The sequence below is a fragment of the Citrobacter sp. wls613 genome (assembly GCF_005281195.1).
In the GTDB taxonomy this organism is placed as follows: Bacteria; Pseudomonadota; Gammaproteobacteria; order Enterobacterales; family Enterobacteriaceae; genus Citrobacter; species Citrobacter gillenii.
The window spans coordinates 1-52,864 of the sequence record NZ_SZXN01000082.1; the positions used below are offsets into that span (position 1 = coordinate 1).

Here is a 52,864-nt window from a genome sequence, read left to right on the forward strand (position 1 = left end):
CCGGATTGCCCTGCGCATCCGTCACCAGCGCCACTACGGCGTTGCCCTCCAGACCGTCTGCCTTCGCTCCGGAAGCGACAGTCAGGTTGCTGTCGGTGATGTTGGCGGTGTCCCGGTCGGCGATAAATGCCGTCTCCTTGCTGGCGGCATTATTGCCTACCGTTGCCGTCACGATAATTTTCCCGGCCACGGTGCTGGTCAGCGTGGTGCTGGCCCTGCCGTCATCGCCCGTGGTCAACACCGCAGGCGCAAACGAGGCCCCTGTATTATCGGCCGTGAACGTCACCTCTGCCTTTGCCACCGGATTGCCCTGCGCATCCGTCACCAGCGCCACAACGGCGTTGCCTGCCTGCCCGTCCGCCTTCGCTCCGGAGGTGACGCTCAGGTTGCTGTCGGTGATGTTGGCGGAGTCCTGGTCGGCGATAAAGTGCGTTGTCGTGTCGGTTGAACTTCCGGATTCACGTATAGATGCGTTGACCTTATACTCTCCGGCAGTCTGAGTTCTGATAATCGCATTCACCAGACCCTCATCATTACTTGCAAACGTGTCTGCCGTAACCGTCGCTTCCGCCGTTTCGCCAACGGCGCTAATATCCACGATCACCCCCCCGGCAATATTTCCCCGGGTATCCGTCACCTTTATCGTTACCGCATTGCTGTCCATTCCGTTGGCTTTGGCACCCGCCGTAACCCTCAGATCACCTTCAGCAATATGCGCGGCTGATTTGTCTACGACAAAGTGCACCGTAGTCGACAACGCAGCTCGCGTTGCCGATCCTGAGCGAACGGCAACATTCGTTTCTCCGGCACGCTCATTGGTGATCTTCAGCGTCGTTTTACCCTTTGCATCGGTTAACAATGATGTATCGACCACACCATCATTATCTGCATCCGCTTCAACGGTAAAATTCGCCAGCGGATTACCCTGCGCATCCAGAACAACAGCTTCAATTTCGTTCGAACTTAAACCATCCGCATGAGCATGATTTTTGGTCACGTTCAGACCACTGATCATTGCAGTATTAGCATCAGCGGCAAATAATACCTGTGCTTCCCTGGTACTCCCGTCATCCGTTGTGACCGTCACAGAACCCTTTTTTGCTACCTTACTGCGTAGCATAACCGTTCCCTTTCCATCCGCATCCGTGGTAACAGAGAGTACTTTGCTGTTCGATTGCGTATCGGTATAAAGCGTGGCCGAGGGGTTGTTATTCTCATCCGTCAGGCCCGATACGCTGAAAGTCAGCTGTTGCCCAGGCACGCCTAAACCAGACTCATCGTTTACGGCTGCCGTCAGTGAAACAAACTTGCTGTTATCTGCGACAACGGGGCTCTTCGGCGTGACGACAAGTTCCCCCATCTCGTGGTGAGAGGGGCTAACACGGATAATTGTGCTGGCTGTATTCGAACGATTACCTTTATTATCAAAGCTTACCGCAGTCAGCGTGTATTCCTGCGCAGCCCCACTACGTGTCCCTTGGGTATAAGCAGGGATACGAACGTCAATTTCTCTTTCTGAACGTTTCTGCAGGGTCCCTCCCTGCTCTACGAATCCTGGCGATGACGTCCATTGCGTCTCTTTCAGCCCATATTTATCCTTGTGCAAGGTAACAGGAATACGGATCAGCTCTGAAGAGCGCGCCTCTGTAACATCCGGCAAACTGATACGCAGCACTTCCTGCTGACGATACTCAAGAACAATATTGTTGTTACGATCAACCAGATCGTATCGGCTGCCAGCCAGACTACGCATTGCCGCCACTGATGACGGATCGATCTGCTGATGCCACGGCATACCCAGTTGATAATTAAAACCGATCCCCATACGGGTATCATTTTTGCCCGACTGCCCCTGACGCTGCTCAGCGTTTAAACTCAGTAACGGGATCGGCGTGTATTCAAGGCCGGCCGTGACCGCAAACGGGTTACGTTGGCGATTATTCTTTCCGAATAGTGCAACGTCTTTGCCATAGTACTGCTCCCAGGTCAGCTTCCCCCCCAGTTGCGGAGCAAACGGTAACCAGCCTTGTGTCCGAACATCCCAGCCATTCGCCGGGCGTTCATCATAATCTCTGACATCCGGGGAATCCTTCCAGCCGGTGAGTCTGAAATAACCATTCGCACTTAATTTAACAAAGTCACGCCAATATTCCGCACCAATACCGGCGCGGGCATGTTCGCGGGAGAGGTCATAGTCGCCAAACGTATTAACGCCCAGCATATAATCAGAGATGAAGTGACGAATCCCCACCCCCAGATTCGACTGGTTGCGGTCATCCGTACGATGGAGACTTCCCTGGGTAAACACCACCCTATCCCCCCGATCGTAAAGTGGAACCAGCAGGTCAAGCTGAGAATTTTTCAGCGACAGTTTTTTGTCAGTCTCCAGCTGCACGCGGGCGGTTCCGAAGCGGTTCAGGAGCTCCTGCACCTCACTACTGGCCGCGGTGGTTGCCATGCTGTTGCCCAGGGTAACGGCCGCATCCGTATCTGGGTTGTTAGCCAAAAAGCTCCCGGCGCGGGACGCAATTCCGGCAATATTTTTCTCGCGTTCATTGTCAACTGAAGGGAGCGAGTCGTTTTCACCCCAGGCTATCTCAGGAAACGGGGTTAACGGCACATCCAGTTCATCACCCGCCTGCAATGCATTAAAACCGCGCGAAAAGGTACGTAATTGATTGAGTCTTTTCAGCGCATCCGTACTCATGTTGAATTTCGCCGCAACGGAATCCACACTTTCGCCAGGCTGGAGAATATACACCTGGGTTGGAATATCTACTGTAGAATTTGCCGATGGTGTATTAAGAAATCGCCGTTCGCTTCCCGTACCAGCAATCGCTGGCGTGAACGCAACCGTCACGGGGAATAAGAACTGGGTTATTATATTAATCCAAACAAAACGTCGAAAAAAATTTCGCATACATTAAAATACCTGTATAAAAGGAATGCACCATCCCCTCCTTGACAGAAAGGATATAATTACGTCGTTTATATAAAAGTTGGCCAGTATGGCCGTGATACCGTCAACCATTATTTACACATTATAAATTAAGCTATTTCAATTCCGATAAATTGCCTGACTTCAGTAACATGTTGTAGATTGAGTTTGCGGGCGATCACTCCCACTCGCGAATAAACCGTCTTGTTATTCGCATTAAGAAATGTTGCCACTGCAGATATATTCGAATGCTGCGCAACTGCAATAGCAATCTTCTTCTCTTTTTCAGTCATCATGGAAAGTTCCTGCACCCTGGCTATATAATCTTTAATATCTGTCCAGGTCATCGAGCGGCCATTCTTGATACAACACAATATTTCACTCAAACCATCATCTCGATCAAAAGTTGTAATAGGTGCCAGAACCTTAGAATGAACGCTAATACCTTTCATCAGAAAGACATTCTGTTCAATATCCATATACTCAATAACATCCAATAACTCACCAAACGAATAAAACGAGTCGATATCAACAATGCATATTTTGTAGTTAAAATCACACTTTTTAAGCACATATCTAAATGCTAATTTTATATATGTGTTTTTCGACAGAATTTTATACCTCATAACAACAATACAACTCATTAACAATGAAAGCAGATAAAAACCTTTGTCTGAAAGACTTAAAGAGACCATCAAAAACCTGAGTTGTTCTCCCGAGTGGTCTGGTGATTGTCATTGTGTTGCTCCTTATACGCACTAACTCAGGCGTGGCGAGAAGTGTGAACGTTAGAGACACGCCCTCAGCTAAAACCGTTCAGTCCTTACTCATTTACTTATACGACTAATCCTAACAACTCAATGCCGCAATAAGATACTTGTATCGAAAATTTAAGAATTTACAGACACATAAACTTAAATACAGTTAAAGTACAAACAATTTAACTACGAAAATGTGAGGGCTATCTAAATGTGCTATCATGCCAACATCAATGCTGATAAGAAAACAGCACGAGGAATGCAGGTGGTTTAAGCCATTATGTCACCATGAGGCACGGAGAGGCGGGAATGGTTTATTTGATTGATAAACGGATAAAATATCGTACTGAGGATGGCTCAATATGGCCGTTGGGCGATGAGGAATCAACTGTCATTTTGACCCTCACCATGAACCGACTCCTGGCATGTCTTCTTAATCGCCATGGACAAGTCCTGACCCGTAATGAACTGCTTGATGATGTTTGGGATGCCCATGATCTGCGTTCATCAAATCATACACTGAATAAATACATATCCGAACTCAGAAAATGTTTTTCCCGTTTAGGTATTTCTGCCGAATGTATTACGACCGTACCCCGGGTTGGTTTTATGTTCAGCCGTAATATTGACGTCCAGATTATCGATAATGATATTCCTGAAAGCCTCTCTCAGTCTGAAACGGTATTGCAACAGGAAAACACCCTACAGATAAGCAAACAAGCAGAAGAAAGCCGTAGCGATCTGGTAGAAAAAAAACAAACACCCTATCAGCGATTCAGATACACAATATTATCGTTAATTACTGTAATAATGAGCATTATCATGTTAACAGAGAAATACTGGTATCCCGAGAACCGAACCGCAGACATAAAAGATACCCCGAGATATTTTTTATTTAACTATGAAACGTGTCCAGTCTACACCATTCAGAAAAATTCAATTTCACTTACAGAGAAGAAAAAAAGATTGTTTCTGGAGCTCGTTAGACGAGAAAATATATCATGTCTTACCGGTACTTCTTTTACTTACCATGCTTCTGAATCTTATTTGTATGGTAAAGAAGGGCGTGTATTTATTAGTCGCTGCACCTCTAAAGATAGAAACTATATATCTTGCCTGAACTATTACTGGAGCGGTCATGAAAGTAATATATAAACAAAAATGGCTGTTCCCCTTTATGCTGTTATTGCTATTAGCATTCTCATTTTACAGATTTATATTCAATCGGTACCAGACTCCCGGTTTAGATATTAACTGTGCAACAATTATACATTACGATCATCTAGATCCCATCTTTATCTCTACTATTGAAATGAACTTTCGTCTGGGTAAGGATCACAATGGTAAAGTAATATTATCAGGAAATATCAAAACGGGTAGCAATGTACAAACCATCTCGCGAATGGCCGTGTTTGATTATGAAATAACCTCCCCAAACGAGATTTCAATCTATAATGTGGAATATATGAAGAACGCGCGCGATACCGCAAACGATGAGTTATTTAGAAATAGCTTCTTTTATGCTCAGAAAGGAACAAGTAGACAAATGCACCTGAGTCCGTCAGGTAATGCGTGGTTAATCGGAAACCTGCAGTCACCCTTTGCGTTATGTGTAAATAAAGAGGGATAACTACGCGTTCCCTCCTCCTGCGCAATCGTTTTCCTTGACGTTAAAACATGCTATTCTCTGTGGCCTCAAAAGTCGAGTGTTGTGCACCACAGGAGTTTTCAGACGCATGTCTTCCCGCAATAATCCGGCGCGTGTCGCCATCGTGATGGGGTCCAAAAGCGACTGGGCTACCATGCAGTTCGCCGCCGAAATCTTCGAAATCCTGAATGTCCCGCACCACGTTGAAGTGGTCTCTGCCCACCGCACCCCCGACAGACTGTTTAGCTTCGCCGAAAGTGCTGAAGAGAACGGCTATCAGGTGATTATTGCAGGCGCAGGCGGTGCAGCACATCTGCCCGGTATGATTGCCGCCAAAACGCTGGTACCGGTATTAGGTGTTCCGGTGCAAAGCGCAGCACTGAGCGGCGTAGACAGCCTGTACTCCATCGTACAGATGCCGCGCGGTATTCCGGTGGGCACGCTGGCGATTGGTAAAGCGGGCGCGGCGAATGCGGCCCTGCTGGCGGCACAAATTCTGGCAACACACGATAAAGAACTGCATCAGCGTCTGCATGACTGGCGTAAAGCACAGACCGACGAAGTACTGGAGAACCCGGACCCGCGAGGTGCGGCATGAAGCAGGTTTGCGTACTCGGCAACGGTCAGCTAGGACGCATGTTGCGCCAGGCCGGTGAGCCGCTGGGGATTGCGGTCTGGCCCGTCGGGCTGGATGCCGAACCCGCTGCCGTTCCCTTTCAGCAAAGCGTGATTACCGCCGAGATTGAACGCTGGCCGGAAACCGCACTAACCCGCGAACTGGCGCGCCATCCGGCGTTCGTCAACCGTGATATTTTCCCTATTATTGCCGACCGTCTGACGCAAAAGCAGCTGTTTGACAAACTGAAGCTGGCTACCGCGCCGTGGCAGCTGTTGGCAGACAAAAGCGAATGGTCTGCGGTATTTGAAACGCTGGGAGAGCTGGCGATCGTCAAACGCCGCGTCGGCGGCTACGACGGTCGCGGGCAGTGGCGTTTACGCGCCCACGAAACAGAACAACTGCCGGATGACTGCTACGGCGAGTGTATCGTCGAGCAGGGTATTAACTTCTCCGGCGAAGTATCGCTGGTTGGCGCCCGCGCCCACGACGGCAGCACCGTCTTCTATCCGCTGACCCATAACCTGCATCAGGACGGCATTCTGCGCACCAGCGTCGCGTTCCCGCAGGCCAATGCCAAACAGCAGGATCAGGCCGAGGCGATGCTGTCTGCCATCATGCACGAGCTGGGCTATGTTGGCGTAATGGCGATGGAGTGTTTTATCACCCCGGAAGGCTTGCTGATCAACGAACTGGCCCCGCGCGTACACAACAGCGGACACTGGACACAGAATGGCGCCAGCATCAGCCAATTTGAACTTCACCTGCGCGCCATTACCGACCTGCCGTTACCTGTGCCGGTGGTGAACAGTCCGTCAGTGATGGTGAATTTAATTGGCAGCGACCTGAATTATGACTGGCTGAAACTGCCACTGGTGCATCTGCACTGGTATGACAAAGAGGTGCGCACAGGTCGTAAGGTTGGTCACCTGAACCTGACCGACAACGATACCGCTCGCCTGAGCGCCACGCTGGAAGCCCTGATTCCCCTGCTACCGCCGGAATATGCCAGCGGCATTATCTGGGCACAGTCCAAACTGAAATAAGCCATTAATGCCGGGGAATGGAATTTGTCCTTCCCCGGCCCCTCCTCTGGCGCGTAAAATCCCCTCCATTGCTGTTTTGTATTTTCAGGATTGAACATGAACGATGGAACGGACTATCGCGCGATTCTGCTCGCCGGTACGCCCTTAATCGATGTACGCGCCCCCGTTGAGTTTCAACAAGGTGCGATGCCGGGTGCAATCAACCTTCCCCTGATGAACGATGACGAACGTGCCGCGGTCGGGACCTGTTACAAACGTCAGGGACCGGACGCTGCGCTGGCACTGGGACATCAGCTTGTGAGCGGTGACATCCGCCAGCAGCGAATGAATGCCTGGCAAGCGGCGTGTCGCCAACACCCTGAGGGAATTTTATGCTGCGCACGCGGCGGTCAGCGTTCACACATTGTGCAGCAATGGCTGCGTGAATCCGGCATTGACTACCCGCTGGTCAGCGGCGGTTATAAAGCCCTGCGTCAAGCTGCGATACAAATAACCGAAGAGTTGGTGGAAAAACCAATTGTCTTAATTGGCGGCTGTACCGGCAGCGGTAAAACGCAGTTGGTGCAATTGCAGCCAAACGGCGTGGATCTCGAAGGTCTGGCGCACCATCGCGGCTCTTCTTTTGGTCGCACGGTTGAGCCGCAACTGAGCCAGGCCAGTTTTGAAAACCTGCTGGCGGTCGAGATGCTGAAAACCGACAGCCGTCAGGACCTGCATCGCTGGGTGCTGGAAGATGAAGGCCGCATGATTGGCGCCAATCATTTGCCCGAGTGCTTGCGCGAGCGCATGACTCAGGCCGCGATTGCGGTGGTTGACGATCCCTTTGAACTGCGCCTTGAGCGGCTGCGTGAAGAGTATTTTGTCCGCATGCACCACGATTTCACCCAAGCGTACGGGGAAACCCAGGGCTGGCAGGAATACAGCGAATACCTGCACCACGGTCTGTTCGCCATCCGCCGTCGTTTAGGGTTACAACGTTTTGCGGAACTGACCGAACTGCTCGACGTCGCGTTGAACGAGCAACAGGCCAGCGGCAGCACCGACGGTCACATGGGCTGGCTGGTGCCGTTACTCAACGAATATTACGATCCGATGTATCGTTACCAGTTAGAGAAGAAAGCCGCGAAAATCGTCTTTCGCGGCACATGGCAGGAGGTGAATGACTGGGTTCAGACGCATTAATGCCGATCGCGCTTATCCGCGCGTTTCGCCAGCCAGTCGCCCAGCACCTGAACAACCTGTACCAGAATAATCAGCGCCACCACGGTGACGATCATGACCTGGGTTTCGTAGCGGTAATAACCGAAGCGAATCGCCAGGTCACCAACGCCGCCGCCACCAACAATCCCGGCCATCGCGGAATAGCCGATCAGGCTGACCAGCGTTATCGTCAACCCACGCAGCAGGCCGGCACTGGCTTCCGGTAACAGCACCGTACAAATGATGCGCATCGGGCTGGCGCCAAAGGCCTCCGCCGCTTCAATAATGCCTTTATCGACCTCGCGCAGGGCGCTGTCCACCAGTCGGGCATAAAATGCAATCGCCGCTACCGACAGCGGTACCGACGCCGCAATCGGCCCGATGGTATTGCCGAGCAGAAACTGAGTTAACGGCAGCAGCAGCACCAGCAGGATCACAAACGGTACCGAACGGATGATATTCACCAGCACGGAGCTGAGCAGATACACAAAACGGTTCTGCCAGAATAAATGACGGTCGGTTACGAAGATTAAAAAACCCAGCGGCAGGCCGCCAACAATTGCCAGCACCGTTGAGATGCTCAGCATCTGGAAGGTTTCATTGAACGCCAGCGTCAAATCCGGCAATAAATCATCCACGAATCACCTCCACCTGTGCGGTACGTTGACGAATGTGCTCCACGGCGACATCGACCGCCGCAGGATTATGCGGCGCGGTCAGTTGCACCACCAATATCCCCAGCGCCCGCTCGCCAATATATTCAATTTTGCCGTGCAGGATATTCACCGCCACGCCAAATTTCACCGCCACCTCGGACAGCACCGGCTGTTCTGCCGAATCGCCAATAAACAGAATTTTTAACAGCTGCCCCGGCAAATGTTGCCGCAGGCGATCCGGTAGCGTCAGGTTGAGCGTGTGCGATACCAGCTGTTGGGTAAACGCGTGCTGCGGATGGGCAAAAACATCAAACACCTCGCCGGATTCCACCACCTTGCCACCGGACATCACCGCCACGCGATCGCAGATAGATTTGATCACGTTCATCTCGTGGGTGATCAGGACGATCGTGATCCCCAGTTGAGCGTTGATCTGCTTGAGCAGTGCCAGAATGGTAGCGGAGGTTTCCAGATCCAGCGCCGAAGTCGGTTCATCGCAGAGCAGCACATCCGGGTGGTTGGCAATCGCACGGGCAATACCCACACGCTGCTTTTGCCCGCCGCTGAGCTGCACCGGATAACGGTTGGCCTTATCAGACAAACCCACCAGCGCCAGGATCTCCGTCACGCGTGGGGCAATTTTACTGCCCTCCCAGCCTGCAGCCTTCAGGCTGAAGGCCACATTTTGCGCCACGGTGCGGGTATGCATCAGGTTAAAGTGCTGGAAGATCATGCCGATACGCTGACGCGCCTTGCGTAGATGACGTCCCTCAAGCGCAGAGATTTCCACGCCATTCACTTTTACGCTTCCCTCACTCGGGCGCGTTAAGGCGTTCAGGGTACGCAGCAGGGTACTTTTTCCCGCGCCGCTGGTCCCAACAATACCGAATATCTCGCCAGCGCCGATCCGCAGGCTGACATCATCAACCGCGCGGGTTGACGGCCCACGGCCTGCGGTAAAGTCCACGCAAACCTTCTCTATCTCAATCATAGCCACCTCAGAAATGCGAAAAGGGCAGTCATCGCTGCCCTGTTAACCCATTGGCGCAGCGATTACTGGGCTGCCGACATCCATTCCGGTTTCTGGAAGGCGCTGTAAATATTTTTCGGGTCGTCAATCACCGCGCGATAAGCCGGTGATTTCACCGCCTCAACAATGTCTTTGGCGAACGGTTTATCCGCATCTTCACTGCGTACCGCGATGATGTTTTTCAGGTTTTCATCCAGGAGCTCTTGCTTCAACGCACTCGCGAGATCCAGTTTTGCGGCAACGGCGAAGTTACCGTTGACCAGCGCGCCGGTCACGCCGTCGAGCGTACGCGGCAACTGCGCAGCTTCCAGCGGTTTGAAAATCAGCCCTTTCGGGTTGCTGGCGATATCACGCTCGGAAGCTTTAGTGGGATCGATATTATCTTTAATGGTGATCAAATCGATGGATTGCAGGAAGCGCAGCCCGCGAGCCAGGTTGGTGGGGTCGTTGGAAAGCGTAATCACGTCCCCTTTTTTCAGCTCATCCAGGCTTTTGATTTTATGTGAGTAGAACCCCATTCCGGCCGTCGGGACCACAATCAGTTTGCTCAGCTTCAGGCCTTTGTCGGCAGTGAATTTGTCAAAGTACAGCGAGTGCTGGAACAGGTTAGCGTCAATGCTACCGTTGGAAAGCGCCATATTGGGCTGGACGTAGTCGCTGAATTCGCGCACCACCACCTTGTAGCCCTTTTCTTTCAGCGTCGGGGCAATAGCCTGTTTTACCATGTCACCATAAGGACCCGGCGCGACGCCGAAAACGATAGTCTGTGGATCGCTATTGGCGTGAGCAAACTGTAAGCCGCAGGCCAGTAATAATGCTCCGGTCGCGATGCGTAAATTGTGGCGCAATCCCATAATCTCTCCATTTTAACGTTGTGATGTGGTGTCTCACGCCGTTCATGCGGCGTTGTTGTTGTTGACCTGCCTAACAGGCTGATTGTTAACATGACACAGATCACAACCTGCTGTCCTTGAAATTATTTCATGATGTTGCAGAGTGTGTAATTGAAGGGGAAGGCATGAAAAAAGCCGGATGGCGGCACAAGCACCTTATCCGGCCTACAAATAACTCGATTACGCTGCTCTCGTAGGCCCGATAACACACGCGCATCGGGCATTCCGTTTGGCAGGTGTTCGATTAGAAATCGTAACGCAGACGCACCAGGTTCATGTCGCCCAGGTTGTCGGTGCTGGAGGTAAAGACGTGTTCGTAATCGACACGGAAGCCGTAGTCCAGCTGGAAGCTGATCCCCACACCGTTGTCGGTGCGCAGGTAGTTACGGCCATTCACGTATTCAATACGATCGCCCATAAAGTAAGGCTGAACGGATTTCAGTGCATACTGACCAACCGGGAAAGTGTAACCGGCAAAGTATTCCAGACCCCACGCGTCACCGGCAAAATAGTCGTTAACCGACACTTTCTTGGTGGTCATGAAGTTTTGATACCAGCCGCCACCCAGGGAGAAGGTCCAGTTGTCCGGTTTCCAGCTCAGCGCAGTACCCACGATGTTCTGATCGTACGTTTTGCTGCCATTGCCGCGCATTTCCGCACGGGTGTAGTTCCACGCCGTACCCCAGGTTAAGTCATCGGTAATGTGGTAATCGGCACCCAGCGAGCCGCCGCCTTTACGTTTGTAGCGCAGACCGTTGTTTGGGTTGTAATCATCGCTGAACAGATAAGAAGCGTAGAGATCTACATCGCCCACGGTTTTCTTATACTTCAGTGATTTACGCGTACGATATGAACCATCGTAGTCGCCATTAATCCCGTTACCTGGTGCCTGACCGATCATGTCGTAGTCCCAGATATCTGTTTTCGCACCGACCACATCATAGTAAATGCTGTTCTGTTGACCAAAGGTCAGCGTACCCCAGGTCGCGCTCTTCAGCCCGGTGTACAACATACGACGCGTGGTGTCGTTGGCGCCGTCGGCATGGTGATTATCCCAGTCGAACATCGCCGGGAAGTTAACGCCCAGTTCGTAGTAGCTCACCCAACTGATGTCATCAAACAGATAGTAATCTGCGGCGAAGCGAAAACGGGTACCGCCATCGAAACCGTTACGCTTGTAGCCATTCTTGCCATCGTCGCCCGCCATGTTCTGGAACTGGGGACGGATACTGCCACCGACGGTGAAGTTAAGACGGCTCAGCGGATTACCCGCCTGCGGATCTTGTTTCAGGACGGTGATTTCCGCCTGGGCGGCGAACGTCGTTAATGCCACTGCTGCGCCGATCGATACCGCCAGCGCTGTTTTTTTTATAGTCATGGATTGTTTTACCTTGATAGATAGCCTGCCAATTATTCAGCACGCAAATATTAACGTTTATTAACACTCGCGTGTTGGCGGGTTTTTATTGTTCCGTGCGGTTAAATATCAAGGAGTTATCAATTTGTGCGGGATAAACGAAAAATACGCACCGGTGTAAAAACCGGTGCGTAATCATCACTAAAATGAATTAATTGTTAAACTGACGAAACAGGGCCTTGCCTTTTAGCAGACGTGCGCCGAGCCACCCACCGCATAATGAGAGCAGCAGCGCCCCGCAAACCGGTAAGATGACCCACAGCCGCCAGTCAGGCTCCCACGGAAAGTCAAACACGCGGGTTTGCAGAACCGCCAGCGCGGTTTCTGCGCCAATGGCCGCAACCAGCCCGGAGACCATCCCCAGCATGGCGAACTCGCACCAAAGCGTGGTGCGCAGCAATTTCTTGCCCGCCCCCAGCGTCCGCCAGACCACCAGTTCCTGATGCCGCTGACGCATGCCGACCTGCACCTGAGCCAGCAGCAGCAGCATGCCACAAGCGGTAACCAGCACCACCATCACCTCCAGCGCCCGGCTGACCTGTTCAAGCACCTGGCCAACCTGTTTGAGGATCGCGCCGATATCCAGCAGGCTGATGGTCGGAAACTCGCGGTTAAGCTGCGTCAGCATGCCGTTGCCATTTTCCCAACGGAAGCTGGTCAGCCAACTTTGCGGCTGCCCGTCCAACGCGCCCTGCGGGAAGATAAAGAAGAAGTTAGGCCGCAGGCTTTCCCAGTCCACCTTACGCAGGCTACTGACCGTAGCGCTGAAATCCTGGGTGTCACCCATAAAGGTCACGCGATCGCCAAGTTTGACGTTCAGTCGCTTCGCCAGCCCTTCTTCCATCGACACTTCACCTGCTTTTGGCGGCCAACTTCCGGCGGTTAACGGGTTATGATCCGGACGGGTATCCTGCCAGGTCAGGTTCAGTTCGCGGTTGAGCGACTCATCCTGATTACCTTCGGTTGCCTTGTCATTGATGGCGGTCAGACGCGCCCGCACAATCGGGTAGAACGACTCAGGGATCACCTGATGCTCGGACAGGAACGCCTTCAGCGGCCCCACTTGTTCAGTGGCAATATTGATGAGGAAGTAGTTCGGGCTTTCCGGCGGCATTTGCTGCTGCCAGCGGTCGAGCAGATCGCCCCGTAACACCAGCAACAGCGCCAGTAGCATAAAAGAGAGCGAAAAGGCCGACAGCTGACTCAGCGTTGACCACGGCTGGCGCAGTAAACGACTGACCGCCAGACGCAGCGGCAGCGAGGTGAGCGTCAGGCCGCGCAGCAGGTTGAGCAGCATCCAGCCCAGCACGCCGCACAACAGCGCCAGCACCACCGCACCGGCCAGCACCGCCCACAGTAGCATGCTTCCGCCCATCAGCCCGGCCAGCAGCGCAACCACCACGATCGTCGCCACGGGCAAATAGATCTTCAGCGGCCAGACGTTGGCCACCACGTCGCGGCGCAGCACCCGCAGCGGCTGCGTGGCCAGCAGCAGACGATAGGGACGCAGCCCGACCAGCAGTGAAATGACGGTCATGGTGCCGAACGCCCACAGCCACGGCCACAGGCTGGCAGGCGGCAATTCACCCGGTAAAACGGGCCTGAGCAGCAGCACCAGTATGCGTTCAAACAGCAGACCACACGCCCCGCCGGTGATACCGGACAACGCCAACACCATCAGCCACTGGCCGACAATCAGCTTGCGTAGCTGCGCCCTGCCCGCACCGAGCGTTTTTAGTATCGCCACCAGATCGTAGCGGCTGCGGCAGTAATGATTCATCGCCACGGCAACGGCGGCAACCGCCAGCAGCAACGTTAACAGTGCTGACAGCAGCAGGAACTGTTGCGAGCGTTCGAGAGATTTCCCCAACGCGCCTTCATCTTGTTCCAGCCCGTACCAACGCTGCTCCGGTTTTAACTGCGGCAACAGCCACTTTTCATAATCTTCCAACTGCTGCGGCGTGCCGCCAAATTTATAACGCCAGGTCACACGGCTTCCAGGCTGGACGGCCCCCGTTTTTTCGACATCGGCAAGATTCATCATCAGACGCGGTGCTATCTGAAATGGGTTAAACCCGGAATCCGGCTCCTGTACCACCTCGCCAGCAATACGCAGCGTGGCGTCCCCGACATCAATGGCATCACCGATTTTCAAATTGAGCAGCGCCATCAGACGCGGGGCCAGCAGCACTGAACCGGGCTGCGGTTTCAGCCCTGGCGGGTTGGTTTGCAGCGCGCCATACAGGGGGTACACGTCATCCACCGCTTTGACGTTCGCCAGTTGCGGAGTATCGGCGGCAAAGGTCATGGTGGCGAAGGTCAGCTGTTCGCCCACCTTCAGGCCGCGCTGTCGCGCCTCGTCAATCCAGGCTTTCGGCACGTCCCGCGAGCTTTGCAGCGCCCGGTCGCCCGCCATAAATTCGCGGCTTTGCTGGCTCAGCCCTTTTTCCATGCGGTCGCTGATATTCCCCAGCGCCAGCACGCAGGCCACCGCCAGGCTGAGCGCCAGCCAGACAATTAATAATGAGGGCGAGCGCCATTCGCGCCAGAACCAGCGTGCAATCATGCCTCCTCCTGTAGCAGCCCGTTAACCAGACGTAAACGCCGGTCGCAGCGCGCCGCCAGCTGCGGGTCATGCGTGACCAGAATCAGGGTGGTGCCGTGTTCACGGTTGAGAGAGAACAGCAGATCGGCAATTTTGTCTCCGGTTTGCCGATCGAGGTTGCCCGTCGGCTCGTCGGCAAACAGCACGTCCGGGCGTCCATTAAACGCCCGCGCCAGCGCCACGCGCTGCTGCTCCCCGCCGGACAGCTGGGCCGGAAGGTGGTCAAGGCGTTTGCCTAACCCCAATTGCTCCAGCAAAGCTTTGGCTCCAGCCTGACTGCTGCCACTGTTTTCCCCGCGCAATAACGCGGGTAGTTCGACGTTCTCGAGTGCGTTGAGGGTCGGAATGAGCATGAAGGACTGAAAGACAAAGCCGACATGCTGCGCGCGCAGCTGCGCCCGGGCTTCTTCGTCCATACTGTGCAACGGTTGCCCGACCAGGCTGACTTCGCCGCTTGTGCCATCGTCCAGCCCGGCGAGGATCGCCAGCAGCGTGGATTTCCCCGAACCCGACTCACCAATCAGCGCAATGGTCTCGGCGCGTTTGACAACCAGTTCAACTCCGGTAAGGATGGATAGCTCCTGATCACCCTGACCGACGGATTTCTTAAGATGATGAACTTCAACAATGTTTTCCGCTGGCATTTGCCCTTCCTGTTCCTGGTTCTGTTAACTTTCCGCGCCGCCGCGGCGGACACGTTATTAATTCTGGGTGACAGCCTGAGTGCCGGATACCGAATGTCGGCCAGCGCAGCGTGGCCAGCGCTGCTGCATGACAAATGGCAAAACAAAACATCGGTGGTGAATGCCAGCATTAGTGGCGACACCTCACAACAGGGCCTGGCGCGTCTGCCCGCATTACTGCAACAACACCAGCCACGCTGGGTGCTGGTCGAACTGGGCGGCAATGACGGCCTGCGCGGTTTTTCACCTGCGCAAACTGAACAAACCTTGCGTAAAATTTTACACGACGTCAAAGCGGCAAAGGCCGAACCGCTGCTGATGCAAATTCGTCTGCCAGCCAACTACGGTCGCCGGTATAATGAAACCTTTAGCGCAATTTATCCAAAGCTCGCCAGCGAGTTTGATATTCCTCTGCTGCCCTTTTTTATGGAAGAGGTCTATCTGAAACCCCAATGGATGCAGGATGATGGTATCCACCCTAATCGTGACGCCCAGCCGTTTATTGCCGACTGGATGGTGAAACAACTCACACCTTTTCTATCCTAAATAATTCGAGTTGTATGAAGGCGGCAAGTGAGAGAGTTCCCAGGAGCATAGATAACTATGTGACTGGGGTGAGCGAGCGTAGCCAACGCACAGACAACTTGAAGTATGACGGATATAGTAAATCACGACTCGTAAAACAACGGAGATCCTGACAGGTAAAGTTATGCAAAAATCGGTCTTAATAACAGGATGTTCCAGTGGAATCGGCCTGGAAAGCGCGCTTGAGCTAAAGCGCCAGGGTTTTCAAATTCTGGCAGGCTGCCGCAAACCCGACGATGTCGCACGCATGAACGGTATGGGATTCACCGGCATCTTGCTGGATCTCGACTCTACAGAAAGCGTGGATCGCGCAGCCGATGAGGTGATCGCCCTGACCGATAATCGTTTATATGGGATCTTTAATAACGCCGGATTCGGCGTGTATGGCCCGCTGCCGACCATCAGCCGTGAGCAGATGGAACAGCAGTTTTCCGCCAACTTCTTTGGTGCGCATCAGTTGACCATGCGCCTGCTGCCCGCCATGTTGCCCCACGGCGAAGGGCGTATTGTGATGACGTCATCGGTGATGGGCCTGATCTCCACGCCGGGACGTGGGGCCTATGCCGCCAGCAAATACGCGCTGGAAGCCTGGTCCGATGCGCTGCGTATGGAGTTACGCCACAGCGGCATCAAAGTCAGCTTGATTGAACCCGGCCCTATCCGCACCCGTTTCACCGAGAACGTTAACCAGACACAGAGCGATTCCCCGGTAGAAAACCCCGGTATTGCCGCACGGTTTACGTTAGGACCTGAGGCCGTGGTCGCCAAAGTGCGTCATGCTTTTGAGAGCGATAAACCGAAACTGCGCTACCCCGTCACCCTGGTGACCTGGGCAGTCATGCTGTTGAAGCGCCTGTTGCCAGGTCGCGTAATGGACAAAATTTTACAGGGCTGAGTTGAAGCCAGCGCGTCTGCCCCCATGTAAAAACAAATCGACGAATAGAGAGTGACTCCATGTCCGTACAAAATATTGTCAATATTAACGAATCTAACCTGCAGCAGACCCTTGAACTGTCGATGACCACGCCGGTCCTGTTCTATTTCTGGTCTGAACGCAGCCAGCACTGTCAGCAATTGACGCCGGTGCTGGAAAGCCTGGTCGCGCAGTACAACGGTCAGTTTATTCTCGCCAAGCTGGACTGCGACGCCGAGCAGATGATCGCCTCGCAGTTTGGCCTGCGCGCCATCCCAACGGTGTATCTGTTCCAGAACGGTCAGCCGGTGGACGGTTTCCAGGGTCCGCAGCCGGAAGAGGTGATCCGTGCGCTGCTCGAGAAAGTCCTGCCAAGTGAAGAAGAGCTGAAAGCACGCCAGGCCATCGAATTCATTGAAGCTGGCAACCACGCTGACGCACTGCCGCTGCTGAAAGAAGCCTGGCAGATGTCCAACCAGAGCAGCGAAATTGGCCTGCTGCTGGCAGAAACGCAAATCGCCCTGAACCGCTCCGACGATGCCGAAGCGGTGCTGAAAACCATTCCGTTACAGGATCAGGACACCCGCTATCAGGGTCTGGTCGCCCAAATTGAACTGCTGAAGCAGGCAGCGGACACGCCGGAAATCCAACTGTTGCAGCAGCAGGTAGCAGACAACCCGCAGGATGCCGCACTGGCCACCCAACTGGCGATCCAACTGCATCAGGTCGGACGTAACGAAGAAGCGCTGGAGCTGCTGTTCAGCCACCTGAGAAAAGATCTTGCTGCCGCTGACGGCCAGGCGCGTAAGACCTTCCAGGAGATCCTCGCCGCATTGGGCACCGGCGATGCGCTGGCGTCGAAGTATCGTCGTCAGCTGTACGCGTTGTTGTACTAATCCGCGTGATGTTGCCCGATGGCGCTTGCGCCTATCGGGCCTACAAATTCTACAAATACCGATCCCGTAGGCCGGATAAGGCGGTAGCCGCCATCCGGCTTCACATTACGTCTTCTTCAGATGCGTTACGACTAATTGGTGACGCGAATTATAGAACTTCCGATAGGTTAAATAGCAGGCGATAATGGTCGACAGGCTGGCGGTAGAAAGCAGCATGAAGGTCACCATAATCTGATATTTGATCGCTTTTACCGGATCGATACCGGCAAAGATTAACCCCGACATCATCCCCGGCAAGCTCACCAGACCGACGGTTTTCGCGGAATCAATGGTTGGGATCAACGACGCACGAATACTGTCGCGAATTAACGGCGCGGAGGCAATCTTCGGCGTGGCGCCGAGACTCAACTTTTCCTGAATTTGCTGCTGTTCGCTGTTAAATCGCTGGCCCAGATTGTTATAACACAGCCCGACCGCCACCATCGCGTTGCCCGCAATCATGCCGGAAATCGGGATCACCTGCATCGGCGTGAACGCAATGGAGCCTGACAGCACCAGTACCGCCAGCGTCAGTCCGGCCCCTGCCGTTATTGCAATAAACGACGAGATAAAGGCGTTGCCGATATATTTACTGCGTTTTTGCGCGTTATAGGCGGCGTTAAGACAGATAAACAGCACCATCAATAAGGTCAGAATACTGTGATTCACGCCAAAGATATATTTCAGCACGTAGCCGACGATAATAAGCTGGATAACCGCCCGACATACGCTCCAGAGAATATCTTTTTCCAGCGCCAGTTTTTCTTTATGGCTAATCAGAATAGCCACCACCACCAGCATCATCGCTAATGCCAGCGACTCATTGGTAATATTATGCTCGTTCATTGCGTGTTTCCTGCATTTCTCCGGCATGCGGTTGGAGGGTTATGACATTATCCGCATGATTAATTTCATCTTTGTCGTGCGTCACCCACAACACCGCCATATTTTTCTCGCGAACGTAGCGATGTATAAGCTCATTTACATTCCGCTTATTGGTTTCATCCAGCGCGCTGGTGATTTCATCGAGCAGCAGAATTTTGGGCAAAAACTGCAAATTACGAATGAGCGAGACGCGTTGCTTTTCACCGCCGGACAGTTCATTGATGCCCTTTTTGAGGATCGTCTCGGGCAGCTCAAAGCGCGCCAGATCGTCGAGAAATGCCTCTTCTTGTGGGTGTTTATGCCGAATTTGCCACGGAAAAATGAGATTGTCGTAAACGGTGTCGCCAAACAATGCGGGGGTTTGCGCACAATACGAGACCTGCTGTCGATACGCTTCGGGTTTGAGCGTGGATATCTCCTTTCCCTCAAAGAGGATCTCACCGTTGCTTGGGCTAATTAACGAGGCCACAATCTTCAGCAATGTGCTTTTACCGCAGCCGGATGGGCCTGTTATGAGCTTAAATTCCCCGGCGTGGAGATTAAAACAGATATTATTGAGAATCTTCGTGTTACCCGCCTGCCAGCCGACATCGTTGAGCTGGAGCAAAATACTGCTTTCTTCCATTATCATTCCCTTTTCACCGCTTTCGTGCAGACAGTCTATCCCTGTAATTTATTATTGGGGAGCCACCTTGATAAATCGGGTATAATTTGACTTATCAGGCAGTAAAGGACAGCGTAACAGGAGGTTTTATCGATGCTCATTTTCATCCCCATTCTCATTTTTGTCGCGCTGGTGATTGTTGGCGCAGGCGTCAAAATCGTCCCTCAGGGATACCAGTGGACGGTGGAACGCTTTGGTCGTTACACCAAAACCCTGCAGCCAGGCTTAAGCCTCGTGGTACCGTTCATGGACCGGATTGGTCGTAAGATCAATATGATGGAGCAGGTTCTCGATATTCCGTCGCAGGAAGTTATCTCCAAAGATAACGCCAACGTGTCCATCGATGCGGTGTGCTTTATTCAAGTGATCGATGCGCCAAAAGCGGCGTATGAAGTCAGCAATCTGGAACTGGCGATCATCAACCTGACGATGACCAACATCCGTACCGTTCTCGGCTCGATGGAGCTGGACGAGATGCTTTCCCAGCGCGACAACATCAATACGCGTTTGCTGCATATCGTTGATGAAGCCACCAACCCGTGGGGCATCAAAATTACCCGTATTGAAATCCGCGATGTGCGCCCACCGGCCGAGCTTATCGACGCCATGAACGCCCAGATGAAAGCCGAACGAACCAAGCGCGCCTATATTCTTGAGGCCGAAGGGATCCGCCAGGCCGAAATCGTCAAGGCCGAAGGTGAGAAGCAGTCGAAAATCCTGAAAGCGGAAGGTGAACGCCAGTCCGCGTTCTTGCAGGCCGAAGCGCGCGAACGTTCCGCCGAAGCTGAAGCCCGTGCAACGCAGATGGTGTCTGAGGCCATTGCCGCTGGGGATATTCAAGCCGTGAACTACTTCGTGGCACAGAAATACACCGAAGCGCTGCAACAAATCGGTTCGTCCAATAACAGCAAAGTGGTGATGATGCCGCTGGATGCCAGCAGCCTGATGGGCTCCATTGCCGGTATTAGCGAACTGATTAAGGACAGCGCCAGCGAGCGGAACAAATCATGATTGCGATGATTCTGGTTCATCCACACCTCTTCTGGCTCAGCCTCGGCGGTCTGTTACTGGCCGCTGAGATGTTGGGCGGCAACGGCTATCTGCTGTGGAGCGGTGTGGCGGCAGTCATCACCGGTCTGGTCGTCTGGCTATTGCCGCTCGACTGGGCGTGGCAGGGCGCGATGTTCGCCGTCTTAACGCTGCTGGCAGCCTGGCTGTGGTGGAAGTGGTTGGCAAAGCGTGTGCAGGAACAAAAACCGGCAGACAGCCATCTCAACCAGCGCGGACAGCAACTGGTCGGCCGCCGGTTTGTGCTGGAAACGGCGCTGGTAAACGGGCGCGGACATATGCGCGTGGGCGACAGCTCCTGGCCGGTCAGCGCGCGTGACGATTTGAGTGCAGGAACACAGGTTGAGGTGATTGCCGTTGAAGGCATTACCCTGATTATCAGAGCCTTATAACCCACATAATGACAGGAATAAAGATTATGGTCAGGAAGACACCCCTCGCCTTTGCCGTGTGTACCTTGCTGGCGGGTGCCCCACAGGCATTCGCCTCTTTTGATATGGAAGACTGTAAATGGAGCGATGCGAGCTGTCTGCTGAAAGGCATCCCGGTCCTCAGCCCGGAAAACGACACCCGTGATAACCTGCTGCGTCTGTTGAGCCAGGAGAAATCATTCACCCTGCCGGTGCAGTCACTGCCTGCGGATGTTACCCGCTCCCGCGATTACTATTTTGCATATCATCCACAGTGGGATGAAATATCTCCGCCGCCAGCCGACGCCCCAGTGCAAAGCAAAGATGATACGCTTGCCCGCCAGATGGCCGAACTGCAGATTACCGTCGAAGAGACAAACGCCGACGACGCAGAGCATGAGAACCGCCATGTGTCGAATACGACAGCCAGCGTCAGCCAGTTCTTTGCCGCACTGCTGGCGGATACTACGTTAACAGCTGAACAACGCCAGGCGTTAGCCCGGGCACGCCTGGGACTACTGTCCGGCGCGAGCGCTGAGCAAATTACATCCTCGCTTGCCACCATCCCTGCCGACGCCTCTGCGCAACAATACAAAACCTATCTGATCGCCGCCGCCCGTTTCTACGAAGGCGACTACGTCACTGCCGAACAGGATTTCACGCAGCTAGCCACCAGCAGTAGTCCGTGGCTGGCAGAAACCGCGCAATATATGCTGATGCGCACCGCGCTGAACAGAAGCAGCCAGAACAGCGTCGGTGAATACGGCGATTTTGATAGTGCAAAAATCAACCGCCAGGATGCCAGCCAGGCGCAAACTCAGGCCCAGGCTTATCTGCAACGCTTCCCGCATGGGCTGTACGCCGACTCCGCACGCGGCATGCTGCGCCGGATTAACTGGTATTTGCAGGCATGGCCGCCGCTGGCTGGGCTGTATGAACAAGCCTTCCAGCAGACAACCGACGCACAGCAGCTGCGCGATACGGTCATCGAATACGATAATGTTTTCGGTATGCAATTCTTTGAAGGCCCCGTGGTGGAGGCCTTCCCCGACGCGCCGCTGGTCAGCTATATCGAGTTGCTGCGCGCGCTGCGTCTGAACAACGACAACAAACCGACGCTGACGCAGGCCCAGCTTGATGCCAGCAAACCGGTGTTTGAAAAGGGGGGCAAACTCGCCCTGTGGCAGGATCTACAGCTGAATCTGTGGATGGCAACGGGCAATTACGCGGCCATTGTGCAGGCGGTGACCCCGGCGCAAAAACTCCCCGCACACGACATTCTCGCCTTCAGTGAGCAGGTGATGTACGGAGAAGCGCTGATGGGGCAACAGCAGTGGCCCGCCGCCCGCGCGTTCTGGCAGCAGCTACTGAAAATCAGTCAGGACCCCGAACAGCAGCAGTATGTACAGGCCAAGCTGGCGGCAACGCTGGTTTACAGCGGCGACATTGCGTCTATTTTCGCCCCGGACAGCGCGGTGACGAACCTGCGTTTTCGTTCGCAGGTGCTAAAAGCACAGGCAACACCAGAGCTGCTGCGCCAGCAGGCCACTCGCGGCCCCAACAACGAAGAACGCACCATCGCCCTGCATACATTGTTGGTACGCGATCTCACCGAGAATCGTTTTAGCGACTGGTTGAACGACAAAAAGCTGGCTGGCGCGATTACGCCACCGGTGATTGGCGAGTCGTTTGCTGATGTAAATCTGAGTACCTTTGACTGGAACGGCGACGCCGCCCAGGCCGGTTATACCTGCCGTAGCCTCGATGAAACGGTCACTGTGCTAAGCAAAAAAGCGGATAATGCCCACGCGCTGAACTGCCTGGGGGAATTCTTCCGTACTTCGCAAACCCATGTGGATCTGCAGGCAGACAGTGCCGGTAACGACGTGCTGGGCACGGCCATCTCACGCAAAGAGCCGTTCGGGCAGTTTGACCGCCAGCGTTATTATCAGCAGGTGATCGCCTCCCCCAACGCAGAAGTCGAAGACAAGAGTTTTGCGCTGTACCGGGCCATCATGTGCTATGCGCCATCGGGTTATAACGAATGCGGCGGTGAAGAGGTGGACAAGTCGCAGCGTAAAGACTGGTACACACAGTTGAAGACGCAGTATCCAGGAAGCCCGTGGGCGCAAAAACTCAAATACTACTGGTAATTGCGCTGCTGAGCGGACAGGCTCAGGCCGCAGAAACGGTAGCTGCCCGTGAACATCAGGCCTTTTGGTTATGGTCCGGGGTAAAAGCCAGCGACGAGCTGCGGGACGCGCAAACGGTGTATCTGCACCAGGGGGAAGTGCTGACCCGCTCGGGCCAGGTGGTTTTTCAGCGTCTGGGTCTGCCGGTCAGCCGCCTTACCTTTCCGTCAATTTGGCTGACCGTGCGTTTTACTACCCTCGACGTACCGGATGCGATCCCGGCACGTATCGTGCGGCTGTTGCAGCGCTGGCAGGCCGCAGGCAACCACGTGGTCGGTCTACAGGTTGATTTTGACGCGGCAACCCATCAGCTCGCCGATTACGCCCGATTTCTGCAACAGCTGCGCCAACAGCTGCCGCCGGAGTTCGCTCTTGGGGTAACCGGACTGCTGGACTGGGCCAAGACCGGCGATGTCGCCACGCTGAATGCGCTACCGGTTGATGAACTGGTGGTGCAAAGCTATCAGGGACGTCACACGGTAGCCAATTATCAGGTGTATCTGCCCGCACTCACCCGGTTACGCATTCCGTTTAAGCTCGGGCTGGTACAACACGGTAGTCGGGATGTGCAGGCGGAAGCGCAGTTGGAGACATCACCGTGGTATCGCGGCACGGTGGTCTTTATGCTGCAACCGCCTCGCCTTTAGGCCTTCGCTTTGTGGTGGCAGCAGCCGGAGAGATTATCGATGATCGGGCATTCGGCGCTGTCATCGCCGGGACAGCTGTCCGCCAGCGCCAGCAAATGCGTGCGCATCGCCTGGAGTTCGTTAATGTGCCGCTCAATGTCCGCCACTTTTTCCAGGGTGCGCTTTTTCACATCTGCGCTGTGGCGTGCCGGATCGTTAAACAGGTTTACCAGCTCACCGCACTCTTCAAGGTTAAAGCCAACCTGCCGCGCCTGACGCAGCAACGTCAGTTCGTTCAGATGTTGCTGCGTATAGGTGCGGTATCCGTTTTCGCTGCGCAGCGGCGGCGTCACCAGCCCTTTCTCTTCATAAAAGCGGATAGCTTTACTGGTTAAACCGGTTTTTTTAGCAACATCGGATATATTCACATCTTCCCCCTTGACCTTCCCCTTGATGGAAGGTTTAACCTTTATAACAGTTAGTCAAAACGATTGCCAAGGTCAATAAACCACCGACCAATCATAGAGGATTATTGTTATGTCTCAAACCATCGACCTGACCCTGGACGGATTGTCCTGTGGTCACTGCGTTAAACGCGTCAAAGAAAGTCTCGAACAACGTCCGGACGTTGAGCAAGCGGATGTCACTGTTACCGAAGCACACGTTACCGGTAGCGCCAGCGCCGAAGCGTTAATTGAAACCATCAAACAAGCCGGCTATGGCGCAGAGTTAAGCCACCCAAAGGCTAAACCGCTGGCGGAGTCATCAATCCCGTCGGAAGCGCTGACAGCGGTCTCTTCTGAGCTTCCGGTAGCGACGGCTGAAGATGACAGCCAACAGTTGTTGTTGAGCGGCATGAGCTGCGCCAGCTGTGTTTCCCGGGTACAAAATGCGTTGCAAAACGTACCGGGCGTCACGCAGGCACGGGTAAATCTGGCGGAGCGTACTGCGCTGGTAATGGGCAGCGCTTCCGCCGAAGAATTAGTCCAGGCCGTAGAGAAGGCCGGCTACGGTGCTGAAGCCATCGAAGACGATGTTAAACGTCGTGAACGCCAGCAGGAAACGGCCGTTGCCACCATGAAACGCTTTCGCTGGCAGGCAGCCGTTGCGCTGCTGCTGGGCGTACCGGTGATGGTGTGGGGCATGATGGGCGATAACATGATGGTCACCGCCGATAACCGTAGCCTGTGGCTGGTCATCGGTCTGGCGACGCTCGCCGTGATGGTCTTCGCAGGCGGTCACTTTTACCGCAGCGCATGGAAAAGCCTGATGAACGGCACCGCCACCATGGATACCCTGGTGGCGCTCGGAACCGGGGTGGCCTGGCTCTATTCAATGAGCGTTAACCTCTGGCCGCAGTGGTTCCCGATGGAAGCACGCCACCTCTATTATGAAGCCAGTGCGATGATTATCGGTCTGATTAACCTCGGACATATGCTGGAGGCGCGCGCCCGTCAACGCTCCTCCAAAGCACTGGAAAAACTGCTCGACCTCACGCCACCGACCGCGCGCGTGGTGACAGAAGAAGGCGAAAAAAACGTCCCACTGGCAGATGTTCAGGCTGGCATGTTACTGCGCCTGACCACCGGTGACCGCGTCCCGGTGGACGGTGATATCACCCAAGGCGAAGCCTGGCTGGATGAAGCCATGCTCACCGGCGAGCCAATCCCACAACAAAAAGGCGAAGGCGACAGCGTCCACGCCGGTACGGTGGTTCAGGATGGCAGCGTGCTGTTCCGCGCCTGCGCTGTCGGCAGCCATACCACCCTGTCGCGCATTATTCGCATGGTCCGTCAGGCGCAAAGCAGCAAGCCAGAGATTGGCAAACTGGCTGACCGCATCTCCTCGGTGTTCGTTCCTGTGGTGGTAGTGATTGCGCTGGTCAGCGCCGCAATCTGGTATTTCTTTGGCCCGGCACCGCAGATTGTCTATACGCTGGTGATTGCCACCACCGTACTGATTATCGCCTGCCCGTGTGCGCTGGGTCTGGCAACACCGATGTCGATTATTTCCGGGGTCGGTCGTGCCGCAGAGTTTGGTGTTCTGGTCCGCGATGCCGATGCGCTGCAGCGTGCCAGTACGCTTGATACCGTGGTGTTTGATAAAACCGGGACGCTGACCGAAGGGAAACCGCAGGTTGTCGCCATCAAAACTTTCGGTGATATCGATGAAGCGCAGGCCATCCGTCTGGCCGCAGCCCTTGAACAGGGTTCCAGCCACCCGCTGGCCCGCGCGATTCTGGATAAAGCCGGCGATGCGGCCCTGCCGCAGGTCAATGGGTTCCGTACGCTGCGCGGCTTAGGCGTTAGCGGTGAAGCGGAAGGTCATAGGCTGCTGCTGGGCAACCAGACGCTGCTCCATGAACAGCAGGTGATCACCACAGAGATGGAAGCTGAAATCACCGCGCAAGCCACTCAGGGGTCGACTCCGGTGCTGCTGGCGATTGACGGCAAAGCGGCCGCACTGCTCGCGGTACGTGACCCGCTGCGCAGCGACAGCGTGGCGGCACTGCAGCGCTTGCACCGCGCCGGGTATCGTCTGGTGATGCTCACCGGGGACAACCCAACCACCGCTAACGCTATTGCCAAAGAAGCAGGCATCGACGAGGTGATCGCGGGCGTTCTGCCGGACGGAAAAGCAGAGGCGATTAAACGCCTGCAAAGCCAGGGACATCAGGTGGCGATGGTCGGTGATGGGATCAACGATGCGCCAGCACTTGCCCAGGCCGACGTAGGGATTGCCATGGGCGGTGGCAGCGATGTCGCCATTGAAACCGCGGCGATTACGCTGATGCGCCATAGCCTGATGGGCGTGGCGGATGCGCTGTCTATCTCGCGGGCCACCCTGCGGAACATGAAGCAAAATCTGCTCGGCGCATTTATCTACAACAGCATTGGTATTCCCGTTGCCGCCGGGATCCTGTGGCCGTTTACCGGTACCCTGCTTAACCCAGTGGTGGCCGGGGCGGCGATGGCGCTCTCTTCCATCACCGTGGTAAGCAACGCGAACCGGCTGCTGCGCTTTAAACCCAAAGAGTAACCCTGTGCCGGATGACGCTAACGCTCATCCGGCCTACAAAATGCAAATGATATCGTAGGCCGGATAAGACGCTTTCGCGTCGCCATCCGGCGATTCACGCATTGCACCTTCCCGGACCACGCGCTAGCATGGGATTTTTCAACGGGAGGTCGTATGGATCTGTTATACCGGGTAAAAGCATTATGGTCTGCACTACGCGGTCACCATTATACCTGGCCTGCTATCGACATCTCGTTGCCCGGTAATCGCCATTTTCATCTGATTGGCAGTATTCATATGGGCAGCCGTGAAATGGCCCCTCTGCCCGCCAAACTCCTGAAAAAGCTCTACCGCGCCGACGCGCTGATCGTCGAAGCCGATGTCTCCGGTGACGATGCGCCGTTTGCTAACCTGCCCACGTTTACCGCTCTGGAAGACCGCATCAGCGACGAGCAGCTCCGCCACGTGCAAAAAGTCAGCGCTGAGTTGGGCATTTCACCTTCCCTGTTTTCCACCCAACCTTTGTGGCAAATCGCCATGATATTGCAGGCTACCCAGGCGCAGCAGTTGGGGTTACGTGCGGAATACGGAATTGATTACCAACTGCTGAAACAGGCGAAGCAGGCGCAAAAGCCGGTTATCGAGCTGGAAGGTGCTGCCAGCCAAATCGATCTTTTATGTCAGCTACCGGATAACGGTCTGGCGTTGCTGGACGATACCCTGACACACTGGCATACCAATGCCCGTCTGCTGCAACAGATGATGGGTTGGTGGTTAAAAACACCGCCGCAGAATAACGATCTCACGTTACCCAATACGTTCAGTCAGTCGTTATATGACGTCCTGATGCACCAGCGAAATGAGGCATGGCGGGACAAGCTTAACGCGTTGCCCGCAGGCCATTATGTGGTGGCAGTAGGCGCACTGCATCTTTATGGAGAAGGGAATTTGCCGGAGATGTTGCGATAAAAAAATGGCCAATATTTCTATTGGCCCGTCAAAGAGGAATTTCATCATTATTATTATGCCGACGCTTAAAGCATCGGTGTAGGTCGATTGTCGCTCAAAGTCAGCATCCTGCCAATACTATTGCGCAAGATGGTACTATTTTTTCGACCGCCATCAGGCGTATGCTTTAGTCGTATTTTGTCTGAGCCAGGAAAAATTGCTATGACACCCGCCGTTAACTTACTCGAAAAAAACAACATTTCGTTCCAGATCCATACCTATGATCACGATCCGTCAGAGACTAATTTTGGTGATGAAGTGGTGCGTAAACTGGGTCTGAATGCAGATCAGGTCTATAAAACGCTGCTGGTTGCCGTGAATGGCGATATGAAACATCTGGCCGTCGCCGTCACGCCGGTAGCCGGACAGTTGGATCTGAAAAAGGTCGCCAAGGCGCTGGGCGCGAAAAAGGTCGACATGGCCGACCCGATGGTGGCGCAGCGTACCACCGGCTATCTGGTGGGCGGCATCAGCCCATTAGGGCAGAAAAAAAGATTGCCGACGCTTATCGACGCCCCCGCCCAGACGTTTGACACCATTTATGTTTCCGGCGGCAAACGCGGGCTGGATATTGAACTGGCGGCGGACGATTTGGCCAAAATTCTGGATGCGAAATTCGCCGATATCGCACGCCGCGATTAACCTGTTTTGGAATGATTGCCTGATGGCGCTACGCTAATCAGGCCTACAACTGAATACTCTACAGGGCGCTATTGGTGAAGGCAGTTTGGACTCGGCCAGCGCGCAGGAACCGGAGCGTACATGTAGTACGTGAGGATTATTCGCTACGCTCCCCCTCCGGGCCGCCCTGATGGGCGTTCAAAACTCTGTGAGTTTTGTCCGAGCACTGCCCGAGTTCAAAATGGCGAACAAAATAGCCCTGTTATTGCCAGCTAACTTCACCCTTCGGCTCAAACGTACTGACATCCAACGGTGAATTCTTCTGCACATACTCTTTCAATACTTCCGCATCGATAAACCCGGTATTCACATAACCCGGTTTGTTATCAATTCGCGGATAGCCATCACCGCCGGTGGCGTTGAAACTCAGCGTCGCCATGCGATAGGTTTTGGCCGGGTCGACGGGCTCGCCGTTGATTTTCAAATCGTTAAGCTTGCCGTCTTTCGCCACAAAGCTAACGTTGGCAAATTGCGGATAGGCACCCGAGTCCGGCTTCATTTGCGCGACGGCGGTCAGATAGTCAACCACCTCTTTACCACTCATATCGGCATAGACCACTATGTTGCCAAACGGCTGAACCTTGAGCACGCTTTTATAGGTAATATCGCCGCCTTCAATGGAGTCACGGACGCCACCACCGCTCATCACGCCAAAATCAGCACCGGTGCGCGCCATTTGCGCCGCCAGTAGCAGACGCCCCATATTGGTCTGAACAAAACGGACTTTGCTGCGGTCTCCTTCCAGACGCCCATTAACGCTACCAATTTTGACCTCCAGCTGCGCTTTGCCTTTATTCTGGAACGGCGTTAGCAGGGAAAGCATTTGCGGGTTTTCAGCGATTTCCGGGGTGAAAAGTACGCGCTCACTTTTGCCGTTATCCCAGGTCACTTTCTTCTTCAGGTTTACCGGAATGAGCTGGTAGTTGACCATTTTCATTTCGCCGTTGCGGAATTCAAAGTCCGCGCGGCCTACGTATTTTCCCCACTCGTGCGCTTGGACGATCCAGATACCATTTTGTTTATCTGGCGCACACGGGGTACCTGGTACGTAATCCACCTGCTTTTTGTTTTCCGATGCCATGCACACCGGATCCTGTGAGTGACCACCCACAATCATCGCCAGCGCGCCTGCGGGCAGGCTACGCGCCATTTCCACATCGCCTGGAGCGTTGGAGCCGTGGTTGCCGTTGTCGTAATGCCCCATGTGCGTGGTGGCAATAATGACATCGGGCTTTTCACCCATATTGAGTTCCTGAATCACCAGCTTGGCTTCATCTGCAGGTTTACGGAACTCGATGTCGGTGAAGAACTCCGGGTTGCCAATTTTCGCCGTGTCGTCGGTGGTTAAACCGATAACGGCAATTTTTAAATCCTGGCGCTTAAAGATGGCCCAGGGTTTGAATAAACGCTCACCGGTGCTTTTCTGGTAGATGTTGGCGGAGAGGAGCGGGAATTTGGCCCATTTTTCCTGCTGTCGCAACACGGTCAGTGGATTATCAAATTCGTGGTTTCCCACCGCCATCGCGTCATAGCCAATCAGGTTCATGCCGCGAAAATCCGGTTCAGCATCCTGAAGATCGGACTCCGGTACACCGGTATTAATGTCGCCGCCGGAAAGTAACAGGACGCTTCCGCCCTCGGCTGCCACCTCATGACGAATACCGTCCACCAGCGTTTTTTGCGCCGCCAGTCCGTATTCGCCGTATTCGCTGCGCCAGAAGTGGCCGTGATGATCGTTGGTATGCAGAATGGTTATTTTATAGGTTTTATCTTTTTCGTAAGCCTGAGCAGGCTGACCTGCCAGCGCAAAGGCAGCAAATAATGCCAGCGCCACGCCCCGTTTCAAAAATTTCATGCTTCTCTCCCTGACCCAATATCAACCGCTGAAATTACAATGATATGAAATAATAGCCGAAAATGTTTTCAGAAATGAGACTTCCTTCAAACACCTTCCGCAGGTATGTTAGTCGGATAATAATTACACCTGTTCCTGTCTCATCATTACTGAAGTGGACCTATGGCTACCAATCAAACCGCTCAACCGCTCTCCGGCTCTGCTGCGCCGTCGCAAAAAGCACGCACCTCGTTTGGCATTTTAGGGGCGATCAGCCTTTCTCACCTGCTCAACGATATGATCCAGTCGCTGATCCTGGCGATTTATCCGCTGTTGCAGTCAGAGTTCTCGCTGAGCTTTATGCAGATCGGGATGATTACCCTGACTTTCCAGCTCACCTCCTCGTTACTTCAACCGGTGGTAGGTTACTGGACAGACAAATATCCGATGCCATGGTCACTGCCTATTGGCATGTGCTTCACGCTGAGTGGACTGGTATTACTGGCAATGGCCGGTAATTTCCATATGGTGCTGCTCGCCGCTGCGCTGGTCGGCACAGGTTCATCGGTGTTTCACCCGGAATCGTCTCGCGTGGCACGGATGGCTTCCGGCGGTCGCCATGGTCTGGCCCAGTCTATTTTCCAGGTGGGCGGTAACTTCGGCAGTTCTCTGGGGCCATTGCTGGCGGCTGTCATCATCGCGCCATACGGTAAGGGTAATGTAGCGTGGTTCGTGCTGGCCGCGTTGTTAGCGATTGTGGTACTGGCGCAAATCAGCCGTTGGTATTCGGCCCAACATCGGATGAGTAAAGGTAAGCCGAAAGTCGCCATCGTTAACCCGCTACCGCGCAACAAGGTGGTGCTGGCGATTAGCATCCTGCTGGTGCTGATTTTCTCCAAATACTTCTATATGGCGAGCATCAGCAGCTATTACACCTTTTATCTGATGCAAAAATTCGGATTATCGGTACAAAATGCGCAGTTCCACCTGTTTGCGTTCCTGTTTGCCGTTGCGGCAGGGACGGTTATTGGCGGACCGCTAGGTGATAAAATCGGTAGAAAATATGTCATTTGGGGCTCTATCCTCGGCGTAGCGCCGTTTACCCTCGTTTTACCCTATGCAACGCTGGAATGGACCGGGATTTTAACCGTGATCATTGGTTTTATCCTGGCATCGGCCTTTTCTGCCATTCTGGTATACGCTCAGGAGCTGCTTCCGGGGCGTATCGGCATGGTTTCTGGGCTGTTTTTTGGTTTTGCCTTTGGCATGGGCGGCTTAGGGGCCGCGGTGTTAGGGCTGGTTGCCGACCATACCAGTATTGATTTGGTCTATAAAATATGTGCTTTCCTGCCTCTTCTGGGGATACTGACCATATTCTTACCTGATAACCGACATAAAGCCTGATTTTATGGCGGCCAAAAGTAAACTTTGGCCGCCATCACTTACAGTGACCATCAGCGTTTGCTCTATGCTCCCCCCCGCAGTTATCCGATCCGTGCTTTTTTACGACTAAATTCCTGTTTTCATCAAATTTCAATAATTATTCATAAACATAAACATTAAAATTGTCATAAACTATTACTCGTAATTAGGGTTTTCAGGATCACCACAGCAATCAAAGGAGACGGAATGCATCACGCCACCCCGCTTATCACCACCATTGTTGGCGGCCTTGTGCTCGCTTTTATATTTGGCATGCTTGCCAATAAACTGCGTATTTCTCCTCTGGTGGGATATCTGTTAGCGGGCGTTCTGGCCGGCCCATTTACACCTGGTTTTGTTGCGGATACCAAGCTTGCGCCGGAACTGGCAGAACTTGGCGTGATCCTGCTGATGTTCGGCGTGGGGCTACACTTTTCGTTGAAGGATTTAATGGCGGTAAAGTCCATCGCCATTCCCGGTGCGATAGCCCAGATAGCCGTGGCGACGCTGCTGGGTATGGCGCTTTCAGCTGTGCTGGGCTGGTCGCTGATGGTCGGTATCGTCTTTGGATTATGTCTGTCTACCGCCAGTACCGTGGTGCTACTGCGCGCGCTTGAAGAACGACAGTTGATTGACAGCCAGCGCGGGCAGATCGCCATTGGCTGGCTGATTGTTGAAGACCTGATGATGGTGCTAACGCTGGTTCTCCTGCCAGCCATCGCCGGTATGCTGGAAAAAGACAACGTTGGCTTTGCGTCACTGGCCGTTGATATGGGCATCACCATCGGTAAAGTAATCGCGTTTATCGCCATTATGATGCTGGTCGGTCGTCGCCTGGTGCCGTGGATCATGGCCCGTAGCGCCGCCACGGGCTCGCGTGAACTGTTTACCCTGTCGGTACTGGCACTCGCATTAGGTATCGCGTTTGGTGCCGTAGAAGTATTCGATGTTTCCTTCGCACTGGGCGCGTTCTTCGCCGGTATGGTGCTGAACGAATCTGAACTGAGCCACCGTGCGGCGCATGACACCCTGCCGCTGCGTGATGCATTTGCGGTGCTGTTCTTTGTTTCCGTCGGCATGCTGTTCGACCCATTGGTCCTGATCCAGCAACCGCTGGCTGTGCTGGGCACGCTGGCAATTATCATCTTTGGTAAATCCCTCGCCGCCTATTTCCTGGTGCGCCTGTTCGGTCACTCTCAGCGCACAGCGCTCACCATTGCCACCAGCCTGGCGCAGATTGGCGAATTTGCTTTTATCCTCGCCGGCCTTGGCATGGCGCTTAACCTGTTACCACAGGCGGGACAAAACCTGGTGCTGGCCGGGGCCATCCTGTCCATCATGCTAAATCCAGTGCTGTTCGCCGTGCTGGAAAAATACCTCGCAAAAACCGAAACGCTGGAAGAGCAGACGCTGGAAGAAGCTATCGAAGAAGAGAAGCAAATCCCGGTCGATATCTGTAATCATGCCCTGCTGGTCGGTTTTGGCCGCGTCGGTAGCTTGTTAGGTGAAAAACTGATGGCTGCGGGTATCCCGCTGGTGGTTATCGAAACGTCGCGGACTCGCGTGGACGAGCTACGTGAACGTGGGATCCGCGCAGTACTGGGCAATGCAGCCAACGAAGAGATCATGAACCTGGCGCATCTGGACTGTGCGCGCTGGCTGCTGCTGACCATCCCGAATGGTTATGAAGCCGGTGAGATTGTGGCTTCCGCGCGTGAGAAGTGCCCGACGATTGAGATTATCGCCCGCGCGCATTATGACGATGAAGTGGAATACATTACCGAGCGTGGTGCTAATCAGGTGGTGATGGGTGAACGTGAAATCGCGCGCACCATGCTGGAACTTATTGAAACGCCACCAGCGGGTAACGTTGCTACCGCCAGTTAATGTTGTGTGCCGGATGGTGCTAGCGCTTATCCGGCCTGCGGGTACACCGCATTATGCAGGCCCGGTAAGCAATAACGCCACCGGGCAATGTCGCGCAATACCGCTTAACGCTCCCAGTAAGCCTCTTCGAGGCTGTCTTCCTTCTCCGGCAATCCGCGCGTCAGGCGCGGTGAATGCTGGTTCAGCACCTGATAACTCACGCGATTGGCATATTTACACACCTGCGCTAACGAGGAATAGGTCAGCCAGGTGTACTTGTGCTTGCTGGAGTTCGGCACATTGCCGCGATGGTAGCTGTTTGCCGTAATATCATGCAGCAAGGCCGCCAACGCACCGTCACCCGCGCCGTTGGTGTTCATGATTTTCTCAGGGCCACCCATGTACGGGGCAATGTGCGAATAAATGCGCAACGGGTTGATACAGTCTTTACGGCGCATCGCGCGGCTGAACTCGTACTGGTTGAATTCGGCAATAGCGCCCGGCAGCAGCGGATGCTGCGTTTTGCGTTTGACCTCATCTTCCGTAAACCCAGCCATATACAGGCCCACCGGACCGGCGGTACACAGCACCAAATCCACCCAATCCAGCGCTTTGTCAGATGCCAGCAGCGGGTCATTCAGGCCGGTCAGCGCTTCGGCTTCTTCTTCGTTCATCGCCAGAATGGAGACATTCTCTTTCAAGAATTCCTGCCACCACTGCGGGTTATCCGCAATAACGAATTTGGTTCCTAAGGTCAGCACCACCGGGACATTGTGCTTTTTGGCGAACTCAATGGCCTTCATGGTCGCTTCCGGCATCGGCTCGCCCGGTTCGCAGCGCACCAGATATGAGGTCAGCACCAGCGCAGAGGCACCGGCAATCACCGACTCGGGAATGCTGTCTGCCCGCAGTTTGTTCATGTGACCGGGGCTGATGGCGAAGGTACGCTCGCCGGATTCGCCAATCAGCGTGAAGCAGCGACCAATCGGCCCGTCAACGCCCTGCAGGTAGTTCAGATCGGTACGGCTGGAGGTATTGCATAAATAGCGATACGCGTAGCTACCAATCTCAATGTTGCTACACATGACGCCCAGCAATACAGAGCGGTCATCCGCCAGTACCGAATAGTTGTGCATGGTGTTACCGATGGTTCCGCCCGCAAACTGATGGGTGATTAAATTGTCACGCACCAGTTCCTGATAGAGCGCCTCAGCAACATCATCAGCAATCACCAGAGAATGCCCGGCGCTTAATCCATAACGCTTCACAAAGTCGTCATCGACTTTGGCTTCTATATCCACCAGAGTCTGGTCGATACCGACGACCCAGGCGGCGCTGGTCTCATTTTCAGGCTGAATTTGTTGCAGCAACGGATCGCGCGCGCTGACGGGAAAATAGTGTTTGGATTTGCGTTTTCCGGGAAATTTCATGGTCGATTTTACGGGTGGTTAACTGAGCGATGCATGGTAGCACATTCCCTCCTGCGCGCGCGACGCGGTGCTAATTTTCAATATCGGGCGGTGAGATCGCAGTTTATCTGCCGTTAATTTCTACAATACATCACCTTTTACAAGGAGCGTTTTATGCAGCCGGAAAACAAGATCCCCGTCCTCGACCTTATTTCAGACGAAATGAAAAGCGTGGTGAACTTTCATCGCGATGACCTGCCGCCGTGGCCCGCCGCGGATGATTTCGTTGCCCAACGCCAACACTACGTGCATGAGCGTCAGTTCTGGAATGCCGATGCTCCGCAGATGAGTACCCGGGAGTGCGTCATTTCTACCGCGTGCGGCCCGGTGGCGACGCGGATTTACTCCCCCCAACCCCATAGCCAGGCCACGCTGTACTATTTGCACGGCGGCGGTTTTATTCTCGGTAATCTGGATACGCACGATCGCATTATGCGCTTGCTGGCGAGTTACACGCGCTGCACGGTAATTGGCATCGACTATTCACTTTCGCCGGAAGCGCGCTTTCCACAGGCCATCGAAGAAATTGTCGCGACCTGCCAGTACTTTCATCACCATGCCGCTGACTATGCGCTGAACGTAGAGAATATCGGTTTTGCCGGTGATTCCGCAGGCGCCATGCTGGCGCTTGCCAGCGCACTGTGGCTACGCGATAAGCAAATTGCCTGCGGTAAGGTCGCGGGCGTGCTGTTGTGGTACGGGCTGTACGGTTTACGGGATTCGCTCAGCCGACGACTGATGGGCGGAGAATGGGATGGCTTAACGCGAGACGATCTGCAGATGTACGAAGACGCCTATCTGCGCAGCGTCGATGACCGCGAGTCGCCGTACTATTGTTTATTTAACAACGATCTCACCCGCGATGTGCCGCCGTGTTTTATCGCCAGTGCAGAGTTTGACCCGCTGATTGACGACAGCCGCTTACTGTTCCAGACGCTCCAGGCGCATCGGCAGCCCTGTCAGTACAAAATGTACCTCGGCACGCTGCACGCCTTCCTGCATTACTCGCGGATGATGAAAATCGCCGACGATGCCTTGCGGGATGGCGCGCGTTTCTTCAGAGCGCAGCTTTAGCGATAGGCAGCGGTCAGTTTCAGCATCATTTCGATGTGTTCCGGTGCGTCATTCAGCGCCGGAATATATTCGTATTTCTGCCCGCCCGCTTCGAGGAAAATTTCTCGGTTTTGCTCGGCGATTTCTTCCAGCGTTTCAAGGCAATCAGCAGCAAATCCCGGACACATGACCTGGATATGTCGGGTTCCTTTTTCCGCCAGCATTTTAAGCGTTTCGTCGGTATACGGCGTCAGCCATGGTTCCCGACCGAAGCGTGACTGGAAGGTCATCATCACCTTTTCCGGCTGCAGCCCTAACGCCGACACCAGCTCCCGCGTGGTGTCGCGACAGCGTTGCGGGTAATCATCGCCTTCATCAGCGTAGCGCTGTGGAATACCGTGGTAAGAAAGCAGCAGTAAATCGGGTTCGCCGTGCCGGGCAAACGCATCACGGGCGCTTTTGGCCAGCGCATCAATATACGCGCTGTCGTCTGCGTAATCGCGAATAAAGGAGACGCCGGGGATCGCACGCTTGCGCGCTAAAATGCGCGCCAGTTCATCCCACACCGCGGCCACCGTTGAACAAGAGTATTGCGGATACAGCGTTAACACCACAATGTGCTCAACGCCGCTCGCTAGCAATTCATCGACCGCGCTTTCCAGCGAGGGGGAACCGTAGCTCATCCCCAGTGCAACCGGCGTATCCGGCAGGCATTTTGCCAGCGCCTGTTGCTGACGGCGGCTGTAGACCATCAGCGGCGAGCCTTCATCCATCCAGACTGACTGGTATAGCTTCGCGACGCGCGGCGCGCGCAGCGGCAGGATCACTCCGCGCAGCAGCGGCCACCACAGCAGACGGGGAGTATCGACCACGCGTGTGTCGCTTAAAAACTGGCGCAGATAACGTTTAACTGCTTCGGGTGTGGGGGCATCGGGGGTGCCGAGATTTGCCAGCAGGATACCGGTTTTCGTCTGACGCATTACCGCCTCGTATTGATTCAAATTGTTGATAATTGTAGCGGAAAAGCGAGGAAGAAGAACTAATTGCTGCGAGAGGTAAGAATATGCCTGATGGCGCTAACGATACCGGTAGGCCGGATAAGGCGTTTACGCCGCTATCCGGCACCGATTGCCTGATGGCGCTGCGCTTATCAGGCCTACGAGATAATGGCAGGCCTGATAAGGGGTTCACAACGCTAAAACTTAACCGAGGATTTTTTCCAGGTCAGCGCGAACAGCGGCAACAGCCTGCGTACCGTCAACTTTCGCGTATTTGGTTTGACCCGCTTCAGCTTCTTTCTGGTAGTAACCAATCAGCGGGGCAGTCATCTGATGGTATTCAACCAGACGCTTACGCACGGTCTCTTCCTGGTCATCTTTACGGGTGGTCAGTTCATCGCCGGTCACATCGTCTTTGCCTTCAACTTTAGGTGGGTTGAATTTGATGTGATAAACACGGCCAGATGCCGCGTGAACGCGACGACCAACAATACGGTCAACGATCAGTTCGTCCGGTACCGCGAATTCCAGAACGTAATCCACAACGATACCCGCTTCTTTCATGGCGTCAGCCTGCGGAATAGTACGTGGGAAGCCGTCCAGCAGGAAACCATTACGGCAGTCTTCCTGTGTAATACGCTCTTTGACCAGCGCGATCACCAGCTCATCGGTCACCAGTTTACCGGCGTCCATGATGTCTTTCGCTTGTTTGCCCAGCTCGGAGCCAGATTTCACGGCAGCACGCAGCATATCACCGGTGGAGATTTGCGGAATACCATATTTCTCCATGATGAACTGAGCCTGAGTCCCTTTACCCGCGCCCGGAGCGCCAAGCAGAATGATACGCATTACGAAAATCCCCTTAAAGGTTGTCGATATTTTAAAAAAGCGCTAAACGATACCACCATCACGCAATTGGCTCAAGAAAGGCGCTTGACGCTGAAACGTTTAACAGCAGGATATCGTGAAATATCATTAATTGCGTACGCTATATTCTACCCAAACACCCCGCGCTTACCCCCGACGCACGGTCTTTCCTCCGTTCTGATTCAATTTTTCCAGTGCCTGTGCCACCGTTGCCTCATCCGGTACGCTAATCGTGCATACCGGGATCTGTCCAAGCTCACGATGTTTCGCCATGCCGAGATTATGGTAGGGCAATATTTCACTGTGCAGGATAGCCGCATAGCGTTCGGTTATCGTGCGGATCGCCGCCAGATGCGCATCATTGAGGTTATATCCCGGAATCAGCGGGCAGCGCAGGATCACCTGTGCGCCAATCTCATTAAGCGTGTCCAGCGTGCTCTCCACCACGTGTTTCGCAATACCGGTATGGGCTTTATGTGCACGCGCGTCGGTCACTTTGTAATCGAGAAGAAACAGATCCACCCACGGGGCGATTTCGCGATACCGCTCGGGACGAGAGGCGCCGTTCGTTTCAAGACAGACGTGCAAACCGGCGGTTTTCGCCGCTTTTGCCAGCGCCAGCGCAAAGGGAAACTGGAACATCGCCTCCCCGCCGGACAAGGTTATGCCGCCCCCGGTTTTGTCAAAGTAGGGTTTATCCTTGATGACCTCTTCAAGGATCTCAGTCACCTTCCGGGTCTGCCCATAGATTTTAAGCGCCTGCGCCGGGCATGCCTCAACGCAGCGTCCGCACGCCTGACAGGCGGCATAATCTATCTCATGCCGCCCTTGGGAAAACTGGTGGCATCCGTGCGGACAGACCTCTGCGCAACGCTGACATTGCAGGCACTTATGTTCCAGAAACGCCAGCTGCTTTTCGGCTCTCAGCGACTCCGGATTGTGGCACCAGACGCAGCGCATCTGACATCCTTTCAGAAAGACGGTGGTGCGGATCCCCGGCCCATCGTGCAGTGAAAATTTCTGAATATCAAAAACCGTGCCCGCTTCGCTCATCATCCACCTCAGTCGTTCAGCGTACGGTTCAGGATTTCCTGCTGTACATCTCGGTCCAGATTGACAAAACGCGCGCTAAAACCACCGACGCGAACAATCAAATTAGGGTAGTTTTCCGGGTGTTGGTACGCCGCCTCCAACTCCCCCTTACCCACCACGCTGACCATCAACTGCGGCCCGCCGCGCTCAAAATAAGAGTGCATCAACGCCTCCACCAGCGGGCGACGGGTGTTGAATAACCCTTTGCTGAATTTGATGTTTTGTACCGAACCGGCGTGATATTTTGCCTCCAGTTTCAGCAGTGAGTTCAGCATCGCCGTCGGACCATTTTTATCCGCCCCACTCTGCGGGTTGTTGGCGTTGCTCATATAAATACCTTTATGCCGCCCATCGGCTGAAGCGCTGGTTGCACGCCCCCATTCGGTATTCACCTGATTGTTGATGATCACCACCAAATAGCTGTCCAGCCCTACCCGCTTCGCCGCATCGCGTACGCCGGTACAAACATAGCGATGCATCATCACCGCCAGGTCATCCGCCGCATTGTCATCATTACCAAACTTGGTCGCCGCGATCAGTGCCCGCTTGAGGTCGTCATAGCCCACGAAATCCGCTTTCAGTGCCGCAATCAACGTTGTGTAGTCATAACGCTGCTCGGTAAAAATAACCTGTTTGATTGCCGCCAGTGAATCTGCCGCATTGGTATTGCCGTAGGTTTCGTTAGTACCGCCGAGGTAGCGCACGCCGCCGTCAAGCAGCGCCTTATCGCGCGCCACGCAGTCTGCCGTCAGGATCGAGGTAAACAAGAAGCCGACCTGTTCATTCATCACCCGATACGACAACGCCTGAGCGTGCGCCGTGATATCAATGTAGTAATCCAGCAACCGCTGGTAGTTATTCAGCACGTCATCAAAGCACGATATCTGTTCTGGCGGGGTTAACGCCACACCGCCGCTTTTTTGTTTACCATCCCAAAAATCGATGCCGCCACTGAGCGAGATATTGAGAATTTTAAGCAGGTTAATACAGGTATTCGGCGTGCCTACACTTCGCCCGGCCAGCACAAACTCGCCGCAGCCAAAAGGAACATACTGCTCGGCCTCCGTTTCCCCCACCTGCATCGCGTCCATCACCGCCGGAATATTGACGTCATCGTTATACAGAATGGGATAGGTCAGGCCGGTGCCAATCACCGTCAATGCCTGTTGCCAGATTGCGTTGTCCATTCCCTGATAAATACGTAAAGTAAATTGCGGTTCCGTATCACCATTTTCCTCAACGGCCTGGATCGCCAGTCGACAATAGACATCCGCATTTTTCGGGTTACGCCGCCCTTTCCCGCCAACCACCACGCGACCATTCACCGTGGTTTTCCGCGCTTCAATCAGGCGGTAGTGGGAACGGATACACGCAATGGCCTGGCGTTCGCTTAGACGTCCGGCGTCAAGATCGGCCACCAATAAATCACCCAGGTAGTCATCCATACGGCCATAATTCACCACGCCAGCACACAGGCTGTAGAGCCAGCTCAGTTCAATCCCCTGGATGAAAGTTGCAGGTTTGTCATGACGAATAGCGCCCAACTCGCGCATTAACAGCAGCAGATGCTTACAGCGCTCCACATCCGTGCATTCCACCATCTCATCGGCAGCTATTTCAATGTGACGGTCAATCGCCTGCTGCAAAATGCCCAGTACGTCCTTGAAAGATTGCTGTAACTGCACCGCGGCCTCATCCCCGGCGCGTTCAGCCTGCAGTTGCTGCTGTTCGATGCGTTGCAGCAACCCACCGATCCCAAGCGTCATCAACTGCGGATAATCCAGATACATGCCGCTTAAACGCGCCGTCGCAATCGCCGGAAAGTTAACGTCAACGAATTTGCCGAGCGTGTCATCGGTCAGCGCCTGGCGAAAATAGACAGAACGGGTGTCATGCTCGCGCCAGAAGCGCTCAAGCACATCGATTCGGTATTGTTGGTCGGGGAACTCCAGCATTTTCCGCAGTTCGTCCAGCCGGGCAAAATTGCAGTAATGACCCACACCGCCAACGGAGGTGACGCAGCCAAAACCAATCGGCAGCGCATCGACGCGTCCCAGGATCAGATCGTCAGCACAGGGACGGCGGAACAGCGTGGGGTAAAGCGCCTGCAGACAGCGGACCTCGCGCTGAAAACGCTCCGGGGTTGACTGAAACGCCTCGGTGTAGGCCTCCATAATCGCGAGTTGTTCTTCCGGGCTTTTTTCGCACGGGATCTTTTTATTCACATCAACTTGTTCGGCGATAATCGCTTGTTTGCTCACGGCCCTGCCTCCAAAAGAAACGTCCCTTATTAACTTGTAATTACAAATTACAATCCTTGACCTAAATCAAAAATCAATAAACGAACAAATCATCATCAATCACATTGTGTGAAACAGCCTGCATAACCGAAATAACAGTCAAATACGCATCTAAAGAGATGATCAATATCAAGATCATTTCGCAGGTAAACTTTTAGCCTCTGCGAAAGTTGTAAATACAAATAATCATAGAGAGTCTACTGTGAAGATAAACGACCTTGTTCAACCGGCGTTGATTTGTCTGGATCTCAAATCAAACCAAAAAGACGCGGCACTTGCTGAACTCGCCGACCTGTTATTGCGCGCGAATAAAATTCGCGACACCGACGCGTTTCTCCAGGAGGTATGGGCACGAGAAGAGACCGGGAATACTGGATTTGAAGGCGGCGTTGCGCTGCCGCACGCACGTTGCGACAGCGTTTTATCACCGGCGGTGGCGATAGGTATCAGCCGTCAGGGCATTGATTATGGCGCGGAAGATGGCCAGCCGACACATCTGATCCTGATGATCGCCTCAGCAAAACAGGCCAGCACTGCGCATATCGATGTGTTGGCACAGATCTCTTCACGTCTGGTCGAAGAGGACAGCGTCAGGCAGATCCTGGCCTGTCAGGACGTTCAGGCGGTCGTGGACTATTTCTGCCAACAAGAGGCGTGTCACGAAAAGGTTAGTGCTGAGGCCTCTCGTGGGCTGATTATCGGCGTAACCGGCTGCCCGGTGGGTATCGCGCACACTTACCTGGCCGCTGAGATGCTGGAAAAAGCCGCTGCGGAAATGGGTTATGAAGCCATTGTTGAAACCAACGGCTCTATTGGCGTCAAAAATGCACCCAGCGACGCTGATATCTCCCGGGCTGAGGCCATTGTCGTCGCCTGCGATAAGCAGGTCGATTTGGACCGTTTTAATGGCAAAAAGGTGGTGATTACTGGGGTCAAAGCGGCCATCAAAGATGCACAGGGATTGATTCACCAGGCCCTGGCGGCACAGCCTTACCAGGCGAGAGCCACAACGAAGACCCAGACGTCGAGCACCACGGTACGCAGCCAGTTGTACAAGTCTCTGATGAATGGGGTCTCCTATATGATCCCGTTTGTGGTCACCGGCGGGTTAATGATTGCCCTCGCGCTGGCACTGGGTGGCGTGCCGACACCGTCCGGACTGGCTATCCCGGAAGGAAGCCTGTGGAATCAAGTACTGAATGTCGGCGTCGTTGGCTTCACGCTGATGATTCCAGTCCTCGCCGGGTATATTGCATTCGCCATTGGCGAGCGGCCCGCCCTGGCTCCAGGGCTTATCGGCGGCTGGATTGCCAATACCGGTTCGTTTTACGGAGCCAGCGCCGGCTGCGGGTTTATCGGTGCAATTATTGCCGGACTGCTGGTGGGCTATTTCATCCGCTGGCTGACCCACCTTTCATGGCACAAAATGCTGCTGCCGCTGGTGCCTATCATGATCGCGCCGATTGCGGGCACCGCCTTCATCGCCGCATTATTTATCTTTGTTATTGGTGCACCAGTTGCTGATCTGATGGCCTTCCTGAATCATCTGCTGACCAACCTTTCCACGGGTAATATTATTTTAATCGGTCTGGTGATGGGGCTAATGCAGGGCTTTGATATGGGGGGACCGTTTGGCAAAGTGGTCTTCATGTTCAGCGTGGGTCTTATCGCCCAGGGGCAAACTCAGTTTATGGGCGCGCAGGCAGCGGCCATTCCGGTTGCGCCACTGGGTATGGCGCTGGCGGCCTTTATTGGCAGACGCTTTACGTTATTTGATGACGAGGAGTTCGAAAACGGTAAGGCGGCAGCGGCTATGGGACTGGTCGGAATTTCTGAGGGTGCGATTCCCTTTGCCGCCCGCGATCCGCTGTCTGTTATTCCAGCCAACATGATTGGCTCTGCGGTGGCATGCATCCTCGGTTTTGTTTTCGGATTACATTGCAATGTCGCACATGGTGGGCCAATTATCGTGCTGCTCGGCGGTTTCGATCAGCCACTGATGGCGTTGATCGCAATGAGCGGCGGCATTATCACCACAGCCGCAATTGCTATTGTGCTCAAACGACTTAGAATGGCGAAAAAGCAGCAATTACTCGTTCAATCGCAAGCCTAACCAAGGGCGCGTCGTCAGACGCGCCAGAACGGACGCCATGAAGTATCTTGATATCTACCTGTTGTTAAGAGAGAAAATCCTCAAAGGGGAATACGCTGCCGGTGAACCGGTCGAAGGTGAACATGCGCTGGCAGAACGCTATGGCGTCAGTCGACCGACTATTCAGAAAGCCGTTGCACGGCTGAAAAGAGAGTCATTTGTCCATACCCGGCAGGGTTCAGGGATCTTCGTGAACCCGCCGGAGTTTTATCAGGACAACAATGTCATTACCTTATCAGAGCGTATACACCGCGATCAGACGCTGGACAACGTGGTACTCAGTTACGACGCACTTTCGAGCGATCCCGAGATCGCCGCGCTTTTCGACTTACCATCAGATACACCGCTGATCCACTATCGTCGCATGCGCATCATCAACCAGCAGCCGACTATCATTGAAGAAACCTGGATGCCGCGGGCGTTGTTCCCGGCGTTCACTGAGGAAAACTGTCGCCAGTCGGTGCTGCACTATATTGAGCAAACCTGCGGCTACGCCATCAGTCACGATGTAAAAATCTGGTCGGGGAAAATACTCAATGCAGATGAAGCGTGGCTGTTACGTTTACCGGAAGGACAAATCAGCCTGTGTATTAAGCACAAAGTCTATTTGCAAAGCGGCGAGCTGGCACAGTACACCCAGGAAACGCTGGCAACCAATAGCGTAACCACGGTGTCGATGCGTTAAGCATAAAAAAGGGCAACCTGCGTTGCCCTTTTACGGTAATGCTCAATCTGTGGTGAAATTACGACACCAGCAGCTGGTTCATGCGACGGATAAACTGGTTAGGATCTTCCAGCGTGCCGCGTTCTGCGAACAACGCCTGATCCAGCAGCAGTTCAACCCACTCTTTAAACTGCTCATCATCCTGGGTATCCGCCGTGCGTTTAACCAGCACGTGGTCCGGGTTGAGTTCAAAGATGTATTTCACTTCCGGCACGGCCTGGCCCGCAGCGGCAAACAGCTTCGCCATTTGCGTGCTCATTTCGTCCGCATCGGTGGTTACGATAGCCGGTGTGTCGGTCAGACGGTGCGTCAGGCGCACTTCTTTCACGCGATCGCCCAGCAGGTTTTTCACGCGCTCAACGAACGGGGTCAGCGCTTTTTCAGCTTCTTTTGCCGATTCGTCGACTTCATCCGCCAGTTTGTCGATAGACTCGTCAGCTTTAGCAACGGACTGGAACGGCTTGCCGTCGAACTCGGTCAGGTAGTTCATCATCCACTCGTCGATGCGATCGGACAGCAACAGAACTTCGATGCCTTTCTTACGCAGCAGTTCCAGGTGCGGGCTGCTCTTCGCCGCCGCATAGCTGTCAGCGGTGATGTAGTAAATCTTCTCCTGTCCTTCTTTCATCCGCGACACGTAGTCTTCCAGCGACACGGTCTGTGCAGAAGAGTCGGTGTGCGTAGAAGCAAAGCGCATCAGCTTGGCGATGGTTTCCTGGTTGGCGTGGTCTTCCGCCGGACCTTCTTTCAGGACCAGGCCAAACTGTTTCCAGAAGGTCTGGTATTTTTCTGCATCGTCTTTCGCCAGTTTTTCCAGCATCTGCAGTACGCGTTTGGTCAGCGCGCTGCGCAGGTTACGGGTGACGGTGCTGTCCTGCAGGATCTCACGGGACACGTTCAGCGGCAGATCGTTGGAATCTATCAGACCACGCACAAAACGCAGGTAGTTCGGCATGAACTGCTCGGCGTCGTCCATGATGAACACGCGCTGGACGTACAGCTTCAGACCGTGCTTGTGATCGCGGTTCCACATATCCCACGGAGCCTGCGACGGGATGTACAGCAGGCTGGTGTACTCCTGCTTACCTTCCACACGGTTGTGGCTCCAGGTCAGCGGGTCGGTGAAGTCATGAGCGATGTGCTTGTAGAATTCGTTGTACTCGTCGTCTTTGATTTCCGACTTGTTACGCGTCCACAGCGCCTGCGCCTTGTTGATTTTCTCCCAGGAAACCACGGTTTCACCGTCTTTCTCTTCCTGTTTTTCAATCTCTACCGGCAGGGCGATATGGTCAGAATATTTGCTGATGATGGAGCGTACACGCCAGTCATCGAGGAACTCATCTTCCCCTTCACGCAGGTGCAGGGTGATTTCGGTGCCGCGATCGTCTTTGGTAATGTCGGCCACGGTGTATTCACCTTCGCCCGCAGACTCCCAGAACACGCCGTTCTCCGGCTTGTCGCCCGCTGCACGGGTGCGCACGGTGACTTTGTCAGCCACGATAAATGCAGAATAGAAACCAACCCCGAACTGGCCGATCAACTGGCTGTCTTTCGCCTGATCGGAACCCATAGATTCGAGGAAAGATTTGGTACCGGATTTAGCAATGGTCCCCAGATGATCGATAACGTCATCGCGGTTCATCCCCACGCCGTTGTCGGCGATGGTCAACGTACGCTTATCTTTATCGAAGGAGACACGCACGCGCAGTTCACCGTTACCTTCATACAGGTCCGGGTTAGACAGCGCACGGAAACGCAGCTTGTCTGCCGCATCGGAGGCGTTAGAGATAAGCTCACGCAGGAAGATTTCTTTATTGGAATACAGAGAATGGATCATCAGGTGCAGAAGCTGTTTTACTTCTGACTGAAAACCACGAGTTTCTTGTCCTTTCATGTAGATCTACCTCAACAATGCCATTTTTAATGGTAAAAACACGTTGAGAGTGAAATGGGGACAGGGAATGATAATTTCAAGCGGAAACCGCCGTCGCGGCTTCCGTTTGTTCAGAATTTAATCTTATGACGCCCGGCAAGAGAGTGCGACAGCGTGGTGCCATCGACCATTTCCAGCTCACCGCCAACCGGTACGCCGTGGGCGATACGGCTGGCTTCAACGTCATATTGCATGCACAGCTCGGCAATGTAGTTGGCGGTAGCCTCGCCTTCGACCGTCGGGTTGGTCGCCAGGATCACTTCATTGATGTGCTCAGACGCCAGTCGCTGCTCCAGACGATCAAGCCCGATATCATCAGGCCCGATGCCATCCAGCGGCGACAGGTGTCCCATCAGCACGAAATAACGGCCGGAAAACTGCCCCGTTTGCTCAATGGCGTAGATGTCCGCAGGACTCTCTACCACGCAAATTTGGCCGTTTTCCCGGCGACGCGGATTCGCACAGATGTTGCATACTTCTTGTTCTGTGAAGGTGCGGCAATCAGCACAGTGGCCGATTTCCGACATCGCCTTCGTTAACGACTGCGCCAGACGCATCCCGCCGCTGCGATCGCGCTGAAGTAGCGCGAACGCCATGCGCTGCGCTGACTTCGGGCCAACGCCCGGTAGGCAGCGCAGTGCTTCCATAAGCTGAGTTAACAGCGGGCTGGTTTGCATCAGAACGGCATCTTAAAGCCAGGCGGCAGCTGCATACCAGAGGAAACGGAGGCCATTTTCTCTTTCTGGGTCTCTTCAATGCGACGAGCCGCATCGTTGAATGCCGCAGCAACCAGATCTTCCAGCATGTCTTTGTCGTCTTCCAATAGGCTTGGGTCGATTTCTACACGACGGCAGTTATGCGCGCCGTTGATGGTCACTTTCACCAGACCCGCTCCCGATTCGCCGGTCACTTCCAGCTTGGCCACTTCTTCCTGCATCTGCTGCATTTTTTCTTGCATCTGCTGGGCCTGTTTCATCAGGTTACCCAGACCGCCTTTACCAAACATAGGCTTCTCTCTCAATCACGTTAAGGGATGACAACCATAAAACCATGGAAAATGGCTTACGATCAAATGGGGCGAATACTCTCTTCGTCCAGCTCCGCATCGAAGAAACGACGCAGCGTCTGAATGTTATTATCCGCAATAATTGACTCACGCGCCTGCGCAAGTTTTTCTTCATAAATGGCCTGACGCCACTCCAGCGGCGTGCGCACCGCAGGATTATCATCTTCAACGATGGTCAATTCAACCGCTGAGCCCGTTAAGCTGCTCAATGCTTCAGCAAGTCGTTGCTGCGCACCGCTGGAATTGAGGTGCCGCTGCGTGGAACGCAGGTGCAGGCGAACCTCGTTGCCATTCTCTTCTTTCCAGGCATTGAGCGCCACCTGCTCCACCAGCTTAGGCAATGACAGCTGACTGACCTGCGCGGCCCACGGGTCGCGTTCAATGGCTTCCGCCGCCAGTTTTGCCGCCAGTTCCGGTGTTTTTTCATGTTCCAGCGCTTTTTTCAGCGCCTTTGGCGTGGCAACAACTTCTTTGACTTCTGCAACCGGATTGGTCGTCTTCCAGCGATAGGCTTCTTTTTTCGCCGGTGCCTTCTCCAGCGTAGAGGCCGCCGGGCGCGCCTGAACGCGTTCCGTCACCGACGCCAGTCTTTCCAGCGCAGCATTATTCACCGGCCGCGCGCGGGATGCGGCTGCCGGTTCACTCTTTTTTGCTTTGGTCGCTCCCTGAGCACGCTGCAGCTGACTACGCGCAGCCAGCACCTGGCTGGTTGCCTCAGACAACGGCACGTCCTGATGCGCAGGCGCAGGTTGTTGCTCCGGGGCCTGTGTCAGTGCCATGATCGCGGTAGGAGCCGCGGGTGCAAACGACTGGCGAGGGACTTCGGGTTCCGGTAGCGGGACGCGCGGGTGAAAAGCCAGCGCCCGCAGCAGCGTCATTTCTACGCCCATACGCCTGTCCGGCGCATACGGCAGCTCTTTACGTCCAATTAACAGAGTCTGGTAATACAGCTGAATATCGGTCGGCGGCACGGTCCGCGCCAGTTCGCGCATACGTTGTTCAATGGCGGCCATATCGCTACCGAGCGCGGAAGGCGTGAGCTGAACCATCGCAATCCGGTGCAGCAACGCCAGCATCTCAACCAGCAGCGCTTCCCATTCAATACCACGCGCGGCAGCGTCATTAACCAGCGTCATGGCGCGTTCGCCATTCCCGGAAACCACCGCCTCAACCAGAGACAGCGCTTGATCGTCGTCAAGCGTACCGAGCATGGTACTCACCGCCTGAGTTGAGACCTGGCCGTCGCCGCTGGCAATCGCCTGATCGGTCAGGCTTAGCGCATCGCGCAGGCTCCCGTCCGCCGCGCGCGACAGCAGCTGCAGTGCACGCGGTTCGTGGGCGATGTGTTCCTCATTGAGGATATGCTCAAGCTGATGGCGGATCTGCTCAACGTCCAGCGCTTTAAGATGAAATTGCAGGCAGCGCGACAGGATAGTGACCGGCAGCTTCTGCGGATCGGTAGTCGCCAGCAGGAACTTAACGTGCGCTGGCGGCTCTTCGAGCGTTTTCAGTAAGGCGTTAAAACTGTGGCGCGACAGCATGTGCACTTCGTCGATCAGATAGACTTTGAAGCGTCCACGTGCGGGCGCGTACTGGACGTTATCCAGCAGGTCGCGGGTATCTTCGACCTTGGTACGCGACGCGGCGTCAATTTCAATCAGATCGACAAAACGTCCCTGCTCGATTTCACGGCAGTTGTCACACACCCCGCAGGGCGTGGCGGTAATGCCGGTTTCACAGTTGAGTCCCTTCGCCAGCAGACGGGCGATAGAGGTTTTACCGACACCACGGGTGCCGGAAAAAAGATAAGCATGATGAATACGCCCTAACGACAAGCCGTTAGCCAGTGCCGTCAGCACATGTTCCTGGCCGACGACGTCAGCAAAGGTTTGTGGGCGCCATTTTCGGGCTAAGACCTGATAACTCATTGGCAGGCTCTGAAAGGCTGGAGGGTGGATTCACAGGGGAGTAATGCTAACACAACCTCGCAGCGACGGCGAGGTTGACACGTTATATTCGGGCGTTATCGTTGCAGTCAGTTTGGTTTCGGGCAGCGCACAGAAACCGGAGCGTACACGTAGTACGTGAGGATTTTGAGCACTGACCGGGGCCAAAATGGCAAAAAAGATAGTCCGACTTAGTGGCCCGGGAAAGGGACCAGGCTGTAGCAGGTCAGCCCTTGTTTTTCCAGGCGCTGTTCGCCACCCAGATCGAACAAATTGATGATGAACGCCGCATCGGTCACTTCACCACCCAGACGGCGGATCAGCTTCACGGTCGCTTCGATGGTTCCGCCGGTCGCCAGCAGATCGTCTACAACCAGAACTTTGTCGCCCGGTTTGATAGCATCAACATGGATTTCCAGCTGATCGGTGCCGTATTCCAGCTCATAGCTTTCAGCAATTACTTCGCGTGGCAGTTTATGGGGTTTACGCACCGGAACAAACCCGACGCCCAACCCCAGGGCGACTGGTGCGCCAAACAGGAAGCCGCGCGCTTCGGTGCCGACAACTTTCGTGATACCCGTATTTTTGTAACGCTCAACCAGCAGTTCAATGCTGAGTGCGTAAGCTTTCGGGTCTTCCAGCAAGCTGGTGACATCGCGGAAAAGAATGCCCGGTTTTGGGTAGTCGTTGATGCTTTTGATGCTATCTTTGAGAAACTCAAGCTGCTGTGCAGTTGCGGTCATAAGTTTGTGCCTGATTGATACGGTATTACTTCACGGCGCACTATATACTCCATCCTCGACGCGTCTTGAATGATTTTTTGTATATATAAAGAGCAAAGGTTACATCTGTTTAACCTTTGACCGCCTGCGCCTGTGCTCGAAAACGGTCAAATTTACTGGCTGCGGGAGACAATTGCAACAGCGATTATTATGCTTCAGTGCTTTTGTTGCTCTTCATCAATCACCGGGATCCGCCACATAAAAATCAACAAGCAGGCGAGAATAACCAACAGCAGTCCGCGTACCCACATCATCTCAACCAGCCACAGCGAAACGCCAAACGTCAGCAAAATAAACACAATGGCGCGCGGCTTTGCCCCTGACGGCATCGCACGGTGTTTCTGCCAGTGGCGCAGATAACCGCCGAACCATGAACGGTACAGTAGCCAATCGTGAAAACGCGGCGATGAGCGGGCAAAGCACCAGGCGGCCAGCAGCATAAACGGTGTTGTGGGCAACAGGGGCAAAACCACACCCAGCGTGCCTAACACTACCGCTATCCAGCCAATGATGATTAGAATAATGCGTCGCATAATATCAATACTTAACACAGAGAATCGCTACTTTAGCATAACGGTTCTCATTTTCATCGGAGTGTTATCGTGAAAACCGCCCTGCTGCTTCAGACGCTCGAAAGCCAGCTCAACAGCCTGCGGCAGCGTTGCGCCCCTCTTGCGCATCACGCAACGCTTAGCGCCCGCTTCGATCGCCAGCTTTTTCGCACCCACAGCACACGGTTACAGGCCTGCCTGGATGAAGCCGATGCTAACCTGAGCGCGTTACGCCATGCCGTTGAACACCAGCAGCGTCCCCAGGTAGCCTGGCTGGCTGAACATTTAGCGTCTCAACTGGAAGCCATTTCCCGTGAGACCGCCACCTGGTCGCTCAGAGAATGGGACAGCGCGTCGCCAGGGCTTGCCCGCTGGCAGCGCAAACGCGTTCAACATCAGGAATATGAGCGCCGACTGGTCGAGATGACACGCGAACGTAAGGCTCAACTGGCTCGGGCAACTAATTTTGAGGAGCAGCAGCGCCTGCTACGAGAAGTGGAAGCCTTCGAGGCGCGTCTGGCACGCTGTCGCCATGCGCTGGAAAGAATAGAAAACGTGCTCGCACGTATCACCCGTTAATCGTCGGAGAATGTATGTCACTTGAAAGCGCCCCGGACGAAGTCAAACTGGCCGTCGATTTGATTGTCTTACTTGAAGAGAATCAGGTTGCGCCTGAAACCGTGCTGAAAGCACTAGAGATCGTTAAGCGGGATTATGAAACGAAACAGCTCGCATCATCCAAAAAAGAACGGTAGCAGGATTGCCTGATGGCGCTGCGCCATCAGGCAATCACATTTCCTATTAGCCTACTGAAGGCGTCGGATCATCACCGTTGATGATGTCGCGCTTAACTTCAGTCACAGTATCCCCTTTGGCGTTGTGCAAGTGCACTTCGAGTTGGTTAAAGGCGATATCAATGTTGTTTTCACGGCACAAGCGGTCAACCGCGCGGTTAAGTTCATCAACCGTGTGGCTGCGATCGCGCAGTTCACGGACATACAGACGCAGTTCGTGATCCAGCGTGCTGGCACCGAAGGCGGTGAAGAACACGGCTGGCTCAGGATCGTGCATCACTTTCGGGTGTTCCATTGCCGCCTGCAGCAGCACTTTCTTCACTTTATCGAGATCTGAACCGTAAGCGACCCCAATGCGGATCACCAGACGCGTGGTGGTATCTGAAAGCGACCAGTTGATCAGTCGCTCGGTCACAAACGCTTTGTTCGGGATGATCACTTCTTTGCGATCAAAGTCGGTAATGGTGGTCGCACGAATACGAATCTTACTGACTGTCCCGGAATAAGTGCCAATCGTGACGGTATCGCCGATACGCACCGGGCGTTCGAACAGAATGATCAGACCCGAGACAAAGTTACCGAAGATTTCCTGTAAGCCAAAACCGAGACCGACCGACAGAGCCGCGGCCAGCCACTGCAATTTATCCCACGATACGCCGAGCGACCCGAAGACCGTCATCGCACCGATGGCAATGATCGCGTAGTTGAGGATTGTGGTGATCGCATACGATGCGCCCTGGCGCATTTTCAGGCGCGACAGCACCAACACTTCCAGCAGACCCGGTAAGTTGCGGATCAGCGCCCAGGCCACCATTGAGGCAATAATCGCAAACAGCAGGCTGCCCATAGTGACATCTTTCACCACCGCGGCACCGGCTTCTGTGCCGTTGTAATGCCAGAGCGTGATACTGTCGAGATAGCTGAACACGGTGATCAGATCGGACCATATAGCCCAGAACAGCACGCCAAACAGGGCCACCATCAGCAGCATGGTAATACGCAGCGTTTGCTGGTTGACCTGCTCCAGCGCAATGGTAGGTTCTTCCTGCGGCTCAGCGCCTTCGGCCCCTTCTTTCACCAGATTCTCACGACGGGCAAGTGCACGACGCCAGGCAATTCGGCGCGCCGCAACGCTCAATCCGCGCAGCACCGTCTGGTACAGCAGGTTCCAGATGATCACCAGATACACGGTCTCAATCCAGCGACCGGATAAACGCAGCGTGGTATAGAAATAACCGGTCGCCGTCAGCACCATTAGCGCGATCGGAATAATCGACAATACGGTTATCGTCACCAGGCGCAGACCGTGCGATTCCTTATCACGCCAGCTCTCACGACACATTGGCCATACCAGGAAGGCAATAAGTAGCAAGTTAAAGAAAATAACAATCTGCCCAAGCACATCATCCATCAGATTGAGAGGCGAAAGCTCAGCGACCACCGACCAGAAATTCAGCGGCAGCAGTGCCAGGCTAATACGCACAATCTGGCGACGCCAGTGGCTGGTCTGTTTCGCGGGCATGCCGAAGTGGCGGACCGC

General features: G+C 54.2%; 46 protein-coding genes and 1 other annotated feature. Of the genes, 22 read left to right on the forward strand and 24 right to left on the reverse strand.

Annotated elements, in window-relative coordinates; translation table 11 throughout:
• Together FDX01_RS20700 and FDX01_RS20705 are read right to left on the reverse strand one after the other, a co-directional pair.
• On the reverse strand, window positions 1-2,734 hold a 2,734-nt coding region (locus FDX01_RS20700; protein ID WP_170974790.1), incomplete at its 3' end, for an inverse autotransporter beta domain-containing protein.
• Between the two features lie 314 nt (window positions 2,735-3,048).
• A complete protein-coding gene (locus FDX01_RS20705) occupies window positions 3,049-3,417 on the reverse strand; it encodes a hypothetical protein (RefSeq protein WP_137400385.1) in 369 nt (122 codons plus the stop codon).
• Window positions 3,418-4,005: 588 nt separating this feature from the next.
• Between FDX01_RS20705 and FDX01_RS20710 the strand changes: the two genes are divergently transcribed.
• From FDX01_RS20710 to mnmH, 5 genes are all read left to right on the forward strand, one after another.
• On the forward strand, window positions 4,006-4,851 hold the full coding sequence (locus FDX01_RS20710; protein ID WP_137400386.1) for a winged helix-turn-helix domain-containing protein: 846 nt from the start codon (window positions 4,006-4,008) through the stop codon (window positions 4,849-4,851).
• Complete coding sequence (locus FDX01_RS20715) at window positions 4,835-5,326, forward strand: hypothetical protein (protein ID WP_135912434.1); 492 nt, start codon at window positions 4,835-4,837, stop codon at window positions 5,324-5,326. The genes FDX01_RS20710 and FDX01_RS20715 overlap by 17 nt, the downstream gene beginning before the upstream one ends.
• A gap of 106 nt (window positions 5,327-5,432) precedes the next feature.
• Window positions 5,433-5,942, forward strand: coding sequence for a 5-(carboxyamino)imidazole ribonucleotide mutase (gene purE / locus FDX01_RS20720; RefSeq protein WP_096758002.1), 510 nt, complete (start codon window positions 5,433-5,435; stop codon window positions 5,940-5,942).
• Window positions 5,939-7,006: a 5-(carboxyamino)imidazole ribonucleotide synthase gene (gene purK, locus FDX01_RS20725; RefSeq protein WP_137400387.1), complete on the forward strand. Its 1,068-nt coding sequence runs from the start codon at window positions 5,939-5,941 to the stop codon at window positions 7,004-7,006. Before purE ends, purK begins: the two co-directional genes overlap by 4 nt.
• Before the next feature lie 96 nt (window positions 7,007-7,102).
• Entirely contained in the window at window positions 7,103-8,188 is a 1,086-nt protein-coding gene (mnmH, locus tag FDX01_RS20730; RefSeq protein WP_137400388.1) for a tRNA 2-selenouridine(34) synthase MnmH, read from the forward strand.
• Here mnmH and FDX01_RS20735 read toward each other — a convergent pair.
• The 6 genes from FDX01_RS20735 to ybbA all read right to left on the reverse strand — a co-directional run bounded on the left by FDX01_RS20735 (window position 8,185) and on the right by ybbA (window position 15,451).
• The gene (locus FDX01_RS20735) at window positions 8,185-8,844 is read right to left on the reverse strand and encodes a methionine ABC transporter permease (RefSeq protein ID WP_005125237.1); all 660 of its coding nucleotides are present in this window, start codon (window positions 8,842-8,844) and stop codon (window positions 8,185-8,187) included. The two genes, mnmH and FDX01_RS20735, sit on opposite strands and share 4 nt — an antisense overlap.
• On the reverse strand, window positions 8,837-9,853 hold the full coding sequence (gene sfbB / locus FDX01_RS20740; RefSeq protein ID WP_096758005.1) for a virulence-associated ABC transporter ATP-binding protein SfbB: 1,017 nt from the start codon (window positions 9,851-9,853) through the stop codon (window positions 8,837-8,839). The genes FDX01_RS20735 and sfbB overlap by 8 nt, the downstream gene beginning before the upstream one ends.
• 62 nt (window positions 9,854-9,915) lie before the next feature.
• Window positions 9,916-10,746, reverse strand: a complete 831-nt coding sequence (locus tag FDX01_RS20745; protein WP_137400389.1) for a MetQ/NlpA family ABC transporter substrate-binding protein — start codon at window positions 10,744-10,746, stop codon at window positions 9,916-9,918.
• Window positions 10,747-11,029: 283 nt separating this feature from the next.
• Entirely contained in the window at window positions 11,030-12,163 is a 1,134-nt protein-coding gene (locus tag FDX01_RS20750) for a porin (protein ID WP_117342152.1), read from the reverse strand.
• Window positions 12,164-12,353: 190 nt separating this feature from the next.
• Window positions 12,354-14,768, reverse strand: a complete 2,415-nt coding sequence (gene ybbP / locus FDX01_RS20755; protein WP_117342151.1) for a putative ABC transporter permease subunit YbbP — start codon at window positions 14,766-14,768, stop codon at window positions 12,354-12,356.
• Complete coding sequence (gene ybbA, locus FDX01_RS20760; RefSeq protein ID WP_137362755.1) at window positions 14,765-15,451, reverse strand: putative ABC transporter ATP-binding protein YbbA; 687 nt, start codon at window positions 15,449-15,451, stop codon at window positions 14,765-14,767. Before ybbA ends, ybbP begins: the two co-directional genes overlap by 4 nt.
• Here ybbA and tesA point away from each other — a divergent pair.
• From tesA to FDX01_RS20775, 3 genes are all read left to right on the forward strand, one after another.
• Window positions 15,422-16,036, forward strand: coding sequence for a multifunctional acyl-CoA thioesterase I/protease I/lysophospholipase L1 (gene tesA / locus FDX01_RS20765; protein WP_137398740.1), 615 nt, complete (start codon window positions 15,422-15,424; stop codon window positions 16,034-16,036). The genes ybbA and tesA overlap by 30 nt on opposite strands.
• 163 nt (window positions 16,037-16,199) lie before the next feature.
• Window positions 16,200-16,970 (forward strand): SDR family oxidoreductase, encoded by a 771-nt coding sequence (locus FDX01_RS20770; RefSeq protein WP_096758010.1) that lies wholly within the window; start codon window positions 16,200-16,202, stop codon window positions 16,968-16,970.
• Between the two features lie 59 nt (window positions 16,971-17,029).
• Window positions 17,030-17,884: a co-chaperone YbbN gene (locus tag FDX01_RS20775; protein WP_115259180.1), complete on the forward strand. Its 855-nt coding sequence runs from the start codon at window positions 17,030-17,032 to the stop codon at window positions 17,882-17,884.
• 105 nt (window positions 17,885-17,989) lie between these two features.
• Here FDX01_RS20775 and fetB read toward each other — a convergent pair whose 3' ends face one another.
• A complete protein-coding gene (gene fetB, locus FDX01_RS20780; RefSeq protein ID WP_117342149.1) occupies window positions 17,990-18,769 on the reverse strand; it encodes an iron export ABC transporter permease subunit FetB in 780 nt (259 codons plus the stop codon).
• Window positions 18,756-19,433 carry an iron ABC transporter ATP-binding protein FetA gene (fetA, locus tag FDX01_RS20785; protein ID WP_137362753.1) on the reverse strand — a complete coding sequence of 226 codons (678 nt, stop codon included), beginning with the start codon at window positions 19,431-19,433 and terminating at the stop codon, window positions 18,756-18,758. Before fetA ends, fetB begins: the two co-directional genes overlap by 14 nt.
• 132 nt (window positions 19,434-19,565) lie before the next feature.
• Between fetA and FDX01_RS20790 the strand changes: the two genes are divergently transcribed.
• The 4 genes from FDX01_RS20790 to FDX01_RS20805 are packed head-to-tail and all read left to right on the forward strand — an operon-like array spanning window position 19,566 to window position 23,789.
• Window positions 19,566-20,483 carry an SPFH domain-containing protein gene (locus FDX01_RS20790; RefSeq protein ID WP_096758014.1) on the forward strand — a complete coding sequence of 306 codons (918 nt, stop codon included), beginning with the start codon at window positions 19,566-19,568 and terminating at the stop codon, window positions 20,481-20,483.
• Window positions 20,480-20,932 (forward strand): NfeD family protein, encoded by a 453-nt coding sequence (locus FDX01_RS20795; RefSeq protein ID WP_117342146.1) that lies wholly within the window; start codon window positions 20,480-20,482, stop codon window positions 20,930-20,932. The genes FDX01_RS20790 and FDX01_RS20795 overlap by 4 nt, the downstream gene beginning before the upstream one ends.
• A 26-nt stretch (window positions 20,933-20,958) precedes the next feature.
• Entirely contained in the window at window positions 20,959-23,103 is a 2,145-nt protein-coding gene (locus FDX01_RS20800) for a hypothetical protein (RefSeq protein WP_137400390.1), read from the forward strand.
• Entirely contained in the window at window positions 23,073-23,789 is a 717-nt protein-coding gene (locus FDX01_RS20805; RefSeq protein WP_137400391.1) for a DUF3142 domain-containing protein, read from the forward strand. The genes FDX01_RS20800 and FDX01_RS20805 overlap by 31 nt, the downstream gene beginning before the upstream one ends.
• On the opposite strand, the gene cueR is transcribed toward FDX01_RS20805, so the two are convergent.
• Window positions 23,786-24,196 (reverse strand): Cu(I)-responsive transcriptional regulator, encoded by a 411-nt coding sequence (cueR, locus tag FDX01_RS20810; RefSeq protein WP_096758018.1) that lies wholly within the window; start codon window positions 24,194-24,196, stop codon window positions 23,786-23,788. The genes FDX01_RS20805 and cueR overlap by 4 nt on opposite strands.
• 109 nt (window positions 24,197-24,305) lie before the next feature.
• Between cueR and copA the strand changes: the two genes are divergently transcribed.
• The 3 genes from copA (at window position 24,306) to ybaK (ending at window position 28,436) form a co-directional block, all read left to right on the forward strand.
• A complete protein-coding gene (gene copA, locus FDX01_RS20815) occupies window positions 24,306-26,807 on the forward strand; it encodes a copper-exporting P-type ATPase CopA (RefSeq protein WP_137400392.1) in 2,502 nt (833 codons plus the stop codon).
• A gap of 153 nt (window positions 26,808-26,960) precedes the next feature.
• Window positions 26,961-27,755: a TraB/GumN family protein gene (locus tag FDX01_RS20820; protein WP_117342142.1), complete on the forward strand. Its 795-nt coding sequence runs from the start codon at window positions 26,961-26,963 to the stop codon at window positions 27,753-27,755.
• 201 nt (window positions 27,756-27,956) lie between these two features.
• Window positions 27,957-28,436, forward strand: a complete 480-nt coding sequence (gene ybaK / locus FDX01_RS20825) for a Cys-tRNA(Pro)/Cys-tRNA(Cys) deacylase YbaK (protein WP_137400393.1) — start codon at window positions 27,957-27,959, stop codon at window positions 28,434-28,436.
• A 241-nt stretch (window positions 28,437-28,677) separates the two neighbouring features.
• Here ybaK and ushA read toward each other — a convergent pair whose 3' ends face one another.
• Window positions 28,678-30,330, reverse strand: a complete 1,653-nt coding sequence (ushA, locus tag FDX01_RS20830) for a bifunctional UDP-sugar hydrolase/5'-nucleotidase UshA (protein ID WP_137400394.1) — start codon at window positions 30,328-30,330, stop codon at window positions 28,678-28,680.
• A 162-nt stretch (window positions 30,331-30,492) separates the two neighbouring features.
• On the opposite strand from ushA, the gene FDX01_RS20835 reads away from it, so the two are divergent.
• Window positions 30,493-31,713 carry an MFS transporter gene (locus FDX01_RS20835; protein WP_137400395.1) on the forward strand — a complete coding sequence of 407 codons (1,221 nt, stop codon included), beginning with the start codon at window positions 30,493-30,495 and terminating at the stop codon, window positions 31,711-31,713.
• Between the two features lie 225 nt (window positions 31,714-31,938).
• Window positions 31,939-33,618, forward strand: coding sequence for a YbaL family putative K(+) efflux transporter (gene ybaL / locus FDX01_RS20840; protein WP_115259190.1), 1,680 nt, complete (start codon window positions 31,939-31,941; stop codon window positions 33,616-33,618).
• Between the two features lie 104 nt (window positions 33,619-33,722).
• On the opposite strand, the gene FDX01_RS20845 is transcribed toward ybaL, so the two are convergent.
• Entirely contained in the window at window positions 33,723-35,027 is a 1,305-nt protein-coding gene (locus tag FDX01_RS20845; RefSeq protein ID WP_137400396.1) for an inosine/guanosine kinase, read from the reverse strand.
• 153 nt (window positions 35,028-35,180) lie between these two features.
• Here FDX01_RS20845 and aes point away from each other — a divergent pair, with 153 nt between their 5' ends.
• Window positions 35,181-36,140 carry an acetyl esterase gene (gene aes, locus FDX01_RS20850; protein WP_137400397.1) on the forward strand — a complete coding sequence of 320 codons (960 nt, stop codon included), beginning with the start codon at window positions 35,181-35,183 and terminating at the stop codon, window positions 36,138-36,140.
• On the opposite strand, the gene hemH is transcribed toward aes, so the two are convergent.
• The 4 genes from hemH to FDX01_RS20870 form a co-directional block, all read right to left on the reverse strand.
• Window positions 36,137-37,099 (reverse strand): ferrochelatase, encoded by a 963-nt coding sequence (gene hemH, locus FDX01_RS20855; protein WP_137400398.1) that lies wholly within the window; start codon window positions 37,097-37,099, stop codon window positions 36,137-36,139. The genes aes and hemH overlap by 4 nt on opposite strands.
• A 222-nt stretch (window positions 37,100-37,321) precedes the next feature.
• A complete protein-coding gene (adk, locus tag FDX01_RS20860) occupies window positions 37,322-37,966 on the reverse strand; it encodes an adenylate kinase (protein WP_115259192.1) in 645 nt (214 codons plus the stop codon).
• Window positions 37,967-38,131: 165 nt separating this feature from the next.
• Window positions 38,132-39,040: a glycyl-radical enzyme activating protein gene (locus FDX01_RS20865; RefSeq protein ID WP_249358875.1), complete on the reverse strand. Its 909-nt coding sequence runs from the start codon at window positions 39,038-39,040 to the stop codon at window positions 38,132-38,134.
• Window positions 39,041-39,045: 5 nt separating this feature from the next.
• A complete protein-coding gene (locus tag FDX01_RS20870; protein ID WP_137400399.1) occupies window positions 39,046-41,337 on the reverse strand; it encodes a pyruvate formate lyase family protein in 2,292 nt (763 codons plus the stop codon).
• A gap of 241 nt (window positions 41,338-41,578) precedes the next feature.
• Here FDX01_RS20870 and FDX01_RS20875 point away from each other — a divergent pair, with 241 nt between their 5' ends.
• Both FDX01_RS20875 and FDX01_RS20880 read left to right on the forward strand, forming a co-directional pair.
• A complete protein-coding gene (locus tag FDX01_RS20875) occupies window positions 41,579-43,489 on the forward strand; it encodes a fructose-specific PTS transporter subunit EIIC (protein WP_137400400.1) in 1,911 nt (636 codons plus the stop codon).
• Between the two features lie 37 nt (window positions 43,490-43,526).
• Window positions 43,527-44,213: a GntR family transcriptional regulator gene (locus FDX01_RS20880; protein WP_115259195.1), complete on the forward strand. Its 687-nt coding sequence runs from the start codon at window positions 43,527-43,529 to the stop codon at window positions 44,211-44,213.
• 58 nt (window positions 44,214-44,271) lie between these two features.
• Here FDX01_RS20880 and htpG read toward each other — a convergent pair whose 3' ends face one another.
• The 6 genes from htpG to FDX01_RS20910 all read right to left on the reverse strand — a co-directional run bounded on the left by htpG (window position 44,272) and on the right by FDX01_RS20910 (window position 50,512).
• Window positions 44,272-46,146: a molecular chaperone HtpG gene (gene htpG / locus FDX01_RS20885; protein ID WP_137400401.1), complete on the reverse strand. Its 1,875-nt coding sequence runs from the start codon at window positions 46,144-46,146 to the stop codon at window positions 44,272-44,274.
• Window positions 46,147-46,256: 110 nt separating this feature from the next.
• Window positions 46,257-46,862, reverse strand: a complete 606-nt coding sequence (gene recR, locus FDX01_RS20890) for a recombination mediator RecR (RefSeq protein ID WP_096758029.1) — start codon at window positions 46,860-46,862, stop codon at window positions 46,257-46,259.
• Window positions 46,862-47,191 carry a YbaB/EbfC family nucleoid-associated protein gene (locus tag FDX01_RS20895; protein WP_046276079.1) on the reverse strand — a complete coding sequence of 110 codons (330 nt, stop codon included), beginning with the start codon at window positions 47,189-47,191 and terminating at the stop codon, window positions 46,862-46,864. The genes recR and FDX01_RS20895 overlap by 1 nt, the downstream gene beginning before the upstream one ends.
• A 62-nt stretch (window positions 47,192-47,253) precedes the next feature.
• Window positions 47,254-49,179, reverse strand: coding sequence for a DNA polymerase III subunit gamma/tau (gene dnaX, locus FDX01_RS20900; protein WP_137400402.1), 1,926 nt, complete (start codon window positions 49,177-49,179; stop codon window positions 47,254-47,256).
• Window positions 47,857-47,921, reverse strand: a sequence feature (DnaX frameshifting element). It overlaps the preceding gene by 65 nt.
• A gap of 209 nt (window positions 49,180-49,388) precedes the next feature.
• Window positions 49,389-49,940 (reverse strand): adenine phosphoribosyltransferase, encoded by a 552-nt coding sequence (gene apt, locus FDX01_RS20905; RefSeq protein ID WP_096758032.1) that lies wholly within the window; start codon window positions 49,938-49,940, stop codon window positions 49,389-49,391.
• A gap of 194 nt (window positions 49,941-50,134) precedes the next feature.
• The gene (locus tag FDX01_RS20910; RefSeq protein WP_096759456.1) at window positions 50,135-50,512 is read right to left on the reverse strand and encodes a DUF454 family protein; all 378 of its coding nucleotides are present in this window, start codon (window positions 50,510-50,512) and stop codon (window positions 50,135-50,137) included.
• A 69-nt stretch (window positions 50,513-50,581) separates the two neighbouring features.
• Here FDX01_RS20910 and priC point away from each other — a divergent pair, with 69 nt between their 5' ends.
• The gene (priC, locus tag FDX01_RS20915) at window positions 50,582-51,109 is read left to right on the forward strand and encodes a primosomal replication protein N'' (RefSeq protein ID WP_170974791.1); all 528 of its coding nucleotides are present in this window, start codon (window positions 50,582-50,584) and stop codon (window positions 51,107-51,109) included.
• A 14-nt stretch (window positions 51,110-51,123) separates the two neighbouring features.
• Entirely contained in the window at window positions 51,124-51,285 is a 162-nt protein-coding gene (rsmS, locus tag FDX01_RS20920) for a pleiotropic regulatory protein RsmS (RefSeq protein WP_117342132.1), read from the forward strand.
• 46 nt (window positions 51,286-51,331) lie between these two features.
• On the opposite strand, the gene FDX01_RS24035 is transcribed toward rsmS, so the two are convergent.
• Window positions 51,332-52,864 (reverse strand): mechanosensitive ion channel domain-containing protein (locus tag FDX01_RS24035; RefSeq protein WP_249361029.1); only part of this gene is annotated, 1,533 nt, incomplete at its 5' end.

Coding starts and splice junctions, on each gene's coding strand:
- ybaL (WP_115259190.1), top strand. CDS start 31,939: ATGCATCACGCCACCCCGCTTATCACCACCATTGTTGGCGGCCTTGTG.
- adk (WP_115259192.1), bottom strand. CDS start 37,966: ATGCGTATCATTCTGCTTGGCGCTCCGGGCGCGGGTAAAGGGACTCAG.
- FDX01_RS20910 (WP_096759456.1), bottom strand. CDS start 50,512: ATGCGACGCATTATTCTAATCATCATTGGCTGGATAGCGGTAGTGTTA.
- apt (WP_096758032.1), bottom strand. CDS start 49,940: ATGACCGCAACTGCACAGCAGCTTGAGTTTCTCAAAGATAGCATCAAA.
- FDX01_RS20895 (WP_046276079.1), bottom strand. CDS start 47,191: ATGTTTGGTAAAGGCGGTCTGGGTAACCTGATGAAACAGGCCCAGCAG.
- hemH (WP_137400398.1), bottom strand. CDS start 37,099: ATGCGTCAGACGAAAACCGGTATCCTGCTGGCAAATCTCGGCACCCCC.
- FDX01_RS20820 (WP_117342142.1), top strand. CDS start 26,961: ATGGATCTGTTATACCGGGTAAAAGCATTATGGTCTGCACTACGCGGT.
- mnmH (WP_137400388.1), top strand. CDS start 7,103: ATGAACGATGGAACGGACTATCGCGCGATTCTGCTCGCCGGTACGCCC.
- FDX01_RS20835 (WP_137400395.1), top strand. CDS start 30,493: ATGGCTACCAATCAAACCGCTCAACCGCTCTCCGGCTCTGCTGCGCCG.
- FDX01_RS20705 (WP_137400385.1), bottom strand. CDS start 3,417: ATGGATATTGAACAGAATGTCTTTCTGATGAAAGGTATTAGCGTTCAT.
- sfbB (WP_096758005.1), bottom strand. CDS start 9,853: ATGATTGAGATAGAGAAGGTTTGCGTGGACTTTACCGCAGGCCGTGGG.
- FDX01_RS20775 (WP_115259180.1), top strand. CDS start 17,030: ATGTCCGTACAAAATATTGTCAATATTAACGAATCTAACCTGCAGCAG.
- aes (WP_137400397.1), top strand. CDS start 35,181: ATGCAGCCGGAAAACAAGATCCCCGTCCTCGACCTTATTTCAGACGAA.
- rsmS (WP_117342132.1), top strand. CDS start 51,124: ATGTCACTTGAAAGCGCCCCGGACGAAGTCAAACTGGCCGTCGATTTG.
- ybaK (WP_137400393.1), top strand. CDS start 27,957: ATGACACCCGCCGTTAACTTACTCGAAAAAAACAACATTTCGTTCCAG.
- FDX01_RS20715 (WP_135912434.1), top strand. CDS start 4,835: ATGAAAGTAATATATAAACAAAAATGGCTGTTCCCCTTTATGCTGTTA.
- FDX01_RS20795 (WP_117342146.1), top strand. CDS start 20,480: ATGATTGCGATGATTCTGGTTCATCCACACCTCTTCTGGCTCAGCCTC.
- FDX01_RS20770 (WP_096758010.1), top strand. CDS start 16,200: ATGCAAAAATCGGTCTTAATAACAGGATGTTCCAGTGGAATCGGCCTG.
- ybbA (WP_137362755.1), bottom strand. CDS start 15,451: ATGCCAGCGGAAAACATTGTTGAAGTTCATCATCTTAAGAAATCCGTC.
- copA (WP_137400392.1), top strand. CDS start 24,306: ATGTCTCAAACCATCGACCTGACCCTGGACGGATTGTCCTGTGGTCAC.
- FDX01_RS20865 (WP_249358875.1), bottom strand. CDS start 39,040: ATGATGAGCGAAGCGGGCACGGTTTTTGATATTCAGAAATTTTCACTG.
- purK (WP_137400387.1), top strand. CDS start 5,939: ATGAAGCAGGTTTGCGTACTCGGCAACGGTCAGCTAGGACGCATGTTG.
- FDX01_RS20750 (WP_117342152.1), bottom strand. CDS start 12,163: ATGACTATAAAAAAAACAGCGCTGGCGGTATCGATCGGCGCAGCAGTG.
- ybbP (WP_117342151.1), bottom strand. CDS start 14,768: ATGATTGCACGCTGGTTCTGGCGCGAATGGCGCTCGCCCTCATTATTA.
- recR (WP_096758029.1), bottom strand. CDS start 46,862: ATGCAAACCAGCCCGCTGTTAACTCAGCTTATGGAAGCACTGCGCTGC.
- purE (WP_096758002.1), top strand. CDS start 5,433: ATGTCTTCCCGCAATAATCCGGCGCGTGTCGCCATCGTGATGGGGTCC.
- FDX01_RS20745 (WP_137400389.1), bottom strand. CDS start 10,746: ATGGGATTGCGCCACAATTTACGCATCGCGACCGGAGCATTATTACTG.
- fetA (WP_137362753.1), bottom strand. CDS start 19,433: ATGGAAGAAAGCAGTATTTTGCTCCAGCTCAACGATGTCGGCTGGCAG.
- FDX01_RS20800 (WP_137400390.1), top strand. CDS start 20,959: ATGGTCAGGAAGACACCCCTCGCCTTTGCCGTGTGTACCTTGCTGGCG.
- tesA (WP_137398740.1), top strand. CDS start 15,422: ATGAACTTCAACAATGTTTTCCGCTGGCATTTGCCCTTCCTGTTCCTG.
- FDX01_RS20790 (WP_096758014.1), top strand. CDS start 19,566: ATGCTCATTTTCATCCCCATTCTCATTTTTGTCGCGCTGGTGATTGTT.
- htpG (WP_137400401.1), bottom strand. CDS start 46,146: ATGAAAGGACAAGAAACTCGTGGTTTTCAGTCAGAAGTAAAACAGCTT.
- FDX01_RS20880 (WP_115259195.1), top strand. CDS start 43,527: ATGAAGTATCTTGATATCTACCTGTTGTTAAGAGAGAAAATCCTCAAA.
- ushA (WP_137400394.1), bottom strand. CDS start 30,330: ATGAAATTTTTGAAACGGGGCGTGGCGCTGGCATTATTTGCTGCCTTT.
- fetB (WP_117342149.1), bottom strand. CDS start 18,769: ATGAACGAGCATAATATTACCAATGAGTCGCTGGCATTAGCGATGATG.
- FDX01_RS20845 (WP_137400396.1), bottom strand. CDS start 35,027: ATGAAATTTCCCGGAAAACGCAAATCCAAACACTATTTTCCCGTCAGC.
- dnaX (WP_137400402.1), bottom strand. CDS start 49,179: ATGAGTTATCAGGTCTTAGCCCGAAAATGGCGCCCACAAACCTTTGCT.
- FDX01_RS20710 (WP_137400386.1), top strand. CDS start 4,006: ATGGTTTATTTGATTGATAAACGGATAAAATATCGTACTGAGGATGGC.